The organism is Streptomyces sp. NPDC015127, assembly GCF_043080095.1.
Taxonomy (GTDB): Bacteria; Actinomycetota; Actinomycetes; order Streptomycetales; family Streptomycetaceae; genus Streptomyces.
On the sequence record NZ_JBIBVE010000005.1, the window covers coordinates 105,176 to 161,533 of the forward strand.

Below are 56,358 nucleotides of genomic sequence, written 5' to 3' on the forward strand. Positions count from 1 at the left end.
CCAGTGAGGGGTCCCGTCAACGCCCGGCCCCAGCTGCCACGGTCACGCACGAACACCCATGCAGCGATTGCGGCGTCGTGTGGCTAACGCCACGATGAAGGCATGGTTCCCGTTGGTCCTGCGGGCCGTTTCGACGCGTTTCGTGCCCTTGCCGACCGGCGTGGGCGGCCGGGAGACGGGCTGATCGAGGCGCTGGCCAGGGCAAGGACGGCGACGGCGGAGAGTCCAGAGGCCTGGGCTCCTGCTCTCGCCGCCGACATGGGCCTACCCGCTGCGGCAACCCTCGGACCGGCCAGTTACTACGCGGACCTCGCCGCCCCGCACGGCCGCCGTCACGTCCGGGTCTGCACGGCGACGGCGTGCTTCGCCGCACAGGCTGGACGGCATCTCACCGAGGCGGAGCACGAACTGGACATCACCGCGGCCAAGGTCTCACCGGACGGACAGACGTCGGTACAGGCCGTCCGCTGTCTGGGGTACTGCTACGCGGGCCCCGCCGCTCTGGATGGTGACACGCCCTGCACAGGCCCGACGCTGGCCGGTCAGCTCGCAGGGGGCGAGCCCCCGTGGGCACCTGAGATCCCGTCGGCCGACGACACCGGCGACCCCGTTCTGCTGGGAGGTGTGGTGGCGAGTGAGCCCCCGTGGCAGGTATGGCCGCGGACAGTAACGGCAGGCACTCCTGACGAGGTCCAGCTGCAAGTGGCCATATCCGGGCTGCGGGGGCGTGGCGGCGCGGGGTTTCGGGTGGCCGCGAAGTGGGAGGCTGCCGGCCGGGCACCCGACGCCGTGGTGGTGGCCAATGGAGATGAGGGAGATCCCGGTTCCTACGCCGACCGGCTGTTGATGGAGGCGGACCCGGAACGGGTGCTGGAGGGCCTGGCCCTGGCCTGCTTCGCCTGCGGAGCCCGGCGGGGTGTGGTGCTGGTGCGCTCGGAGTATCCGCGTGCGCTGACGCGGATGCGGGAGGCGGTCGGGCAGGCGTACGAGGACGGTCACTTCGGCCCGTCCGTGCATGGGACGGCGACGACTCTGGACGTCGAGGTGGTGCAGGGAGCCGGGTCGTACGTCGCGGGTGAGGAGACCGCGCTCATCGCAAGCCTGGAAGGCGAACGGGGCTGCGCCCGGCCGCGCCCGCCCTACCCGACCCAGCGCGGCCTGTGGGACTCACCGACCGTGGTGAACAACGTGGAAACCCTGGCGGCCGTCCCTTGGATCGTTTCCCGGGGCGGTGAAGCCTACGCCCGACGCGGGACCCGCAACGAGACCGGGACGAAGCTGGTCTGCCTGTCTGAGCGGTTCGCCCGGCCCGGCGCGTACGAGGTGGAGCTCGGCACCCCGGTGGAGCGGATCGTCACCGACCTGGGCGGCGGTCTGAAAGATGGCGCCGAGTTGACCGCGCTCCAGGTCGGCGGGCCGCTGGGCGGCTTCCTCGCGCCCGACGCGCTGGACGTACCGCTGACCGCTGCCGACCTCAATGCCCGGGGTGCGGCCCTCGGCCACGCCGGTCTCGTCGCCTTCGACCAGCGTGTGACGCCTGAGGATGTGCTGCGGCACGTGTGGCAGTTCGCCGCCGCAGAGAGCTGCGGTGCGTGTTCTCCCTGCCGCGTGGGCTCGCGCCGCGGCCTGGAACTGGCGTCCGCCGATGCTCCGCCGGGAGAGGAGTGGGGACGGCTGTCGCGTGTCCTGGCCGAGGCGAGCCTGTGCGCCTTCGGGCGGCGGATCCCACCCGCCGTGCACAGCCTCGCCCGCGCCTACGGGGGCCGACTGGCGGGGTGGGCACCATGACCGGAATCGAGATCGAGGTCGATGGCACGGGCACCGACGTTCCCGAGGGAGCTTCACTGCTCACGGCGGTGCGGGCGGCCGGAATCGAGCTGCCCGCACTCTGCTCCGACGACCGGCTCAGCCCTGCCGGCTCCTGCCGTACGTGTCTGGTACGGGTCGATGGGCGGATCGCGGCGTCCTGCGTGACCCCGGCGGCATCCGGGGCCCGGGTGGAGACCGCCACGGATGATCTGCGGGCGCTGCGCCGGGACGCGGTGGAGCTCATCGCCTCCGCCCTGCCGCCCCGCGCCCTCGCCGACGACAACCCCAGCGAGCTGGCCCAGGTCTGCCGGTCGATGGGGATCGGGCCCGAGGCAGCGCAGGGTGCCGGAGGCCGGGGCGGGGACACCTCTCACCCGTACGTACACCTCGACCGGGACCTGTGCATCGCCTGCGGGCGCTGCGTCCGCATGTGCGCCGAGGTGCAGGGCACGTTCGCCCTCACCCTGGTCGGCCGGGGTGCCGACACCGTCGTGGCCCCCGGCACAGGTGGCCCTTGGGCCGAGTCGGACTGCGTGGCCTGCGGCGGCTGCGTCGACACCTGCCCCACCGGGGCGATCACCGAGCCCGGCCCAGGACGTGGGCTCACCTCTGCCCGTCGCCCGGCGACCGTGACGCGCACCACCTGTGGATATTGCGGCGTCGGGTGTGCGCTGGAGGTCGCTACCCGCGACGGTGAGGTCACGGCGGTACTGCCTGCCCGGGACGGCCCGGTCAACCAGGGGCACGCGTGCGTCAAGGGGCGCTTCGCCCATGGATACCTCACGTCCCCCGAACGGCTCACCCAGCCCCTGATGCGATGCGACGGCCGTCTGGAGCAGGTGGGCTGGGACGAGGCGCTCGGCCAGGTCGCCCGGGGGCTGCGGGAAGCGGTTGACGCCGGGGGGCCGGACGCCGTGGCGGCGATCTCCTCGGCCCGCGCCACCAACGAGGAGAACTATCTCGTCCAGAAGTTCATGCGGGTCGTCATCGGAACCAACAGCGTCGACAACTGCTCGCGCCTGTGTCACTCCCCGTCCGCCGCCGGCCTGACCGCCTCCTTCGGCCTGTCGGGCGGCACCGACAGTTTCGATGAGGTCGAGCAGGCCGATTGCCTGCTGGTGGTCGGCGCAAACCCCGTCGAAGCCCACCCGGTGGTCGGCGCTCGACTGCTCAGGGGGGTGCTGCGCGGGGCCAAGCTGGTCGTCGCCGACCCCCGCGCCGTCGGCCTCGCACTCCACGCCGACGTGCATGTGCGTCCCCGTCCCGGCACCAATGTCGCGCTCTTCCATGGGCTCGCGCACGTCCTGCTCGCCGAAGGGCTGACCGACGCGGAGTTCCTGCGCGAGCGGGCCACCGGACTGCCAGAGCTCACCGAGCTGCTGGATGACTACCCGCCCCATCGAGTCGCGGACATCACTGGAGTGCCCGCGGCGGACCTTGTCGCCGCAGCCCGGCTCTACGGGCAGGCCGAACGCCCGGCGATCGTCTACGGCCTGGGCGTCACCGAGCACCTCCACGGCACGGACGGCGTGCGGTCGCTGGCCAATCTGGCGATCCTGCGCGGCGCCGTGGGTACCGACCGCGGGTACGGGGTCAACCCGCTGCGCGGCCAGAACAACGTCCAGGGCGCCTCCGACATGGGCGCGCTGCCCGACCTCCTGCCGGGCTACGGGAAGGTGACCGACCCTGCCGCCTGTGCACGGGCCGAGGGGGTGTGGGGCGCACCGGTTCCGGAACGCCCCGGCTTGCGGATCCCAGAGATGTTCGCCGCCGCACGCTCCGGCGAGCTGCGGGCGTTGTGGGTCATCGGCGAGGACGTCTGCGCCACCGATCCCGACGCGAACCGGGTGGCGGAGGCCCTGGACACGTGCCCGCTCGTGGTGTGCAACGAGCTGTTCCTGTCCGAGACGGCCCGCCACGCCGACATCGTGCTCCCCGTCGCGTCCTGGCTGGAGAAGGACGGCACCTTCGTCAACTTCGACCGCCGCTTCCAGCGAGTCCGGCCCGCCGTGCCCCCGCCGGGTGCAGCCCGGAGCGACTTCGACGTCGTGCGCGCCCTCGCCTCGGCGATGGGAGCGGACCTCGGCTGCGTCACTCCGGCCGACGCGCTGGCCGAGTGCGGACGGGTCGCCCCGGTCTTCGCCGGTCTCTCCCACGACCGTCTGGACCGGGAGGGCGCTGTGCCGTGGCCGTGCCCGGACCCGGATCGCCTGGGTGAGGCCAAGCTGTACGAGGAGCGGTTCGCCACGCCGGACGGGCGGGCCCATCTGGCCGCCGCCCCCTATCTCCCACCTGGGGAACAGCCCGGCGACGACTATCCGCTGGTCCTGGTCACCGGGCGGCGCTGGGCGCACTACAACTCCGGCAGCATGACCCGGCGCGGCGGCAACCTCGCCCTCGATCCGGTCGACTTCCTCGACCTCCACCCTGACGATGCCGCCCGGTACGGCCTGCGGGACGGCGCGGAGGCTGTGGTGGAGAGCCGATACGGCCGTGCCCGGCTCACTGCCCGGATCAGTGAACAGACAGCCCCCGGCCAGGTCTTCTGTTCCTTCCACTTCCCCACGAGCGGGGTGAACCGCCTCACTTCCGACCACGCGGACACCGTCACGTCCTGCCCGGAGTACAAAGTCACGGCCGTCCGGGTCGCGACACCGTGACCCCGCTCCGCCAAGGTGTCCGGCCATGGGTACTGGAACCCCCGTACTGACGCCGGGCGGTGACCGGGGCCACGGCTCGCAACCACCCGCCGGGGAAGCCGGTCCCGTCGTGCAGACCCTCGCCACCGGCGATGTCTTCTCGGCACTGGACACCTCGCCGCGGGGACTTGCATCGGCGGCCGTGGCGGCGCGACGGGACCGGTTCGGGCCCAATGAGCTGCCGCTCGCAGGGCGGAGGGGGCTGTGGCGAGACCTCGCCCGACAGTTCACTGACCTCTTCGCTGTCGTCCTGCTCGTCGCGTCCGCGATCACGTTCCTGGCCTATAGCCTTCGGGAGCCCCGCGACGTGGGCACCTTGCAGCTGGCTGTGGCGATCGTGGGCGTTGTGGTGCTGAACGCGGCCATCGGCTTCGCGCAGGAGTACTCGGCCGAGCGGACGGCGGAGTCGCTGCAGGCGATGGTGCCGCACACCTGCCGGGTGCTGCGCGACGGGGAACGCCAGGAGCTGCCCGCACGGGACCTGGTGCCCGGGGATGTCGTCGTCCTGGAGGCCGGTGACGCGGTGTCGGCGGACTGCCGGCTCGTCGAGGCGCACGAGGTGTCGGTGAACAACGCGGCCCTGACCGGGGAGAGCGACGCCGTCGGGCGAAGCGGCGAACCCGTGGCGGCTGGCCCCCTGCTTCAGGCCCGCAACTGCGTGTTCATGGGCACCGATGTCGTGGCGGGCTCCGCGAAGGCCGTGGTGTTCGCCATCGGTGCGGCAACGGAGTTCGGCCGCATCTTCCGGCTCGCCGCCGCGGCGCCGCGGCAGAAGACCCCGTTGCAGCGTCAGGTCGCCTTGATGGCTCGCCGGGTGGCGGGCACGGCGCTGGCGATCGGCGCGGCCCTGTTCGCGGTGCGCGTGCCCGCCGGGCAGCCGTTCGTCGAGACCTTCGTGTTCGCCCTCGGGGTGATGGTCGCGCTCGTTCCCGAGGGGCTGCCCGCGACGCTGTCGGTGTCGCTGGCGATCGGTGTACGGCGCATGGCCCGCCGACATGCGCTGGTCAAGCAGCTGCTGGCGGTCGAGGCGCTGGGCTCCACCACCGTCGTGTGCACAGACAAGACGGGGACCCTCACCCAGGCCGAGATGACCGTCGTCCAGATGTGGGCCGGCGGCGTGCCCCATCCCGTGTCAGGGGTGGGATACGCACCGGGCGGAGACGTGGCCGATCCACTACCGGTGCGCGACCTGCTTCGGGTTGCGGGGCTGTGTTGCAACGCCCGGCTGGTCCCGCCGACCGACCGCGAGGGCTGGCGGGTGCTCGGCGAACACCACCGAGGGGGCCCTGCTCGTCGCCGCGGCGAAGGCCGGGCTGGATCTCGCCGCCGAGGAAGCCGCCGCGCCACGTGCGGCGGAGTACCCCTTCGACTCGGCCCGCAAGCTGATGAGTACCGTGCACAAGACCTCCGACGGGTACAGCGCCTACGTCAAGGGCGCACCCCAGGAGCTCTTGGCCCGCTGCACCTCCATCGACTGGAGAGGTGAACGGCAGCCGCTGACCGATGAACTGCGCGCTGCGGTGACCACCGCCGGCGACCAGCTGGCCTCTCAAGGGCTGCGCGTACTGGCGGCGGCGTCGCGGCTCGTGGCCGACTCCCACCCCGTCCAGGACGAGGTCGAATCGGGGCTCACGTTCCTTGGCCTGGTCGGCATGCTCGATCCGCCGCGGCCGGACGTCAGCGACGCCGTCGACGCCTGTCGACGGGCTGGGATCCGTATCGTCATGGTCACCGGGGACCACCCGCTGACTGCGGAGGCCGTCGCCCGCCGCGTTGGGATCGTGCGCCGGCCCGCGCCCGCCGTCGTGACCGGCAGTCGGCTGGACCCGCTCGACGACGACGGCCTTGACGCGCTTCTCGCCGACTCGGGCGAGCTGCTGCTGTGCCGGGTCAGTCCCGAGCACAAGATGCGGGTGGTCACCGCCCTGCAGCGGCGCGGCGAGGTCGTCGCGGTCACCGGCGACGGGGCCAACGACGCCCCTGCCCTCAAACACGCGGACATCGGCGTCGCGATGGGCGCCTCGGGCACCGATGTGGCCCGGGAAGCCGCGGTGATGGTGCTGCTGGACGATTCGTTCGCCTCCATCGCGGCGGCGGTGCGGCTCGGACGGTCGGTCTACCAGAACATCCGCAAGTTCTTGGTCTACGTCTTCAGCAGCAACATCGGCGAACTCGTGCCGATCGTGGCCGCGACCTTTGCGGGGTTCCCCCTGGTGCCGATCACCGCCGTGCAGATCCTCGCGATCGACCTCGGCTCCGACGTCCTGCCCGCCCTTGCGCTCGGTGCCGAGCCGCCCGAGCCGGACGTCATGGACCGGCCGCCGCGCTCCCGGCGCGAACGGCTCTTCTCTACCGCCGTGATGGGACGCATCCTGTTCCTGGGCGGTATTCAGGCGCTTGGCGTGACCGCGGTGTTCTTCTGGCACATCCACGCTTCCGGCATCCCGTATGCCGGTTTCACCGAGGACTCTCCCGTGTACCGGGAGGCGCTCACCATGGTCCAGGCCGGGATCGTCCTCAGCCAGTTCTTCGTCGCTCTGGCGGTGCGCACCGATCGGCAGAGCGTCTTCCGGATCGGGCTGCTGTCCAACCCATGGCTGCTCGCAGCCGGCTGCTTCGGCATCACCCTGATGGCCGCGATCAGTTATGCGCCCCCGTTGCAGGCCGTCTTCAACACCGCGCCGCTGGACGCCGCCGACTGGGCGGTCCTGGCCGGTCTCGGCGCGCTGCCGCTGGCTGCCGAGGAAACCCGTAAGTGGTGGCTCCGGCACCACTGACCGCACGGCCCGAAGGGAGAGAAGCGATGAGAGTGATCATCGCGGGCTGTGGGCGTGTAGGCTCCACGCTCGCCGTCCAGCTCGTCACCGAAGGGCACGACGTTCGGCTCATCGACCGCAGCCCCAAGACTCGCAGACATCTGCCCGACAACTTTCCCGGTCAGTTCCACGAAGGCAACGGCTACAGCCGCACCGTGCTCGAAGAGGCCGGAGTCGAGAACGCCGACGCCTTCGTCGCCGTCACCTCAGGGGACAACAGCAACATCGTCAGCGCCCGGACCGCCAAGGAGACCTACCGGGTCCCCATCGTCCTCGCTCGCATCTACGACTCCCGCCGCGCCGACATCTACCGCGAACTCGGCATCCCCACCATCGCCAGCGTCCGTTGGACCGTGCATCAGATCCACCAGATGCTGCTTCACCGCCACATCACCCCCGAACTCACCTTCGGCAATGGCGAAACCCTCCTGATCCGCTCCGAACTCCCTGCCTACCTCACCGGCCGACGGCTCACCGAGTTCGACGTCGACGGCGAGATCCGCGTCGTGGAGGTCACGCGCGCGGGCCGATCGCACCTGCCCGCCCACAGCACCCCCGCCGAGCCCGGCGATCTCGTCACCTTCGCTGTCGCCGCCACTGCCCTCGGCCGACTGCGCGGCTTCCTTGACAAGGAGCTGGGGACATGAAAGCCCTTATCGCCGGCGCAGGCCGCCTCGGTACCCAGATCGCTCAGGTCCTCGCCGCCGCCCGCAATGACGTCACCCTCGTCGACATCGACGAGAACCGCATCGCCGAACTCGAGGGCCGCCTTCCCGTACGCCTCGTAGAAGGGGACGCCTGCGAACCCGATCTCCTCGAACACTCCGGCGCCCGCACCACGGACCTCGTGATCGCCACCACCGGCAACGACGAGGACAACCTCGTCATCAGCCTCCTCGCCAAGCGGCAGTTCGCCGTCCCCCGGGTCGCCGCCCGTGTCAACGACGCGGAGAACACCTGGCTTTTCGACCGGCACTGGGGCGTCGACACCGCCGTCCCCGCCGCCACCCCCCTCATCTCCCTCATCGAGGAAGCCACCGGCGCCACCGACACCGTGGCCCTCCTGCGCCTGAGCAAAGCAGGCGTCGACGTCATAGAAACCGCCATCACACCGCAGTCCCGCGCCGCAGGCCGCACGCTCGCCGACATCACCCTGCCCGCAGGCACCGTCATCGCCACCGTCATCCGCGAGGGCCAGCCCACCGTCCCCAACCCCGAGATGCGGCTCCAGCCCGGCGACGAACTCCTCGTCGTCTCCCACGCCGCCACCGAACAGGAAATCCACGCCGCATTCCAGTGATGGCCGTGGCCGGCATGGGCCTGGCCGAATTCACTTCGCCGCGCAGATAACTTCGACGAAGTGGCCCACCTGCTCCTCCGGCAGACGACGAGCGAGGTCCGCCTCGCTGATCATGCCCACCAGACGACGGTTCTCGATGACCGGCAGCCGCCGGATCTTGTGCGCCTCCATGGCGCGCAGGACTTCGTCCGTGTCGGCCTCGGCGTCGATCGTGATCGGCTTGCCCTGCTCGAGCTGGCCCGCCGTCATGGTCTTCGGGTCCTTGCCCTTGGCCAGACACTTCACCACGATGTCGCGGTCGGTGACGATCCCGTGGAGCCGGTCGTCCGGCCCGCAGATAGGGAGGGCTCCGACGTCCAGCTCCTGCATCCTGCGCGCCGCTGCCTCCAGCGTCTCGTTCTCCTGGATGCAGGTGGCACCGGAGTGCATGATCTCCCGTGCAGTGGTCATGGTCATCTCCTTCGTGTCTCGAGATCCGCGCGGAGAAGCCCAGAGTCAGCCCCTCCCGACCGGAACTCCATAGGGCCAGTGTGGGTTCATCGCATCGGGTGCGCATGCCGGTAAAGCCTTCGGCAAAGCCGCCGTGAGCCGCGAAGGATCAAGAAGCCACTGAGTGGATACAAAGTGCCGGAGCGGCCGACCTGCCGTCGCGACATTCGAGCCCGGCCAGGGCGTGCGGATCGCCGACAGGTGGCTGCGGGGCCAGTCCGGGACTGCACGCAGCTGACTCCGAGACGTTCCCCAGCTAACTACACGCGGCGCACTCTGCGTGGCGACAACGCCGTCGGCGTGCTCTCTGTCAACGCCCGCACCCGTGCGGTCTGACACCACATCTGGCAGGGACGCTTCATCCGGTTGCACGAGCATGCGGTACCCCGGTAACTTGCTCCCTGTCCAGCGGCAGCAGGACGGCATCTCAACCCGCCGCGTCGTCAACGACCTGCGCTCCGCGTAACACTGCTGCTGGCGTGGGACGGGCCAGTCCGTCGCGCTGAAGGATGGCGCGAACTACCGCACGGCCAACGACGGGGCACTTGAGGGACGACGACGCACCCCCGACTGCAACATCACCCGCGCTCGCCATCAGTCAGCACCACAGGCGGAATCTTCTGTCCAGATCGGCGAACGCTCGACCACACGCGCTTCCGATCACACTCCGATGTCGAGTACCTCCCACACGGGACGTCGGGGTGTTGCATGGCCCGGGGGGCCGTAGCCGAGCCGTAGCACCATCTGCACTGGTCCAACTCCGTGTACCGGATCGCGAAGTACCCACCGCAGTTCGGACCGCTCCACCGGCTGCGTGGCGAAGGAACTGGACAGGCCCTCGAGTGTGGCAAGCAGCAGGACGCGCTCCAAGGCCTGGCCGGCACGCAGCCAGTCTTTCGGCCGGTCCTCGGCCGTGCTCAGCAGGGCCAGATTGGGCGAGGTCTCGAAGTCCGCGGTGTCTCTACCGGCCACGGTGCCGTGGCCCGCGAAGTCACGCAGCGCAGCACGACCGCTTCGTTTCCGCGGGCCGAAGGCGTACTGCGGAACTCCCTCCCCCGTCGCCTCGGCCTGCGCGTCGGTACGGGTCCAGCGCGCCAGGTCCTCCTGCACACCCGGATCCCACAGGTCGAGACTCTCTCCTTCCTCGACAAGTTCCAGCACGGTGTCCAGATGCGCTGAACTGAGGAACTGCACGCGGGCCCCTTCCAATGCAGCGGCCTCCTGAAGAGCGCTCCGCACGGCTGGGGGAATGTCCGTCTCCTCGAAGGGGAACCGGCTCGTGTGCCTGCTGTGGATCGCGGGATACAGCCGGGCGAGGCCTTCATCGGCCCGGAGCGGAAAGAGCAGTTGCACCGTGGCCAGCAGGTCGGCATCCGCGGGCGCGGGCAGCAGCATCGTCTTGGCGTCCCAGCCGGCACGGGCTGCGGAAGCCCGCAGATTCAGCAGCGCGGCACCACAGCTGATGTGGAGCGCACGCCCCTGGGGATCCACATGCGGCACAGCCCGCTTCCGATCCGCCAGGACGTGGAACGTACGGCTCTCCTTGAAGTAGCGGAACCGCCAGGGCTGCGCATTGTGCAACGACGGGGCCGCAATGGCGTCGCCGATCAGGGATGCCACGGTCTTGTCATCAAGAGGTTGACCCGGCATCGCCCCTCCCTCCAGGAAGCCCGACTGCCGGGCAGCGCTCAGGCTGCCCACACCTCAAGACTGCCACCGCAGCCTGGCCGCTGCTCACCCCCGGGGGAACATGATCACCATCGGAGCATTCACAGTGATTCTCGCGATTCAATTCGCCAGGGACGGTCGGAGGGCCGCGCAGATGACCTCGACGAAATAGCCCAACCGCTCTGCGGGCAGGTCACGTCCGAGGTCCACCTCGCTGATCATTGCATCTCCCATGCGCGGGCTGAGTTCCATGCTCTTGGGCCTCCCGCGGGCCCCCGCGCGATGGGCGTTCCGGTCTCAGCCGGGCCTGGAGGCGCATGACGACATGGCCGAGGCCGGACACCGCGGCGGCGATCGCCAGGTCGCTGGGCGGGAGTGGCTCCGTTCCCAGCAGCTCCCGCAAGGGCGGCAGATAGATGCCGGCGGCCTGGAGGCTCAGGGCCGCGCCCACGGCCACCAGCAAGAACGGGTTGGCCAGGCTGCCCGGTCGGGCCCGGGAGCCGAGCGCCACGCCGAGCTGCGTGGCGCCGAGGATCAGAAACACCATGGACTGCCAGGGCCGTCCGGTCTCCCGGGCCCAGACGCCGACCACGAGGGTCACCGTGGCGACGAAGGCTCCCATGAAAAGGATCCGAGGCCAGAGACCGGCGCCCAGAACGCTCTCCGAGGGAGGGCGGGGAGGATGGCGCATCGTGTGCGGGTCGACGGGCTCCGCACCGAGAGCGACACCGGGCAGGCCGTGCGTGAGCAGGTTGATCCACAGGATCTGTGCAGGCAGCAGTGGCAGCGGCATGCCCAGGAAAGGTCCCAGGAGCATGACGAGGATCTCCGCGGTGCCCCCGGCGAGGCCGTAGAGCAGGAACCGGCGTACGTTCGCGTAGACGCGGCGTCCCTCCTCGACGGCGGACACGATGGTGGCCGGATTGTCGTCGGCAAGAACGAGATCTGCGGCTTGGCGTGCGACCTCGGTGCCGCGCCTGCCCATGGCGACGCCGATGTCGGCCCGGCGCAAGGCCGGGCCGTCATTGACACCGTCCCCCGTCATCGCCACCACGTGCCCAGCCCCACGCCACGCCTGGACGATGTCCAGCTTCTGCTCGGGAGTGGTCCTGGCGTAGACCCGTACGCCCGTCAGGTCGCCCGCCGTACCTTCCCGGATCCGGTCGCCCGTGGTGACCTCCGCGTCGCTGGAGGCGATGCCGAGGCGCCCGGCCACCGCCCGTGCGGTCAGCGGGTGGTCGCCGGTGATCAGAACCGGGGCGATACCGGCCCGCCTGCAAGCGGTGATCATCGGCTCGGACGCGCTGCGGGGCGGGTCCAGGATGCCGACGAGGCCGAGGAACGACAATCCCGACTCCCAAGTCGGGGCCCCTTGCTCCGCCTCGTCGTAGTCGGCCGTGACGACGGCGAGCACCCGGTACCCCCGGCGTGCCAGCACCTCCGCCTGCGCGGCCGCGCGGGCGACGACGTCAGAGGCGTCGGCCAGAATCTGCGTCCGGAGCAACGATTCCGGCGCTCCTTTGCACGCGACCAGCACTCCTCCCTCCGGTCGGAGGTGCACGGTGGTCATGCGCTTGCGGTCGCTGTCGAACGGGATCTCGTCCAGGCGCGGCAGTTCGCGGTCCAGCGCCGCCCGGTCGAGCCCGAGGCGGGCTCCCGCCGTCAACAGGGCGGCCTCCGTGGGGTCGCCCAGCGCGCTCCACTCCGGGGAACCGTCCGGCGGCTCCAGCGCCGCGTCGTTGCACAGCATCGCGATCCGCAGGAGCGCCGCCAGATCGGGTGCGTCGTCCGCGGTCATCGTCTCGCCGTCGCGGACCACCCGGCCCTCGGGGTCATAGCCCGTACCCACGACCGCTGCCTCGCCGTGCAGCGTCCAGAGTTGCTCGGCCGCCATCCGGCCCTCGGTCAGGGTGCCGGTCTTATCAGTGGCGATCACGGTCACCGAGCCCAGGGTCTCCACCGCGGGCAGCCGGCGGACGATCGCGTGCCGGTCCGCCATGCGCCGCGCTCCGAGCGCGAGAGCGAGCGTCACCACGGCGGGGAGGGACTCCGGAACGGCCGCGACGGCGAGGCTGATCGCCGCCACGATCATCAGCTCCACCGGCTGTCCGCGCACCAACCCGAGCGCGAGGACAATGGCGCACAGAGCCACGATCGCTGCCGCCAGCATCCGGCCGAACCTCGCAAGTCGGTGCTGCAGCGGAGTCTGACCGGGCCCGGCTCCCATCAGAGAAGCGATTCGGCCCAGCGCGCTGTCGGCCCCGGTGGCCGTGACCATTACCCGGCCGCGGCCGCGGACGACGATCGTGCCCGCCGACACAGCACCGCGCGCCACGTCCCGGTCAGGGGCCTTCTCCACCGGCACGGACTCACCCGTCAGCGAGGACTCATCCGCCAGCAGCAACGCTGCGGCCAGCACGTCCCCGTCCGCGGGAACGATGTCCCCCTCGGCCAGCAGAACCAGATCACCCGGAACCACCTCAGCAGCCGGGATGGAGCGTTCCTCGCCGTCCCGCACCACCCTGGCCGCGGGGGCGCTCATCGCGGACAGGGCCATGACCGCCTGTTCCGCCCGTACCTCCTGTACGACGCCGACCACCGTGTTCACGGTGATCACGAGCAGGATCACTGCGGCATCGGAAAGATCGCCGGTGGCGATCGTCAGGGCAGCGGCCACGAGCAGGACGAGGATCAGCGGGTCGCGCAGCTGCTGCACCACCCGCCGCCACACCGGGGTCCGCGGCTCCGCGGGGATCTCGTTGGGCCCATGGACTTCCAGTCGCCGCCTGGCCTCGTCCGACGACAGGCCCGACGGACCCGTCGCGGGGGGCACGCTCCTGGGTTCGCCGATGTCCGCACCGGACTTCCGGCTGTCCCTGTCCTGATTCATGAGGCCCGCCCGTGGTCGGCAGCGTAGGCCGCGAAGACGTCCGTCGGTACAGCGCCCGTGTGGAGGAAGCGCTGGTCGAGGATGGCGGCGAGATCTCTCAGCGCACCGGCGAGCAGCTCACCCGCCAGTCGCACCTCCGGCCGCCCCGCGGCCTGTCCCCGCTCGGCGAGAGCGGCGGCGTAGCCGACCATGGCCGCCAGCGACGAGTGGTCCTCCCCGTCATGGAAGTAGTACGCCTCGGCGTACTGGGTGAAGTCGATCCGGACGCGTACGACCTCGGTGGCCAGGCTGTCCAGCAAGAGGGCACCCGCGGTGCTGTCGATCTGCTGCTGCGTCGGATTCGCGTCGCGCAACAGTGCCAGGCGGATGGCCAGGACCCTTCTGCGGGTCAGCGCCGGATAGATTTCCAGCACCCAGGAGACTGTGGCCGTCAATAGGGCGAAGCCGACCAGGGCCTCCAACGGCGAGGCCAGGCGGAGCCAGCCTTCTCCGGGCGTGATGTCACCCAGTCCCAGGGTGGCGACCGTGACGAGCGACAGGTACACGGAGTCGAGAAGCGCCGGCTCCTGCGCCGCCTCGGAGCCGGGCGAGAAGGTGAAGGCCCCGGGCATGTGTGGCCAGTAGACGATCGCCCAGCCGAGGATGACGGTAGCGGCCCACATGCACACGACGGTCACCATGGCGAGCGGTCCGACCAGCCCGACCACACGCCTGCGGGCACGGTAGCGCCGGGCCAGTCTCCACAGTGCCGTCATGACGAGGCGGCTCAGCCCGCCATGACGGGTGGGGTGCCAGAGTGTGTGGAACAGGTCCCGCAGGGTGACCATGACGAGACCCGCGCCCACCAGCGAGACCAACCACTTCATGCGCGTCTCCCACGGCCTTGTCGCCCGAAGCCGAACCCCGCTCTGGGAGCGTAGGCCGATGGCAACACCGCCGCAGGGCAGAGTCGCAGTGCTACCGGGCCGCATCCCGTCGGATCAATCCATCGGCAGCACGAGCGTGCAGGTCTCGCCGGGGGCGATGGTGACGGCTCGGTCGGCCAGCACCACGCGGATCGGGGACTCCTCCGAGTCGGGTACACCGATCTCCAGTTGCCCGCTCCGGCGCCGTACACCGACACCCCAGTGGCCGCGATAGCGGAGAGAGAACCCATACTCGGACAGTGCCGGAAGAGGTACCGGATCCAGCCACAGGGCGTCCTCGCGCGTCTCCAGTCCCGTCAGACCACGCTGGACCAGATCGAGGGTGCCGGCCATCGCCCCCAGGTGGATGCCCTCGCCGGTCGTACCGCCCTGGATATCGGCAATGTCCGCCTCCAGGGCCTCCTGGACGTATCGCCACGCCTCGGCTCGCCTGGCCCGGGCGAGGACAAAGCCGTGGACGAGCCCGCTGAGCGTGGAGCCGTGGCTCGTGCGCTGAAGGTAGTAGTCGACGGTCCTGCGCCAGACCTCGTCGTCCAGCTCGTACCCGAGACGCCGAAACAGATCCCGCAGCTCCGCAGGGGAGAACAGGTAGCCGAGCATGAGGACGTCGGCCTGCTTGGACGCCTTGTAGCGGTTGACCGCGTCACCTTCGGCCTCCAGGATCCGGTCCAGCCGCCTGATGCTGTCGTAGCGCGACCGGTAGGCGTCCCAGTCCAGCTCGGCGAGATCGTCGTAGCCCTCGAACTGACTGATGACGCCCCGGTGGAACGGCACCCGCAACCGCCGGGAGACCTCCTCCCACCTCAGAAGTTCGCCGCCGTCCAGCCGTACGCGATCGAACAATTCCTGCCGACGCCATGCGGGAAGGCGCCGCAGGAGGTGCAGGGTGCGGGCAAGGACCCAGGCGGCGGTGACGTTGGTGTACGTGTTGTCGTCCAGTCCCGGCTGGGCGGAAGCCGGGTAGCTGTCGTGATACTCGTCAGGGCCGACAACGCCCCGGATGCGATAACGGCCCGATTCGGGATCGAAGACCGCGATGTCCGCCCAGAAGCGGGCGATCTGCAGCAGCATCTCCGCGCCCTTGGTGTGCAGGAACTCGGTGTCGCCGGTGGCCTCGCAGTACTGCCAGATGTTGTAGGCGATCGCCGAGCCGACGTGGTGCTGGAGCCGGGAGTAATCCGGCAGCCAGCGGCCCGAACGGGGGTTGAGATGCAGCTCTTGAGTCTCCTCGCGGCCGTCGCTGCCGCTCTGCCACGGGTACATCGCCCCGGCCCGGCCGATAGCGGCGGCCGCCCGGCACGCCTGTGGCAGACGCCGGTGCCGGTAGTTCAGCAGCGCCCGGGAGACCTCCGGGAAGTGCAAGTTCAGATACGAGAGCACGAACAGTTCGTCCCAGAAGACGTGGCCGCGGTACGCCTCCCCGTGCAGCCCTCGGGCCGGAACTCCCACGTCCAGATCCGCGGTGTGCGGAGAAAGTGTTTGCAGGACATGGAACAGATGCAGGCGCAGGACCCGACCGGCCTGGCCGGGCACCTGGATCTCCGCGCGCCGCCACAACCGCTCCCACGCTGCGACATGGGAGGCCAGCAGGGCTGAGAAGTTGGCAGCTGCGGACACCCGGTCGACCGCTGCCCCGAGTGGGTTGCTGATCGCCGTATCCCGTGAGGTGTGCAGCGCCACGGTCTTTTCCACGCCGACGGGTCGGCCTGGAGCGATCGGGATCACCAGGCGGTGGACGGCACGCCGACGGGCGGGATGAAGCTCCGACAAGATCGGAGGCTGCCCGGTAACTGTCCGGGCCGCCATGGCAATGCCGATATCGGAGGTGCTGGTACGGCAGTGCAGCCACGCCGTGTCGGGCGCCCTCGCTCCGGTCCGTACATGGGCCAGGTGGCTCCGGTTGAGGGACCGGTAACGGCGTACGTTGCTGTTGATCACGTCGCCGTCGAGGGCGGACTCGATTTCGATCTCTCCAGACCAGTCCTCAGCCGTGAAGACGGTCCGCAGCGCTGCCAGGTGAGGGTCCCCCATGTGCACCAAGCGGATCTGCTCCACACTCAGCACGCCCGCGTCATCGTCCCGGTAGCGGAACGTGCGGGTCAGCGTGGCGCGGCGCAGATCCAGGGTGTGCCGGTAGTCGAGAAGGGTGCCGGTGTCCGGGGAGAACCACGGGCTCCACGATCCTTCGGCGCAGCGGCAGCGAAACCGCAGGAGCAGCCAGTTCGGGAGATTGACCAGGTCCTCGTTCACCACCTGTCGCCCCGCCACGGTCGACTCCAGACGGTTGTAGCACCCGGCCGCGTAGGTGCCCGGGCAGTGGACCAGTCCCGCCCTGCTCTCGGGCACAGCCCCACGGGTGGCGAAGTAGCCGTTGCCGAGCGTGCACAGCGCCTCGCGCAACCGCTCCGCAGCCGGGTCGTAGCCGTCGTACTCCCACGTCCACTCCGACATCCGCAGCTCACCCTTCTCCCTTCACGTGACGTCCAAGTGCGGGGCCACGCGCGGGCTCAGACTCGCTGTGGGATGACGGCAACAGGGCACTCGGAGTGGTGCAGCAGGGTGTGGGCGACCCTGCCGAGCTGCAGACCGAAGTGGCCGTGCCGCCTCAGAGCGCCGACGACCGCCAGATCGGCATCGGCCGATGCGGCCACGAGGACCTTGTGGGCGGGGCCTTCCACCGGCCGGCGATGTACCTCGACCCGGGGATGATCCCGTTCGACCTCACGCAGTGCGTCGGCCAGAACGGTCGAGGCCTGTTCCTCACGTGCCTGCGACGCATCATCCGCGACCAGGGGGTGGTCCACATGCTCATGGGCCGGGCTGCGCCAGGCCCGCACGGCATCCAGGGCGCAGCCGCGTGCCTGGGCCTCGCGCACAGCGAACCGCACGGCGCCCGAACCCTCGATGCCGTCGCCGACCCCCACAACAACCCGCCCCAAGGCGCCCTGCCGGTTCCGCTCCCCGCCACGCACCACGACGACCGGGCACACTGCGCGGGCCGCCACGGTCAGGCTCACCGACCCCAGCAGCCTCCCGGCGAGCTCACCCCTGCCGCGGGAGCCCGTGACGAGGGCGAACGCCTCATGCCCCTCGCGCAGCAGCGCGGACACGGCCTCCTCGGGCAGCACCTCGCCCGACACCTTCACCTCCGGGATGCGAAGCCGGGCGCGTTCCGCGCTGGAGGCGATGATGTGTTCCGCCATGATCTCTTCGTCGGGGCGATCGGTACCGAAGGAGGGGCGACCTCCCTCATATCGCTCCCACAGGGAGGCATAGACGAGGCGCAGTGGCAGCCCATGGCGTGCCGCTTCGTCCACCGCCCAGTCCACCGCCTGCAGGCTGGAATCCGATCCGTCGACACCCACGACCAGCGGGAATTCCATCGTCCCCATCGCCTTCCTCTGCGGCTACCGAGAGACCCCCTGTGAACACCGTCGCACCGCCCAGGGACCACCGCGACATGCGAACCGGCCCCCGGATCAGGGGCCTGCGCCCGGGTTGCACTGCGCGGGATTGCAGCGATGGTGGACTCATACGGCCGAGAGGAACAGAGCCGTGCGATGCCCGGCCCGCATCGCCGCCATGGGTGGCAGCGACATGTCCCAGTCGACGAAGCCGCCGTTCAGCCCAAGCAGACGCTGCTGGGTCTCACAAACGAGACCAACGCCCCGCGTGGTGAGACGTCCGCACCGGACACACAGCCCGGCCCTACACATTCGAGGCCAGGGAGGAGGGAAGGCCATGGCGGTGGGGAGAGGCGTTTTCGGCGCCCTGACCAAGGACCATCGAGATCAGCTCATGTCACTCGCCCGCGAGGTGTCCTTCGCGACAGGTGAGCGCATCTTCAACGAGGGCGGCAAGGCCGACCGCTTCTGGATCATCCGCACGGGTACGGTCACTCTGGATCTTCACGTTCCGGGCCGACGCGCCGCGGTCATCGAGACCCTTGGTGCCGGAGAAATGCTGGGCTGGTCCTGGCTCATCCCTCCCCCGCACTGGCACCTGGGGGCCGAGGCCGGCGGCCCCGTGCTTGCCTACGAGTTCGATGCGGCGGAGATCCGTGCGCTGTGCGAAAAGGACCCAGCACTTGATCACGCACTGTGCGTCTATGTCGCCAAGGTGATAGCGGACCGGCTCAGAGCCGCCCGCGTACGACTGCTCGACCTGTACGCGCCCTACGGCGCAGGCGACGTGCCCCGATGAGGCGAGTGGAGGAGGGTCTGAAACGCCTGAGACCCCGCACCTCGTGAGCGATGTAATGACCCTGACAGTGGTGGCCGTCGGACGCGACGCCCCGTTCAAGGAGATCATCCGGACCATGGAGCAGTGGAAGGTCAGCGCCCTGCCGGTCCTGGAGGGGGAGGGGCGCGTCATCGGCGTGGTGTCCGAAGCCGATCTGCTGCCCAAGGAGGAGTTCCGGGACGGCGACCTGATCCTCCACGAGCAGCGTCGGCGGCTGTCCGACCTCGCCAAAGCAGGGGCCGTGACCGCCGGGGAGCTCATGAGCACCCCCGCCATCACGGTTCACCCTGACGCCACCCTGGCCCAGGCCGCGCGGATCATGGCCGTCCGGCATGTCAAGCGGCTCCCGGTGGTCGACGACGAGGCCAAGCTCCAAGGCATCGTCAGCCGTGGCGATTTGCTGAAGGTCTTCCTGCGGTCCGACGAGGACATCGAGGAGGAGCTCCGCCGCACGGTGGTGTCCCCCCTCTTCCCAGCGCTCAGCCACACCATCCACGTGAACGTGCACGACGGAGTCGTCACCCTGCGCGGGCAGATCCGGGACACCTCGCTCATATCGGTCGCTGTACGGCTCGTCCGTGCCGTGGAGGGCGTGGTGGACGTCGAGCCCCGGCTCACCGGCGCCTCCGCCGCACCGGACTGACCGGACAGCGCACAGTGACAGGTACGCCGGGGTTCATGCGGTGGACGGCGGCTCCCCCTTCGGTTCTCGCGGACCGGGCTCGTGACATGCATGCAGGGCGCGCGGCACGCCGCTTTCCCCTCACTGATCAGCCGGAGTGATGCGGCGGCCCGTGAGGCGCGTGGGCTGGATCGACACCCACATCTCGCGTTCGCCCCCGGCCCACGGCGTGGTGTGGGCACGATCGGCCAGCCGCCGCACCGCGTCGGGGTCCGTGACAACCCGCGCAGGGCCGACGGCGAGCACGCTCCAGCCCTGACTCATGGCGTCGTCCAGATGGTCGACCTCGAATGCGACGTCCGTTCCGACGGCCGCCGCAGGCACCGAGTCCGGCGCTGTCCGGAAGGCGATCGCGTCGCCGATGACCTCGTAATTCACCGGGACGACCGCCGGGCCGTCGGGGGTCGACACCGCGATGCGCCCCACGCCGTGCGTGGAAAGCCGGGCGCGGCATTCGTCGGGGGCGAGGTCCCGCAGTTGGGGATGCAGGAGTGCCTGGCCCTGGCCGGGCGGCAGATCGATGCCGCCCCCGCGCAGGGCCGCGACGCTCGTGCCGAGCGCGCCGGCCAGTCTGATGAGAGTCGCCAGGTTCGGGTCGGCCGGCCGTTGCTCGAGGTATGCCAGGTACTCCGGCGCCATCCTGGCGCGGCGGGCCGTCTCTGACCGGGTCAGCCCCTGTCGCTCGCGTTCAGCGGCCACGCGCCGACCGATGTCGCCGGCGTTGTGTATCCCACCGCGCGAGGTTCCCTCCGACAGGGAACCTGCCTCATCCGCATTCGGCCGGGAATGCTCGTGGGTTCTTCCGGGCCCGTGCTCGACGTGTCGGATGTGTGCGTCGGGCCCGGGGAACACGAGCGTCACCTCGTCCGTGTCCGACCAGCGCACGTCGTAGGGCGGTGTTCCGTCCTCGTGGTGGAGTCCGACAATCTCGCCGTCGCGCCTGGTGGCGCCAGTGGCCGGGCTTTCGACAACAAGCTGATCGCCGAGGTGAGCTCGCATGACCGCCGCCGTTCCTCAGAATGCTGCTGCATCCAACGTGCCACGCGCGGCGGGCCGCCGCGCTGAAGGAGAAACCCTGAGAGAGCCGACGGGCACCCCGGTTTTCGTGGAGGCGATGGGGGCCGCCTCTTCGCCTGCACCCACCTTTGCGGGTCCCGCCCTGGCTCAGCCGGTGATTTCGATGCGGTGCGGCTTGGCCCTCTTTGTTTTCGGGACGCGCACCGTGAGGACTCCATTGGTAAGCTCCGCGCTGATGTGCTCGGTGTCGGTGTTCGGCGGCAGACTCGTGCGGTAGTCGAACTGGCCCATGCGGCGCGTGTGCCGCCGGACCACGCCGGTGCGTTCCTTCTCCTTGATCTCGCCGTGGACATCGAGCTCGCCGTCGGTGACTTCTACGGTGACCTGGTCTCTCTCCACGCCGGGGAGTTCCAGCTCCACCAGGTATGCGTCCTCGGTGTCCTCGACGTCGGCCAGGGGTGCCCACGCGCCCGTCGCGCCGGGCTCGGGAAAGTCGACACCGGGGAAGGGGAAGGTGGAATGCATGAGCTGATCCATACGGGTGCGCAGATCATGCAGCTCATGGAAGAGGTCCCCTACCGGAACCCCACCCCTGCTGCGATGTGCGGGAAGCGTCATCGGTCGTCCTCCTTGCTTCTGGAACAGCAGCGTGCGCCGGAAGGCGAACGTGCTGCTCACCGGTCCGGGTCCCCAAGCCGGCGCTAGACACCCGCGAGGTGGCCCACGTGGCTCGGGGATCGGCGGTCACATGGGAGTCCGGCGGGTACGTGACCCGGTCGCGCCCATGCCCTCGATGTCGCGCTCGGCGGCGTTCACCAGCTGCTGGGCGAGGTCGTGCATGGCCCTGCCGGCCGCCAGTTCGTCACCGATCTCCGGCACATGCGTGTCCGTCGGATTTCGGTGGGCGACCCCGTGGCCGGTGAGTGCCGTCGTTCCGGTGTCGAGCACCACGCGCGCTTTCGTCGTTCCCTCGTCCTCGAAGAGGTAGAGGCGAACCTTCCATTCCACGGTATGCGGCATCGCTTTCCTCCTCACGTCGGTACGGACCGCTGCGATCCGGATGCGGTTCTGTACGAGCTCCGGGGCCGCGCGGCCATGGCCCGCGTCTCCTCCTCGATGCGGCGCCGGACCCGGTCGGCGAGTGCGCTCAGCCGTGGGGAGGTCGTGGCTCGAGGTGCGACGGGGGCCCGGATTCGCCGGGCCGCTGGTGGCAGTGCGGCCAGATCGGCGGTGAACCTCTCGCGGCACTCGCCGAGTGTGGGCCTCTTGCCGGTGCGTGTGCCGCTTTGCATCATCGTCTCGAGCAACGGTCTGCCGTCCTCAGGTGGCTGCTCGTCGGCCAGACCGATCACGTCGGCGTAGCCGGGGCGACGGAACACCTGTTTCTGCCCGGGGGCCGTCACTTTCGCCGAGGAAAGCTTCATCACCGGTCGGCCGTCGTACTCCACCATCTTGTAGGCGGAGTCCAGATACGGTGCGTCGGACGAGACCCCCATGCGGGTGCCGACCGCGTAGATGTCGATCGGCGCTCCGGAGCGGACCAGTTCGTCCACGGCGTACTCGTCGAGGCCGCCGCTGGCGACGATCTCTACGTCCGGCAGGCCCGCGCCGTCGAGGATGGAGCGCGCCCGTACCGCCAGGGCTCCGAGGTCGCCGCTGTCCAGCCGGACCGCCGAGCCGGGACCGCGGTCCAGGGCCCGCAGTACGCGTGCCGCGATATGGATGCCCGCCTCGGTGTCGTAGGTGTCCACCAGCAGCGTCACCGGACCGGGGTGGGACCGTGCGAAGGCGCGGAACGCCTCTTCCTCCGTCGGGAACGCTGCCACGAAGGAATGGGCCATCGTGCCGACGGCAGGTATGCCCTCGGCCGTGGCCGCGGCCACGTTGCTGGTCCCGGCGAAGCCGGTCATCGCGCTGAGCCGGGCGGCCTGGAAGCCGGCCTGTGGTCCATGGGTCCGCCGCAGTGAGAAGTCCACGACCGGGTGTCCGGCCGCCGCGAGCACGCATCGCGCGGCCTTCGACGCGATCGCCGTCTGATGGCTGAGCTGGTTGAGCACGTACGTTTCGACAAGCTGTGCCTGCGGAAGAGACGCGGTCACCTCGAGCAGCGGTTCGCCGGGCAGCACGATGCGTCCCTCGGGCACTGCCCGCACGTCACCGGTGAACCGCAGGCCATGCAGGGGCTCCAGAGCGCGCGCCGGCCGGTGCAGCGCGGAGGCGAAGGCATCGACGTCCTCGGGGTCGACCCGGAAGCCGGACAGGTACTCGAGTGCCGATTCCAGTCCCGCGGCGACCAGGAAGCCGCGATCGGCGGGCACGTCGCGGACGAAGAGGCTGAAGGTAGCCGGACCGGTCATGTTCTCCCGGAGGTAGGACAGGGCCATCGTCACTTCGTACAGATCCGTGGTCGTCGCATCGGACATCAGCGTGACCTCCTCGGCTGTTGTGCGGCCTGCTGACGGTCACTGGCGGAAGCGCGCCGACCAATGGGGCTCCACCAGGTCCCACTCGGCGTCCCACTGCGCGCACCTTCTGCGGTCCAGCACCACGCGCATGCCCGCCCGCGCCGCGAAGAACCCCGAGGCCACCGCTACCGCTGTCATGCCGCCCACCAGCCAGCCGGTGGCCGTCGCGTTCTGCGCGGTCATCGGCGGAGTGCTGAGCCTTCCGTCCCGGTCCACCCAGACCCGCACGGTGGTGCCCTTGGGCGTACCCGACTTCACCAGGGCACTTCCGGTCCGCTCCCTGCCACTCGTGTCAGTCCAGTTGACCTGCGCCCGGTGCCTGGCGTCTTGGGCACTGCCCTGTGCTCCTTCGGTATTCGACGTCAGCCGGGCGGTGACCTCCTGCCGCTCCGCCGACTGGGCCTGCACGGTGCGCATCGAAGACTCGTACACCGTCAGCCCCGCGCCGAGCGAGGCCGTCGGCAGTCCGAGGGCGAGTACGAGCATCAGGCAACGCAGGAACCAGGACTCGATCCTGTCGGACGTGCGCCTCAGCGGGTTCGCTCCCCTGGACGGGTGCTCCCGGTGCGGCGGATGCGGGCTGGATGCGTACGGCGAACCTTGTGCACTCATGGTCTGGCCTCCAGCAAGTCGCTGGTCCGTTGCCCACCACCATGGAACAGCGGCAGACCCCGTCACAGGGGCCGAAGGTCCCGTCTGACGGCCCTTCCGGACCCCGTGCGCGGGCCCCGGCGCGGCCTGTCCCCGGCTGGTGGTCGTCATATCTGCGGAACGACCGCGATCGGGCACGGCGCGTGATGCAGCACCGCGTGGTTGATCAGACCCAGTTGCAGGCCGATGTGCCCATGTCGCCTTCGGGCTCCGACGACGAGCACGTCGGCGTCCGACGCTGCCTCCAACAGCACCTGTCGTGCCGACGCCTCGACCACCCGGCGGCTCACCGGGATGTCCCGGTATCGCTCTGCAGGCCCGCGCAGAGCGTCGTCGAGCACCTGCGCCGGCGGCCGCCGCTGGTTCTCGAGGGCGTACCCCGACGCGGGCGGAGATTCGAGAGCAGCCCGGAAGGTTGGACTCCAGGCATGTACAGCCACCAGCCGGCAGTGCCGCACCTGGGCTTCGCGGAACGCGAACTCCAGTGCGGTGCCGCTTCCCTCTCCCTCCTCGACGCCGACGACGACACTCCCGAACCGGGCGTCCCGGTACTTCGCCCCGCCACGCACCACGATGACGGGGCAGTCGGCTCGTGCTGCCACGGCGAGGCTGACCGAACCCAGGAGCATCCCGGCCAGGTCTCCGAGCCCTCTGGACCCGAGCACCAACGCGAAGGCATTGCGTCCCTTGTGGACCAGGGCGGAGGCGGCGTCCTCATGCAGCACCTCGCTCGACAGCCGCACCCTCGGGGCACCAGTCCTGGCACGATCCGAGGCAACGCCGATGAGGGCGGTTGCCTCATGGTGCGGCGCCCCGGCGTGCACCAGGAGGAGCGGCACCTCGTGTCGGGCTGCCTCGTCGGCGGCCCAGTCCACCGCCTCCAGGCTCGCCTCGGATCCATCGATACCGACCACCAGGGGAATCGTCACTGCCCATGTCTCTTCTCTCGCCGGACTCCACCCTTCCGAGCCCGCCCCACACGGGTCCGCATGCACCGCAGAAAGGTCTGGGGTACTCCTCGAATGAGAGAAGGGGCTGTGTTCGGCAGACCGGTGCTGTCCGGACACGCGGACTCGTTCACCTTCATTCCAGCTTCTTACGAGACGGAGACAGTCGCCATGGAGCCAGTCATCACCGTGGGCCTCGACGGCTCACCCGAGAGTCTCGCCGCGAAGTTTCCGCGTGTGGAGGTCACTGACAGCATCGCCCTCGACAGCCCCGCCAAGGTTGTCGTACGGGCTGCTGAGGGCGCCGGGATGCTGGTGGTCGGCCGACGCAGGCATCGTCCCGCCCTGGGACCACGCCTGGGTCCCGTAGCCCAAGCCGCGATCCATCACGCGCGCTGCCCTGTCGCCGTGATCCCCCATGACTGAGCCTGGCCACGGCAGGGAGCCCTTGGTGCCGGTGCACCAGACCGACGCGTCCGCGCTCCGGCCCGGCGCCGGCCTCGGCGCTCCGCCACCGCCGCGCGCAGAGGTGTGCGAGACCCATACCGCGGTGGTGTTCTTCGTCGGGGATCGTGTCTACAAACTCAAGAAGCCGGTAGACCTGGATTTCCTCGACTACACGACCGTGGAGGCTCGGCGGTCCGCGTGCGAGCGGGAAGTTGCTCTCAACCGTCGCTTCGCTCCCGACGTCTACCTCGGCCTGGGGGAATTCCGTAGCCCGGACACGGATACGCCGGAACCCCTCGTCGTGATGCGCCGTATGCCGGCGGAGCGCCGCCTCTCCCAGCTCGTGCGGGAAGGCGCGTCCGTCGACGATGCCCTGCGGGCCGTCGCCCGGCTGCTCGCCACCCGTCACGCGGACGCGCGCCGCGCCCCCGAGGTGGACGAGCAGGGCACCCGGGACGCGCTGTCGTCGCGCTGGGAGGCGAGCTTCGCACAGGTCCGCGCGCTCGCGGACGGGGTGCGTGTGTCCGGCGGCGTGGCGGAGATCGAGCGGCTCGTGCGCCGCTACCTCGCCGGCCGTAAGAAGCTGTTCGACGCGCGCATCGAACAGGCGCGGATCGTCGACGGCCACGGCGACCTGCTCGCCGAGGACATTTTCTGCCTCGACGACGCCCCCCGTGTCCTTGACTGCCTGGAGTTCGACGACCGCCTTCGCTACGTCGACGGCCTCGACGACGCCGCCTTCCTCGCCATGGACCTGGAACAGCTGGGCGCCCCGGAGGCTGCGGCGTTCTTCCTCGCCCGGTACAGCGAGTACTCCGGCGACCCCGCACCGCCTTCCCTGTGGCACCACTACGTCGCCTACCGCGCGTTCGTCCGCGCCAAGGTCTCCCTGATCCAGGCACGCCAGGGCACACCCGGCGCGGAGGCGGCATCCCGGCGACTGCTCACCACGGCGCTGCGCCACCTGCGCACTTCCACGGTCGGCCTGACTCTCGTCGGCGGGCTGCCGGGCAGCGGGAAATCCACACTATCCGGGGCACTGGCCGATCGCCTGGGCGTCACTCTGCTCAGCAGCGACCGCCTCCGCAAGGAGCTGGCCGGCATTCCGGCGGAGAAATCCGCGGCGGCCGGCTACGGCGAAGGCCTGTACACACCCGAGTGGACCGCCAGTACCTATGCGGCCCTGCTGGACCGCGCATCCGCCCTGCTGTCCTCCGGCGAGTCCGTCGTCCTGGACGCCACCTGGTCCGATACGGGGCAGCGAGAAGCCGCCTTGCGCATGGCCGAACGCACCAGCGCCGACTTGGTGGCCCTGCACTGCCAGGCTCCGAGCAACGTAACGGCGGCCCGCCTCAACTCTCGTGCCCCCGGAGCGTCCGACGCCGACCTCGACGTGGCCACCGCCATGGCGGCCAAGGAACCACCGTGGACAAAGGCCGTCTCGATCGACACCAGCGGCCCCTTGGAATCCGCAGTCGTCCAGGCGATGGCAGCCGTACGGCCGTGGGGCACCGGCCAGGCCCCGGTCTTCCGCCGCTCGTATATGGAGCCGGACTGAGGAGGCGCACCGCGACGCGGCAGCGACCCACTACGCGGCCCGTCGTCCCTTGCAGGGGGCCGACGGTCCATGTTGGGGCTGGCTTGCGCCGTCGGTGGTTGCCTCCCCTAGCGTCCGTCGGCCTCTTCGTCCTCCGCCTCGACGCCGTGGGCCGCGGGACACATGCGGAATGGGAACAACGGGACTGGAACAAGATAGAACCGCGCCTGGTCGGCTCCAGGAGGCTGCACCGCAGTCAGGACCTCCCCAGCGGCGACCTGTCCAGGAGCACGATGCCGGCCACGGCGGTGGCCGCGCCCAGCGCCTGCACGGCCAGCGCCCAGGTGGACGAGGCGAGTTGCTCGCCGAAGACGGCGACGCCAATCAGCACGGCGCCCATAGGCTCCAGGGTGTCGATGAGCGGCAGACTGATGGCCAGGGAGCCGGCCTGGTAGGAGCTCTGCGAGAGGATCAGTCCGATCATGCCGACGAGGACTACTGAATACGGCTCCCAGTGGGACAGCGCGCCGAGCCCGTCGGCCCTGAACCGTCCCGCTGTGCTCTTGGTCAGGCTGTCGAGCAGGGCGAACATCAGTGCCGCGCTCGTTGCGTAGAGGGCAGTCCGAGTCGTCGGCCGGCTTCTTCGCCCGGTTTCCGTCAGCAGCACAGCCGCGCTGCTGATGGCCAGGAGCACCGGTAGCCAGTCACGTACCGCAGGAATGGTCGTGCCCCCGGGGGCAGACGGCAGCACGGTCAGGAACATGGCCACACCGCCTGCCGTGCAGGCGATCCCGGCCATCTCCTGGCGCGTCAGTGGCGTCCTGCGACGCCAGGCGAGCAGGGGCAGGGCGAAGAGGAGATCGGTGGCTGCGAGTGGTTGGACCAGGACGAGCGGCCCGAAGGCCAGAGCGAGGCCCAGCAGTATGTAGGAGGAGATGACCAGGGCCATGCCGGTCAGCCACTTCGGCCGGCGGGCCAGATCGAGCACCAGCCGGAGCCGCAGCGACTCCCGCGCGGGTGCCTCGCTCGCCGCTTGTTGCTGGATCACCGAGGCGAGCCCGAAGCTCATGGCGGACAGCAGGGCAGCCACCACCGCGACAGCGGTGTTCATGGGGCCAATATCGCCGCACGGGCGAGGGGCGTCCCTCCCGACACGCGTGAACGGCGAAATGCCCGGCAGGGCAGTCAGTCATGGGCGATGACGGCGACGGGTGACGGGCAGTGGTGCAGGACCGCATGGGCGACGGACCCGATGTGCGTCCCCAGGTGGGACCTGCGGATTCGCCGGCCGATGACCACGAGGTCCGCGTCTGCTGCGGCTTGCACCAGCTGGAGTGCAGGGACGCCGATGGGTGAGGCCTCGACGACCTCGACCGACGGGAACTTCCGCCTCCAGGGCAGCATCATGTCGCCGAGCCGCCGAGCGACGTCCGGGCTCATCTCCCGTTCGGCTGCTGCGAGGGCGGAGGCATCGCGGACGACCGGTGGCAGGGACCAGCCGTAGACGGCCCGGAGGGTGCAGTCGCGCCGGGCGGCCTCGTCGAAGGCGAAGGCCAGGAGGGCGTCGCAGGGATGGTGGACGTCCACCCCGACGACCACGTCGCGGTGGGGGCCGATCCGAGGGATCGGTCGCGCATCGTCCGGTTGACCCGTCCCCCGTACGAGCACCACCGGCCGCTCGGTGGCACCGATCGTGGCCAGGCCGACCGAGCCGACCAGGAATCCCTTGATGCGGCCGAGCCCGCGCGAGCCGAGCACCAGCAACTCCGCCTCGGCCGCCTCGGTGGCCAGAGCCGACGCGGGCCGGCCGGACAGCCGTAGCGTGGCGATCTCCAGTCCAGGATGGCGCTTCCGCAGGTGGCTCGCGGCGTCGGTGAGCAGTTCCTCGTCCCATTGGTGCTGCCCCACGCCGACCACCGGAGTGGCAGCGGAAACCGGCCATTGGTCGGCGAGGACGAGGCGCAGGTGCACCCCGCGGAGCAGAGCTTCCTCGGCGGCCCACTCGGCCGCGTGAAGGCTTTCGGCCGAGCCGTCCACGCCGGCGGACAGATGGCGAGACATGATCCTGGCCTCCTTCGGGTCGCGCCTGCCCCTGATCTCAGCGTGTCACCGCCCGGACGGCGCGACATCAGGAGCCGAGTCCCCTCAACGGCCTGCGTCCCCGGTCTTGATCGTCCGGGGCAGGCACCGCGCCATCTGCACACAGCTGGGCCTGCGGTGGCAGGGGCGGGCCGAGCGTCCCTCGCGCAGGGACATGCCCCTCTCGCCCGGCCGGATCGCCCGGTGTTGGTGGTGCGGACCCGCCGACGAGGCGTCGCGGGCGCGCTGTGGGTCTGTAGCCGAGCCGGTTCACCATCTGGACGATCGCCATCGCCGAGCGTCGTCCCTCATCTGTGATGGTGCTCCTCGGTCATGTCTGCGCGCGGCGGACAGGTGCCCATCGCCGGATCGGCGCAACGGCCCTCCCTCGGCCGGTAAGCCTGTTGGCCGGTATCACGGATGCCGGGCTCCTCGCGCTTCATCGTCCGCTCCCTCTTCAGCGCAGCCGGCGCAGATACGGGTCGTGGGGCCGCCGGGGAGACAGACGTACGCGAGCGTCGACCACGGCGACGCCTGATGGGGTCGCGTTGACCGGGTTGAAGTCGGCCTCGGCGAGCTGCGGCAGGTCCGCGGCCATGCGGGACAGCCGCAGGAGCAGTTGCTCAATTCCTTCGAGGTCCACGGGGTCGGTGCCCCGGTAGCCATGGAGCAGCGGGGCACAGCGCGGCGCTGCCGTCAGGTCGTGGACGTCCTCGACCGTCAGCGGGGCGAGCCGGGCCGCGTGGTCGGCCAGGATCTCGGTCGCCGTTCCGCCGAGGCCGAACAGCACCAGGGGGCCGAAGACCTCGTCCTGCACCACGCCGGCGAAGAGTTCGATGCCGTGCTCGGCCATGGGTTGCACGAGCACGCCTTCGAGTCTGCCGGCGAAGCGTTCCACGAAGTCGCGGTATGCCGAGCGCACCTGTTCGTCGTCCCGCAGGCCGAGCCGCACGGCGTGTTCCTCGCTCTTGTGGACCAGGCCGGGCCAGTGGGCCTTGAGGACCACCGCGCCGCCCGGCAGCCGCAGACGTTCGGCCGCTGCTGCCGCCTCGTCCTCGGTGTCGGCCCAGGCCCAGGGGAGCTGAGGGATGCCGTAGCAGTCCAGCAGCGCCGCGCAGTCCCGGGGGGCCAGCCACCCTCCTTCGGTCTCGCGGCCGAGATACGTCGCGACGACCGCCGCGGCGGTGTGGGCGTCGACGCGGTCGAGGGCTGGAACGGTTCCGGTCGGCCTGGCGAGCCATTGAGCGCGCGCCGCGGCGTGCGCCAGCGCCCGGGCCGCGGCCTGCGGGTCGGCATAGGCCGGAACCGCCCCCGCCCCTGTGGTGAGCAACAGGACGGACGCCTCCTGGTCGGGCAGCACGGCGGCGAGCGTGCACGCCGAGTGCTCGGCGGCCTCGGTCACTGCCCGCGTGAGGTCGTCGCCGGTCGCCGTCGCGACGGCGGTGGGGACCAGCGACACCAGGACCGCGTCGACCTCGGCGTGCGCAGTCAGCACGTCGAGGCAGTCGCGCAGCTGGTCCTCCGAGACGGCGGCACTGGTGTCCACCGGGTTGGTGGCACAGGCACTTACGGGCAGCGTGGCGAGGAGCCTCTCCACCAGCTCGGGCGTGAAGGAGGACACGGTCAGCCCCGCCTCGACACAGGCGTCGGCGGCGAGCACACCGGTACCGCCGGCGTTGGAGACAACCGCCACACGCCGCCCGGTGGGCGGTGGCTGCGTGTGCAGGAGCGCGGCAGTGTCAAGGAGTTCGGCGATGCTCCGGGTCGCGGTGATACCGGCCTGCCGGAAGAGTGCCTGGCGCGTCATGGTCGGGGTGGCGGCGGCAGCGGTGTGCGAGGCCGCGGCGCGCCGGCCCGCGTCCGTACGTCCCGCGTCGACGGTGAGCACCGGCATGCGGCGGGTCACGCGGCGGGCGGTCCGGGAGAACGCGCGAGGGTTGCCGAACGACTCCAGGTGCAGCAGTGCCAGATCGGTGCGGTTGTCGGACTCCCACCACTGAAGCATGTCGTTGCCGCTCACGTCGTACTTGTCGCCGAGTGACACGAAGCTCGACACCCCGATGCCCAGCCGGGACAGCCCCGTCAGCAGGGCGATGCCGACGCCGCCCGACTGCACGGCGACTCCCGCGGTGCCCGCGAGGGGGAGGTCGGCGGCGAACGTCGCGTCGAGCCGTACGTCCTCTTCCATGTTGGCCAGGCCGAGACAGTTGGGCCCGGCGAGCCGCATTCCGTGGCGGCGGCAGGCGGACAGCAGCTCCTTCGCCTGCAGTGTGTCGAAGCCGGCGGAGAGGACCAGCAGCGCGCGCACGCCACGGGCACCGCACTCCTCCGCGACGCCCGGCACGGCAGCGGCTGGTACGGCGACGACAGCGAGGTCGGGCTGCTGCGGCAGCGCGGCCACTGAGCGGTACGTCGGCACGCGCAGGATCACGGATGCTTCGGGGTGCACGGCGTACAGCCGTCCGGTGAAGCCGTTCCCGCGCAGGTTGCGCAGCACTGCGCGGCCGACCGAACCGGGATGGCGTCCCGGCCCGATCACCACGACCGACCGCGGCCGCAGCAGCGCCTGGAGACTGGCAACATCGGCCGTGCGGCCCCGCGCCTCGACGGCCGACAGATAGCTCTCGTCCTCGGCGAGCCGGACCCTGCAGTGCACCTCCGGCCCCTCGAAGTGACGGCTGACGCTCAATCCGAGGTCGGCAAAGACCTTCAGCACGTCGCGGTTCTCGGAGAGCGCGTCGGCGACGAAGGCCGTGATTCCGTCGGCACGAGCCATGGACACCAGGTGCTCCAACAGCAGTGTCCCCACACCCCGGTGATGCCAGCGGTCGGCGACGGCCAGCGCCACATCCGCGTCGAGGCCGTCGCCGTCGAGCTGTTCGTACTGGGCGAGGCCAACGACGTCGGAGCCGGTCTCGGCGAGCAGCGCGCGGGCACCGGGGCGAGGGCGTGAACAGAGCCTTTCGGCGGCCTTCCGGGCGGAGCCCCGGCTGATGGTGAAGAACCGCAGGCGCAGGTTCTCGGGCGACATCTCCTCGTACAGCCTGCGCACGGCCCCCTCGTCACCGGGTCGGACCGGGCGGATGCACACGGTGGTTCCGTCCGAGAGCAGAACATGGACGGGCTCGGGGAGTCGGTCGGTCACTGCCATGTCAGACCTCCAGGGCAGCCCACTCGAACAGGCCTCCCGTCCAGCATCGCTCCGGGCACAGCCCGACGCACAGGGCTTCCAGGTGCAGCACGGACAGGCCGTACGGCCCTCGCCCGGGCTCGCCCTGCCTCTCACAGTCGAGGGAACGGGTCGCAGCGGGCCCGCGATGCGAGCCGGTTCCCCCATCGACGCAGGACGCGGACCTTGGTGATCCGGTGCGGGCCAGGCACAGGCGGCCGGTCTCGGTCAGGGGTGCATCTTGGTGGGGCATGGGGGCCTTCTGATCGTTCGGTGGAGATGTCGCAATCCACACCGAACCCAGAAGGCCCCTCACTCGTTCAAGATCGCCAAGCCGTGATCGCTGTCACTGACCTCAGTGGACAGAACACCTATCCATCAGCCTGGTACGCATAGCCCTGGGGTCCTGGGAACCTTCCCCGCGTCCAGCGGCACGTGCGCCAGGGTCGGCTCTTCGCTTCGGGATTACTGGCTGTCGGCTGGTTCTCGCATCTCGATGAAGCGGCCGTGCCAGGTGTGGTACCAGACGTCGCCGGTCCGGTCGTTGACCGAGAGCATGCCGACGGTCGTCCCGTCGCGCAGGGTGTGCAGCGTGTAGTAGCCGGGGAAGTCCTCGGGCTCGGCGGCGCGCAGGCCCGGCCGGTGTTCTTCGAGCCAGCGGTTGGCGATACGCGACGCCTGCTCCGGGCCGATCGTCGCGGCCCTGCTGTCGGCGCGGCCCGGCATCATGCCGTAGGCGGTGTTCCACATCATGGCGGGGCCGAACTCCAGATGGACAGTGCCGCTGCCAGCGTCTATGAGCACCTCGGTGGCGCCGTTGCCTCGGGGATCGAGGAGTTCGGCGTAGTAGCCATTGGTGAACCGCATCACCTCACCGACGTGCAGGCCCCATCGGTCACCGAAGCGGTCTGCCGCGCGGCCGGCGTCCGCCAGGCTGTGCACCGGACCGTCACGGGACGCGATTTCCGTCATCGGCCCGTGGCGGAACTGCCCGCCGGAAGCGCCCGAGACCCACACGAGGGAGGCGATGAGGGCGGCAAGCGCGCTCACCAGCACGGCCAGGGGAACCCAGCGGCCCCGCAGCCAGGTCACCTCGGCCTCGGACGGTGAGCGGCCAGCCGCTGCCGCGCCTCGGTGTAGGCGTCGGCATCGATCTCGCCGGAGGCGAAGCGGCGGTCGAGGATCTCCTCCGGGCTCTCCCGCTGCGGCCACCTGTGGTCGGGGCCGTTCCCGTGGCCGGCCGACTGGTGCGTGAGCCGTACGACCGCCCACACGACGAGACCGATCAGGGCGACCCACAGAAGCGGCATGAACGCCATCCAGGCCCAGCCGCCGTCCCAGTACATCATTCTCCTCACCTCCGAAGGACTCGAACTGTGGACGTCCCGCTGGCGTCCCGTATGTCCACACTGATCCGGATCTGTTTACGGGCACAAGGGCCCTTCGGTCCCACCTGTGGCTCGCTCGGGCCCGTCAGCCATCGTGCTGGGCGGGGCTCAGCGCCGGGCCAGCGAAACCTCCCCGTCCGGTAGCCACCCCTCCCAATAGCCGTCCACGAGATCGAGCAGTTCCATTGGCTCAACCGGCGCGTCCCCCGACCGAGCCTCTCGGACGGTCCACCACCGCGCCTCGGGTCCCAGCATCTGCGCAGGCCGTCGAGGCCAGGCACCGACGAGGGGAAGAGCCATCACGACACACCCGCGCTTCTCCACGTCATCGATCGCGAACAGCCGACCGACGACCGGGGCAATCCGGACCGCGGGCAGGCCCAGCCGTCGCCGGAGGAACCGCGCAGCGGTGTGCCGGCACGTCGCACCGGCACGGATCGGCACCTTGGGCACGGTCCAGTACACCTGCGATGCCTCCCGGCGCCTTGCCAGGAGGATCCGCCGCGTCAGCGGGTCCAGGACGACCGAGTACACGTACTTGCCGGCAGGATGCGACGGGGAGCCCATACGTCCATCCTGCGAAGGTGCTATTCGAATGGCATCCTGTCCGGGTCATTCGAGTGGCGAGTCCCTCACTCACATCGGTGGTCTCGCGACGCCCCGGGGTTCAGTGGTGCCGGCGCTTCACAAGATCTGCCGTATGAGAGCAGCCCCCTCGCGAACCCGACGGCCCACCGTGCCGGCTCCGCATACAAGCGTCGGCCTCGGGGAGCCGATGGACGGCGAGTCATTGGCCAGCTGGGTCAACGCCATGTCCCGGCAATCCGGGATGGACACGACAGCACTCCTGCGGGAGCTGCGCCTGAGCCGGGAAGGATCGCTGAATCTTCTTCAGGTCCGGCTGCCCGAATCCGCCGTCCGTCACCTGCGCAGAGAGACGGGGCTGGATGAGGAGGCTCTTCATGCCATGACTCTCGCTCGCTTTTCCGGCACCGCGCTCCCTCATCTGCCCGTGGAGCCGTGGCAGGATGCGGCGGCGTTCAGCCAGTGGCACTCATCGGCATGGCTCTCGGATCGTCGTGCACGCTGGTGCCCGAAATGCCTGCGCGAGAACGACATGCGCTGGCCCCTGCGCTGGATGCTGCCGTGGTCCTTCGCCTGCCTCAAGCACAGCCTGTACCTGGCGACCGAATGCGCGCGGTGTCTCTCCCCCGTGTACTTCAACAAGCACTCCGCGCTCCGGCGATCGTGCTCGGCCTACATGCGTGAGCACACGTATGCGTACGACGCGACGTGTGGGTTCCCCATCACTCAGCAGAGAAATCTGCGTGTCAGCGATCCCTCCATCCTGATCCTGCAGCAGAGAATCAACGCGTGGCTTGACGGCCAGGCGACGACCAGCGACCGGCAGTTCGCGTCCCTCACAGCCGTCATGGTCCTCCTGGTGACCCTCATGATGATGAGGCACCACGGCGAAGACCCAGCGCTGCTGTGCGGACTGCGCTCGCGCCCGGGGCAGGGCACGGTTCATGAGTGGAGGCTGTGGGAGGACCCGTTGAGAGTCGCCGCAGCAGCCTCCGTTGCACACCAGATCCTCCGTTCCGCCACGTCCCCTGCCGATGTGGCAACGACGATCCAAGATCTCAGAACAGTCGACCACCGCGAATACCCCTGCCAGCTGGACGTTATGGACTGGGCCTACGGCCCGGCACTGCGCCCCAATCTCTATGTCGATGAACTCGTACGGCGCGGCGTGATCACGATCGGCGCCTTTCGTCGGGTCTGAATCAGCGGCGAATCGTCCACCGGCACCGTGGTCACCGCGCCCACGACCGCGGCGCCGTGCTGCCTTCTTCAGCGTTTGCAGGCGGTCGGCTCTATCGGCCTGTCACGCTGGCCGGTGTGACGTATGCCGTGACCGTTGAGACATGCATCCCGGATGGCGCTCCGGAGATGGACGAGCTGCACCGGGTGGGCGCCGCTGCCCTCCTGGAGCAAGGGTTCGACAACGTGGAGGCGATCGAGGGTCCGGACGGCGTCGAGGTTGACCTTCTCGACACTGTGGTGGCCGTCCATCCGGCTGGGGCCATCCTCAAGGTGTTCGTCGATGCCCCCACGCTTGAATTGGCGGAGGATGCCGTCGGCTCCCTCACCCGGGAGGTCCTCGAACGCTCGGAGTTGCTTGCCGAATGGACGGTGGCAAGCAGCGAGGTGAAACTGCACACGGACCTGGCAACGGAAAGCCTGGAGGCAGCCGAAGGACCCGAGGCACCACCCAGTGATCCCCAAGCGCGCCGGGCCCAGCACACGGTGAGAACCGGTGACACGCACGAGCCCGTGTCGGACACCACGGACCACGAAGCCGTCGTCCGGCACATGGCGACGCGTCTGCGCGCGTTCGTACCCGCGTCCTTCGGAGTCCTCGATCCCGAGGAGATGGAAGACGGAGACGAAGCGTTCAGCGTTTCGGCCGAGACTGCTGAGCTGGCTGCGGGAGCGCTCGTCTGCGCCTCAGAGATGCTCATCGACGAACTATTCGAGGACGTTCAGGCTCTCGCCGAAGGCGAGACCAACGTTGCTGACTGCCAGAAGCCCCTGTGGCACCTCGATCAGCTACCGCCTCGTTATGCGCTGCGGTACGACGTGCTCTTCGCCCGACGCTTCCTTGTGACCGTGATCGCCCTCACCACCCGCTTCACCGACGGCAGCTTCCAGCAACTGGGCTGCGTTGCAGAGGAGCTGGCCCTGAAGCTCCTGATGGAGCAGGCGCGAGGCACCCTTGAACTCTTCGGCCTGCTCGACGAAGAGTCCTCGGCCGCGCTCGACTCCTTCGCCCACGGCGTCTACGAGGACATGGACTTCGAGTGGCTCTACGACGACTCAAAGGATGGGATCGACGAAGACCCCGCAGCCGAGTCACTGGGTATCGCCCCCATGGCGCTCGGATCGTGGTTCACGCCCTTCAACGACGGGCGGTACGTCCACCCCTACGCCGTCGACGAGTCTGTGGACGCGCGGTCAGACGCATGACGGCCGGCAGAAGGTCGCGCGCTGTACGCCACGCCGGCACGCCGCAGCGGCGTGACGACCCCGTACGGCGGTCCGCATCGCGGCACGCAGGAACACGACCGTCGCCTTCGTGTCCGGCCCATTCCCCTTGTTGATCCCTTCTGCTGCTCGCCATGGGATCTGCGGCGGCAACGGTGCACGCCCTGCTGTCAGGCCGCCCAACCCGCCAGGGGCGAGAGGGCGGGGAACGGCCTCGGGGAACAACGGAACAGCCGTTAGCGCTAAGGAGCGATCTCGACCTTGGTGTCTAGCACAGTGATCCACTTCGTTGCTGGGGTTCGGTGAAAGATCGTCTGAGCGGTGTGGCCCGGTACGCAGCAGGACGGCGAGGGCCGCCGCGGCCAGGCCGAGCAGCAGGGTGCGTGGCCGTGCCGCCTCCTGTGGTGTCGCGGCCGAGGGCGAGGGCGGGGGTCACGACAGCGGCGGTCAGCACGATCACGGCGAGGACGCGCCGGGTGCGGCCGGGGCGTGGCCGCCCGGCTCGCGCAGACACGGCGGGTACGGATTTTCCGGGCATGGTGGTGCTCCGAGGGGTGAGAAACAGACGGGGCAGCCCACCGCCAGCAGCGACAGCAGACCGCCGGGCGACCCGAGCCGTCCGACGGTCTTCGCGGACGGATCGCCGTGGTTCTCCGGCGCCCCGGGACCGGCGGGACCGGTGCCGCGCGGCAGCTGAGGAAAGTGGCCAGAACGAGGCCGGCGAGCACGAGGTAGTTCCACTACTGGACGGGGACGGAACGGGAAAACAGGGGCGAGGGGACCACCGCGGTGGGCACGCCCACCAGCACTGTGGTCAGTGCGGCACCGGCCATGGCGGCGACCCACTGCGGGGACTGCCACGCGGCCAGCGTCGCTCCCGCCCGGCGCAAGGACCGGGAGGAGGTCATGAAAGGAACTCCGTTTCGCTGAGGGTGTGAAGGGACACGGCGACGCGCGGGCCGGTCTAGATCCTCAGGACGGAGAGGGCTGCTTGCCGCAGTGCCCGGTGTCCGACGATGAGGGGCCGGCCTCCTAGCGGAGGGCAACGGCTTCGCGGACATCGGTGCTGCCCTGCTCCGCAGCGGCCTTACCTACGAGAGGTCCTGCTGCAGGCCGTGCGCCGGCTGCGGCGGAGGCCGGTTCCGTGCGGACGGATTCCGCCGCGGACTGCCTGGCCGCACACAGGGACGAGACCACCAGGGCGACCGACACCAGAACGCAGCGCAGCACGGAACCTGCTCTGTGGTGCGAATAGGGCACTGTCATCGTGAGGGCTCCGTGAGGCGATACCGCATGCGGGAGCCGCGATAGGGCATACCGGCAGTGGTATGCACCCGTGGGTCGTGAAGACGTCACTCGCGCCGCGCTCGGGCCGTCACGGGGTGCCACCCGTGACGGGAGCGGCGGTGGTCCGAGGCAGCGCCCATGCCGAGCCGCACCCCGGCCGCGATTGTTTCGACCTCGCGACAAGGCCGTGGGATCGACGGCCGGGCCGCCGGGACCGCCCCGAACTGAACCGCGCCGCGCGTCGGCGCGACTCGAGCCCGGCCGGGCGGCTGGGTTGCGGAGGTCACGGCAGCGGTTCACCTCCGCGGCATGAGGGCCGCCGGACGCGGAAGACCGGCCGGCGGCGCCACCCGCAGCTTCCTCCCGGAGTAGCGCCGTGCCTGTCACATCCCCGTTCCACGACGGGGACGGAGAGCCAGCACCTGAAGCGCATCGCTCTTGGATACCCCCCGGGGCATAAACCGGATCCTGTTACGGTTGCGCTCAGCTATACCCCCCCGGGTATTTTCGAAGGCAAGTGAAGCAGGAGTTCCCCGCATGGTTCCCGAGATCGACCAGCAGCGGTTCGCCGAGGCGCACGCGGCAGGCGCCCTCGTCGTCGACGTCCGCAACAACGGCGAGTACCGCGCCGGCCACGTCCCCGGTGCCCGGTCGGCACCGCTTCCCAACCTCCCCCTGGCCCTCGCCGAACTGCCCAAGGACCGGCCGGTCCACGTGATCTGCCAGAGCGGCGGCCGCAGCGCACAGGCGACCTCCCTGCTCTGCGACCTGGGCTACGACGCGCACAGCGTCAGCGGCGGCACCGCCGCCTGGATCGACGCCGGCCGCCCCGCGGTCACCGGCGACGAGCCCGGCACCCCCACCGCCCCCACCACCCCCGAGGAGACGCGATGATCACCGTCCTGCCCGTCGAGACCCCCGGCCTGGGCGACCGCACCTACCTCGCCCACGACGGCTCCGTGGCCCTGGTGGTCGACCCCCAGCGCGACTACGACCGCGTCACCGCGCTGGCCGACGCCGCCGGAGTGCGGATCACCCACGTGTTCGAGACACACATCCACAACGACTACGTCACCGGCGGCCTGGCCCTGGCCCGCGAGGTGGGCGCGCAGTACCTGGTGAACGCCGACGACGAGGTCTCCTACGAGCGGACCCCGGTGCGCGACGGCCAGGTGATCGAGGTCGGCGAGACCCTGCGGGTGCGGGCGATCCACACCCCGGGCCACACCCACACCCACCTGTCCTACGCCCTGGAGGCTGGCGGGCAGCAGGTCGCGGTGTTCACCGGCGGCTCCCTGCTGTACGGCACCACCGGACGGCCGGACCTGCTGGGACCGGACCACACCGACACCCTGGTGCGGGCCCAGTGGCGCTCGGCGCACCGGCTGGCGGAGGAACTGCCGGACGAGACCGCCGTCTACCCCACCCACGGGTTCGGCTCGTTCTGCTCCGCGACCCAGGCCACCGGCCTTTCCAGCACCATCGGCCAGGAGAAGCGGACCAACACCGCACTGACCGCCGGCGAGGAGGCCTACGTCGAACAGCTCCTGGCGGGCCTGGACGCCTACCCGGCCTACTACGCCCACATGGGCCCGGCCAACTCCGGCGGGCCCGGCAAGCCGGACCTGTCCGCGCCGTCCCTGGCGGACCCGGCCGAGCTGCGGCGCAGGATCGAGGCCGGCGAGTGGGTGGTGGACCTGCGCGACCGCACCGCCTTCGCCGCCGGGCACCTGGCCGGCAGCCTCAACTTCGGCCTGGACGGCCAGTTCGTCACCTACCTGGGCTGGCTGATCCCGTGGGGCACCCCGCTCACCCTGCTCGGCGAGACCGCCGCGGACGTGGCCGAGGCCCAGCGCGAGCTGGTCCGCATCGGCATCGACCGCCCGGCCGCCATGGCCACCGGCGGCCCCGAGGACTGGGCCGGCGGCGAGCCCCTGGCCGCCTACGAGCGCGCCACGTTCGGCGACCTCAAGGCCGCCCTGGCCGGCGACGACGACCTCGTCGTCCTGGACGTGCGCCGCAACCAGGAGCGCGACGAGGCGCACATCCCCGGCACGGTGCACATCCCCGTCCACGAGGTGCCGGGCCGCCTCGAGGAGATCCCCGCGGGCCGTGTCTGGGTGCACTGCGCCGGCGGTTACCGCGCCGGAGTCGTCGCCGCCCTGCTCCACGCCCGCGGCCGTGACGTCGTCGCCGTTGACGACAGCTTCGACAACGCCCTCGACCTGGGCCTGTGCGCCCTCCCCTCCGGAATCCCGGCAACCTCCGACAACCGACAGGAGATCAACGCGTGACCACCCCCACCACCCCCCGCAGCCTGACCATCGACGAACTGCGCACCCGGCTCGACTCCGCTAACCCGCCGCGCCTGCTCGACGTCCGTTCCCCCGCCGAGTTCGAGGGAGCGCACATCCCCGGCTCCTACAACGTCCCGTTGGAGACCCTGCGCGAGCACCGCGAGGAGGTGACGAGGCACCTGGACACCGACGTGGTGCTGGTGTGCCGATCCGGCCAGCGCGCTGGCCAGGCCGAACGCGCCCTCGCCGAGGCCGGGCTCCCGGGCCTGGCGGTCCTGTCGGGCGGCATGACGGCCTGGGAGAAGTCCGGCGCCCCGACCAACTACGGACAGGAGCGCTGGGACATGGAGCGCCAGGTCCGCCTGGTCGCCGGTTCCCTGGTGCTGGTCGGCGCCCTCGGCAGCTTCGCCGTACCCGGCCTGCAGGCGCTGTCCGCGTTCGTCGGCGGCGGACTGGCCTTCGCCGCGATCAGCAACACCTGCGCCATGGGCGTGATGCTGTCGAAGATGCCGTGGAACCGCACACCGTCCTTCGACCCGCGCAAGGCTGTCGCCGAGCTCGCCGACGGCAGGTGACCACCATGACGCTGACGCTCGTCCTGGTCCTCGCGCTGCTGGTCGGCGTTTCCCTCGGACTGCTCGGGGGAGGCGGGTCGATCCTGACCGTGCCGCTGCTGGTCTACGTCGCGGGCATGGACGCCAAGGAGGCCATCGCCACCTCTCTGTTCGTCGTCGGCGTCACCTCCGCCGTGGGCATGATCAACCATGCCCGCGGCGGGCGGGTCCGTTGGCGCACCGGCGTCCTGTTCGGAGCGGCCGGCATGGCCGGCGCCTACACCGGCGGGCTCGTCGGTGGCCACATCCCCGACGTCGTCCTGCTGATCGCGTTCGCGGTCATGATGATCGCCACCGCCGCCGCCATGCTCCGCGGCCGCCGGGGTGTCAGCCCCGACCGGGCCCACCGGCAACTCCCGGTGGGACGGGTCCTGCTGGACGGCGCGGCCGTCGGCCTGGCCACCGGTCTGGTCGGCGCGGGGGGCGGCTTCCTCGTCGTTCCCGCCCTGGCCCTGCTGGGCGGCCTGCCCATGCCGGTGGCCGTGGGCACCTCCCTGCTGGTCATCGCGATGAAGTCCGCGGCCGGCTTCGCCGGCTACCTCTCTAGCGTCCAGATCGACTGGACCCTGACCCTGGCCGTCACCGGGTTCGCGGTCGTCGGCAGCCTGGTCGGGGCCCGGCTGGCCGGGCGCGTCCCCGCGCACGTCCTCTCGCGGCTCTTCGCCTGGTTCGTGCTGGCCATGGGCACTTTCGTCCTGATCCAGCAGGCCCCCGCCCACATCGCCGTCCCGATCCTCGCCGCCATCGCCTCGCTGGGCGCCGGAGCGGGCCTCTGCTACGGCTTCGTCGCCCGCTGCCCACTGCGCCGCGCCGCGCACCGGACCTAGCACTCCCCGCTCCTGGCCCCCTGCTCCGACGCACCGTCCTCTCGGCGCGCCGGGGCAGCGGCATGCCCGGGCAGCGGCGTGTCGGCGGAATGCCCCGCCCCATTCCGGCGTTATGTACCCCAGGGGGTATCGAGCCACCCGACTCCGGTGAAACGGAAGGAACCGCCCCATGAGCACCGTCGCCCTCACCGCCGCAGACTTCGAGAACACCGTCACCGGCAACGACATCGTCCTCGTCGACTTCTGGGCCTCCTGGTGCGGACCGTGCCGGATGTTCGCCCCCGTCTACGAGAACGCCTCCGAGGCCCACTCCGGCATCGTCTTCGGCAAGGTCGACACCGAGGCCGAGCAGGCCCTGGCCGCCGCGGCGGACATCACCTCGATCCCCACCCTGATGGCCTTCCGTGAAGGCGTCCTGGTCTTCTCCCAGCCCGGCGCCCTGCCGCCCCGGGCCCTGGACCAGCTGATCACCGCCGTCCGCGGGCTCGACATGGACGAGGTGCGCGCCTCCCTCACCGCCCAGAGTCCCAGCCAGTGACCACGGCCGGCCCTTCGAGAGGAACACCCCATGGTCCAGCTCCCCGCCGACCAGGTGCGGTCGGCCGCCAACCGGCTTAAGCGCGCCCACGGCCAGCTCGCCGGCGTCGTGCGCATGCTGGAAGAAGGACGTGACTGCGAGGAGGTCGTCACCCAGCTCGCAGCGGTCAACCGCGCGCTGGACAGGGCCGGGTTCGCCATCGTGGCCAGCGGCCTCAAGGAGTGCCTGAGCCAGGAGGGCGGAGCCGACAGCCTCGACATCCAGAAGATGGAGAAGCTCTTCCTCTCCCTCTCCTGACGCTCCGGCCCGGGGCCGGTCAGGTGACGGACAGGGCGTTCAGGGCGGCGTCCAGGCGGGTGGTGGCTTCGTCGGCGACGGGCTTGAGGGCGTCGAGGCCGGTGAGGGTGACCATGGTGCCCGGGTCGAGAGCCTGGACGAGCGTGTGGTCGCCGTCGCGGCGTACGACGACGTTGCACGGCAGGAGCAGGCCGATGGAACGGTCGGCCTCCAGGGCCCGGTGGGCGAGGGGCGGGTTGCAGGCACCCAGGATCAGGTAGTCCTCCATGTCGTGGTCGAGCTTGGCCTTCAGCGTGGCCGTCACGTCGATCTCGGTGAGGACGCCGAATCCCTGGTCGGCCAGGGCCCGGCGGACGGCGGTGACGGCGGCGGCGAAGTCGGTAGTGGCCAGGCGGACGGCGCGGTCGTAGGACACGGTGCACTGCTCCTTCCCGGTCGTTCAACACCAGATGGCAACAGGGTCTCCGCGCTCAATCTCAGCTTTCGCCCTGCAGATCCGTTCGTCCAGCCAGTCGAGGTCATTCTCGTGGAAGATCCGCGCACGGCGAGCAACCGACTGAGCCCTGGTACCCGTACCCCATGCGAGAGCGGCTATCAGGAGGTCTCGTCTCCCCTCCGACGTGTCAGCATGCTCGGCCATCTCGAACACCGTCCGCCGGTCTACGGTCGGCCAGCGCCCCACCAGGGTTGATCGGAATGGCCTGCCCCAGAACGTACGAGTCACGAACGGGGGGTGGTTCGCGGAACAACTCATCAGACTTGGCCACGTTGGCTCCTCAGTTGCCTGTCTCAGGACATCGGAAACCCTCGAACCTGCGGGTTCGGGGGTTTCGTCGTGTTGGTGGGGTGCTGGGGCTCGCGGGTGTGGTCGAGGATCAGCTCGCGCAGGAGTTGGCCGGTGGTGGCGTTGACGATGCGGACGTGGAGATCGTCGACGCGCCGGATGGCACTGGCTCGGACGTAGGTTCGTCCGACCTCGATGCGGTGGTGGCGGACGCGGGTATGAGTGTCGGTATCACGTCGGACTCCTCGTCCGGGGCCGTTTGCGTGAGGGCACGGGTCGCCCCGGCTCCGACGTTTCGCCGGAGTGCAGGGCACCACAGGCTCCGCGCCAGATCCTTTGGGCCTCTTCGGGCCCGGCACGGCGTTCGCGCAGGTGGCGCGTGCAGGCGGTGTGTGGCGAGATCAGGTGTCTGACAGCCCGGCTTCTATGACAGTTCCGGGCGGGGTGAGGGGAGGACGCGGGAGGCTGGGCACTGTCATGAGCGCTCGTCCTGGAGGCCGATCTCCGCCCAGATCGACTTCCCTCCAGCCCGGTGACGTGTACCCCAACGCTCGGCGAATTGAGCGACGAGCAGCAGGCCGCGCCCGCCTTCGTCGAACATGCGCGCTCGCCGCATGTGCGGGGCGGTGCTGCTGCCATCGGAGACCTCGCAGATGAGCACGGCGGCGCGGATCAGGCGTAGCTGAACGGGAGGGGTGCCGTACCGGATCGCGTTGGTGACCAGTTCACTCACCACCAACTCGGCGGTGAAGACCACCCCGTTCAGTCCCCAGTCCGCGAGGCGACGGGAGACCTTGTCACGGGCGTCGGCCACGGCGGCCGGGTCGGACGGCAGATCCCAGGTAGCCACCTGGCCCGCGTCGAGGGCCCGGGTGCGGGCGATGAGCAGCGCGACATCGTCCGACGGCTGTGCGGGGAGCAGACTCCGGACCAAGTCGTCGCAGGTGGCCTCCAGCGAGCGAGCGGGCCGCCCCAGGCGTCGGCGCAGCAGCGCCATGCCTCTGCCAAGGTCGTGTTCCGGGACCTCGACGAGGCCGTCCGTGTACAGCACGAGGCGGCTGCCTCGGGGCACTTCCCATTCGATCGCCTCGAAAGGCAGCCCGCCCACTCCCAGCGGCGGCCCGGCGGGAAGATCGATGAACTCCGCCTTGCCGTCCGGCGTGACCACGGCGGGCGGGGGGTGGCCCGCGCCGGCCGCGGTGCACCGGCGCGAGACCGGGTCGTAGACCAGATACAGACATGTGGCGATGAGATCGGTGACGATCTCGAGCTGGGGATCCGATGCCGTGTCCTCCTCCGCCCTGAGGTGGGTTACCAGGTCGTCGAGGTGGACGAGGAGTTCCTCGGGGGGCAGGTCGACATCCGCCAGCGTGCGTACCGCGGTCCGCAGCCGCCCCATGGTCGCGGAGGCGCGCAGACCGTGGCCCACCACGTCTCCGACGACCAGGGCGACCCGTGCGCCCGACAGCGGGATCACATCGAACCAGTCGCCGCCCAGTCCTGCCCGGGAACGGGCCGGGATGTAGCGGTAGGCCACCTCCGCGGCCTCCTGGGCGGCGAGCCGCTGCGGCAGCAGGCTTCGTTGCAGGGCCAGGGCAGTGGTCCGCTCGCGTGTGAAGCGCCGGGCGTTGTCCACGGCCACGGCAGCGCGTGCGGCGATCTCCTCGGCGAGGAGCAGATCGTCCTCGTCGAAGGCGTCCCGGCGGCGGTGGCGGACGAGTACGGCCACGCCGAGCGTGATGCCGCGGGCGCGCAGCGGGATGACCATGATCGAGTGCATCCCGAAGTCGCGGACCTTCCTCGCGCGCTCGGGGTCGGCGACCTGCCAGCTCTCGACGGCTTCGTCCAGGGTGCGGTGCAGCGAGGCCCGCCCCGTGGCCAGGCAACGGGCGGGGGGTGAGGACTCCGGGTAATAGTCCACCTCGCCCGGCTGGATCACCGCCTCGGGGATGCCGGGGAGGACGGACCCTTGCGCAGCGCGGCGCAGCGCGACGGAGCCCGTGGCAGATGGCCTGGGCTCGACGCCGCGGAACAGCGAGTCCAACAGGTCGACACTGATGAAGTCTGCGAGCCGGCCCACCGCCACATCGGCCATCTCCTGGGCGGTGCGCGTCACGTCGAGGGTGCTACCCACCTGGGTGCTGACGTCGTTCAGCAGGACGAGCCGCTCCCGGGCCCGGTGCTGTTCGGTGACGTCGAGCGCGATGAGCTGCACGTGTCGCACCTGTCCTGCCGGGTTCCTCAGGGGGGACGCGGTGACGGCCCAGAACCTTTCGCGGGCTCCGTGCCGTGGCCGGCCGTGCACCTGGAACTCCTCCGGCTCTCCCGTCTCGAACACCCGGCGCATACCCTCTTCCACCGTGCTGCAGATGTGGGGAGGCAGGATGTCCGTGACACGCCGACCGCGCATCTGCTCCTCGGTGAGTCCCAGTTCGAGGGCCGCGCCGGCGCTCCCTCGCAGTGCTCGCAAGTCGGTGTCGTAGATCATCAAAGGCAGATGGCACTGCGCGAAGGCTTCCTCCGTCGTCGCCTCGCCCTTGCATGAGCGTGGCTCCTGATACGGACGTGACTGCTGTGTCGGTGTGGCCATGATGAGCCACTGTGCGTTGCCTTCGCGGTCGAGTGACGCATACGCCTGCAGCTCGGCTTCCATGTGGTGGCCGTCCCGGCGCCGCAGCAGAGTCGTCCTGCTGCGCCCCTCAAGAACTGCGGAAAAGACACCCATGGCGTCGGCGTCCGAGCCGAGGAGACGCGCCGCGGGACGCCCTACAACGTCCTCGTACCGGTACCCGAGCAGCCGCTGGGCACTGGCACTCCACCCGGTCACGTTCCCCCGCGCGTCGACGACTGCCGTGGCCGAGGTGACCTGATCCGGAAAGTGATCGTGGCCGTTTCCGAGGGAGCCGGCATTCTCCATGTCCATTCATCGCCCATCCTGCCCCGGGACTCTCGGGTCCTGGGGAGACTCAGCAAAGACCGCAGGGGCGCGACGTCGTATCCGTCGCGTCGGCTCCTTTCTCACTTGTATCGCTCCTCGCGCGCGCACGCAGGTCGACGGGCGGCACGGAAGGGGACGTCGACCGAGACTGCCGCATACCCGTCGGACGAGGGCACCTGGCTCCGGGGGCCACGCATCGAAATGTGAAGCACCAGCCCAACGCGCCGTCTGAGCATCACAACAGTGGTCATCGGGGCGCACCAGAACGACACTGCCCCGTCGACCACTGCTCCCGCGTCCCGCGCACGACGGCGCGGTGACACTGGCGGCTGCGCTCGGCGCGTCGCTCGGCGGCGGCAGCGTCTTGGCCGTCCCCGCCCTGATCTACCTGCTCGGCTTCACCCCCGCAGCGGCCACCACCGCCAGCCTCGTCATCGTGACCTCCCTGACCGCCCTGTACGCCACGCCCGCGCCGGGAACGTGTGGTGGAGGACCGGAGCGGCGTTCGCCGCCGCCGGACGCCTGCCCCAGGCCGTCCTTACCCTCGCCTTCGCAGGTGTCGCCGCCGTCGCCGCGCTCAGGATGCTCTGGCCCGCCGCCCCGGCCGGCGCCCGAAGCGGCGCGGTGCGGCCGGGCAGGGCGGCCGGGCCGGGGCTGGACTGGGCGCGCTGACCGGACTCCTGGGGCGTGGGCCGGCTTCCTCACCGTGCCCGCCCTGGTCACCGTCCTGGTCTTCGAGACGCGGGCCGCCGTCGGCACCAGCCTGCTGGTCATCACGGTCAACTCCCTGGCCTCGCTCGCCACCCGCTCGGGCGCCGCAGTCTCCCTCGACTGGGCGGTGGTCGGTCCCTTCATCGCCGCCGTCCTGGGCGCCTGGGACGGCAAGCGCCTCGCCGCGAAGGTCTCCGGACCCCGCCTGCAGCGCGTCTTCGCCGTGGCGTGAGGCTGTGTTCACGCCGGAGGCGCCGCTCAGGCCAGCGACAGGAACAGCTTCTCCAGCCGGGCGCGCATCCGGCCCCGGTCGCCGTCCACTTGTCCCTCCTCGGCCATGCAGTGCTGCAACCCCGTCGCGATGATCGCGAAACCGGCCCGGTCCAGCGCCCGGGAGACCGCCGCGAGCTGCGTGATCACGTCCTCGCAGTCCCGCCTCTCCTCAATCATCCGGATGATCCCCGCGATCTGGCCCTGCGCCCGGCGCAGCCGGTTGAGCACGGTCCTCAGCTCGTCGGCCGCCATGTCCAGTTCCACACATCCTCCTTCATTAATACCCCTGGGGGTATTTTAATCCGTTCGGTACTCCCCCGGACGAAAAGACGAAAAGCAACCTCACGCACATGAGCACCCCCGTCGTCATCGATCCCGCCCAGGCCGCCGAGCGCTTGAAAACCTACGCCGCGAGCGCGCCATGACCGCCGCCGGTCTCATGGAACGGACCGGTCACGCTGATGTCACCGTCCTCAGCGGCGGGCCGATCGACTACGTGGGCACCCGCGGACAGCGGCCCACCCGAGATACGGAGGACATCCGCTCGTGAAAGCCACGCCCATCGCGACCGGGCGGCCCGTCCGGCTGGGCCTGCGGGAGAACTGGCTGCAGTTCACCCTGCCGGTCATCGTCAGCATCTGCTTCGGCGGCCTGGTCGGCCTGGAACGCACCACCGTCCCGCTCATCGGCTCCGAGACCTTCGGCCTGACCAGCGACCTGGCCGTCTTCTCCTTCATCATCGCCTTCGGCCTCACCAAGGCACTCACCAACCTCGCCGCAGGTGCCCTTACGACCCGCTTCCGCCGCAAGCAACTGCTGGTGGCCGCTGGCTGCTCGGTATCCCCGTCCCTTTCGCCCTCGCTTGGGCGCCCTCATGGGGAACCGACGAAATGCGCTGGCCGGGGGCGATGCACCTGACATGCCAGACCGCTTCCCGCGAACAACAAGCATTTCCCATCTGCGAGGTCAGATGCGGTGAGCACTTCCAGTCACAGATGCCGCCTCATGGCATCGATGCACAGGGCACGGGCCTCATCTGACCGAACGCGGGGGTAGGCGGCCCCCAAGTTCATCCCGCCGTCCGACGTGATCGGCGACTGCTGCCACGCCTCGCTCATCTGGACACCGGCTTCTGCGCGTGCTGTCGCGACTAGGGTGGCGTACGGTCCAGCCACCGAGGACGCCTCAATCTGCAGCCACGCCTGATGGAACGCCATGCGGGCCAAAATGGAGCTGACTTCATCGGTCAGCTCGCGTCTGGCCTCAGCAGAGTTCATGCGCCGCCGTATGCGGTACGGCATCTCCAAGTACTCCTCGACTGCCGTCAAGGCCTCCGCGAACGTCTTGGAGCGGCGCTCTCTTCGTACCGCGCGCTGGTTCAGGCTGTAGGTGACATACACGCCGAGCAGCGCCACGAAAGGCACGGTCAGGGCAGTGGTCTGCGCCCACGTCCAACCACCCGTCTGCGCTGCGGTCGAGACGATCTCCACGCGCCACTCCCCGGCAAGCCGTGCGGAGCATCCTCCACCAGCCACCGGCCACCTTGGTCGCCTCCGGTGAGGCGCCAGTAGTGCTCAAGGAACAGGTGCGTGCGGACTATCTCGATCAGCTCGAGGAGACCCTTTTCACTCGTCCACCGGTGCTCCACCGGATCGTACGGGTGCCAGAGGCAAAGGGCATCGTCCTCGACGTAACGGTGCTTCGACGCGGCACCAGGTTTGGCGTGCACGCGCGGGAAGTCCTCAGGCCGCTGGCCGTACGTGGCGTAAGGCGGCCGCTCGAAGAAGCGAATGGTCACCGTGCTCGGCGCCGCCTCGCCGATGACGTCGAGCCCGGTCAGCCGGTAGGTGAGGTAGCTCCTCTTGTAGGAGTGCTGAAGCGCTTCGCCGAATCGCAGCCGCGCATCCCTCTCGAACGGCGCCCACCAAGCCGGCTGAACCCCGTACCAAGGCCCCACGATCATGCCGCCCACGCGCGAGTCGGCGTGACCCGGGGAGTGATCAGACCAAGGCCAGTGGCCGCCACGCCGGTCGTCATGACAGTGCGGGGAAGACGTGCCGCTTCCTCTTCGGTGGCGTCGGCATCAGGGACGATCTCCGGCAGTACCTGGTGCAGTACGTGCTGAGCGCTGCGCGGGCGGCCTTCGGCCTCATGGTTGATGGCCAGGTCGATGTAGTCCCGGGCCGTGCACAGACGCTTGCACACCTCCTTGACCGGCAGGCCGAGCGGAATGTCTCCCGCCACGCCGGCAGGATCCGGCGTGGGGCCTGCTGCAAGCTCTTTCGCGGCATAGGTGAAGAAGGTCTGCAGGGCATCGATCAGAGGCATCGGGGTCTCGATGCAGTCCAGCGCCAAGGCCTTGATGTTCCATGAGCAGAGCGGCTTGCTGTGTGTGCAGTTCCAGTGCTTGAGGAGTCGTACGGTCCTGGCGAACACCTGGTCGGTGTCCGCGATGGCCTTGAGGACCATCTGCGTGTGTGTAATGGGATCGGCTCGGTCCCACTTGGCGGCGATCTCCATGTTGGGGATGTACAGCCCTTTCCCTGAGGGGTGAGGGATGGCTGTCATGACGTCGGCGGTGAAGTCCAACTGCCCCTGGGTGACCGGGTCACCGAAGCGGACGAGCACGGCGCGCCGCTGCCCCGCCACTTTGACGGTGAGCTTGGGAAACTCGTCCTCCAGGCCCTCACGAATCGCGTCTCGCGCGCGCTCCATGAGAGGCAGCGCATCTCGCTTGCCGGGTCCGTAATCTTCCGCGTCGGCACTGCTGAGAACCGCCCCGAGGTCGACGTCGGTCAGCGGAGTGTTGGCGTCGCCGTGGGCAACGCTTCCGTTGAAGTAGATGGTCGAGTCGGGGAAGGCCCCTCGCATGGCGGAGGCCAGCAGGGCCCGTCGTCGTTTGGCCTCGGCAAGCTCGTCGTCTGTCACCTGGATCTTGCGGCGCCCCTCTTCCAGAAGCGTCGCGAGTGACTTCCCGTTCATCAGGGCTTCCCTTCTGTCACTGCTTGCCCTCGTGATGCCCGCCGCAGATGTTTGGGAAACCAACTCTTCTTATTCCAGTTTCACAAACGTAGTTTGCGAGGGTGGAACCCTCCTGGTCAGTGAGCGAGGATTTGAACTGATGGACGATTTCTACGAGCGGTTCGGCGACAGAGTGCGGCGAGCCCGTACAGCCCTGGGGCTGAATCAGCAAGCTCTCGGAAACGCTGTCGGGCTGAACCGCACATCAATCAGCAACATTGAGCAGGGGCGCCAGCGAGTGGCGCTGCACATGCTCTTCGTGTTCGCGGACGCCCTGAAGGTGGAGCCAGAGATGTTGCTCCCAGCCTCAGCGGGGCAGACCGACGTTCTCGATGAGTTGCCCGAAGACGCCCGAACGTGGGCACAGAATGTGCTCGCCAACGTCGAGGAGGCCGACCGTGGCTAGGCGCCCTGAGGCACTGGCCTCACAACTGCTCGCCGAAAGCGGGGTCTCCGCTCCCCCGGTGGACGTGGAGCGGCTCGCCGCAATCCACGGCGCCCTTGTCTCAAGGAGCCCGTTCAAGGACGGGGAGGTCTCCGGCATGCTCCTGCGCCGAGAGGGGCAGCCTCCGGTGATTGGCGTCAACGACACTCATCCCGAGCGCCGTCAGCGCTTCACCATCGCTCACGAGCTCGGCCACTTGCTGCTGCATCCAGGACGCGAGGTCGTCCTGGACCGTCCCGTTCGGATCAACCTGAGGGACAGGGCGTCCAGCATGGCAACCGATCAGGAAGAGATCGAAGCCAACGCATTCGCAGCGAGCCTCCTGATGCCGACCGAGATGCTCCGGAGCGAGCTACTGAACCTCGGTCCGGCGATCCGCCAAGACCCGGACCGATGCACCGTCCAACTCGCCGACGTGTTCCGAGTCAGCACGGCGGCAATGGGGTTCCGACTGATCAACCTCGGACTGGTGAGCTGACACGCCGCCACCTCAACTACACCAGCGACACCTCCCCGTCCGGCAGCCAGCCCTCCCAGTAGCCGTCAACGAGGTCGAGCAACTGCGGCGGCTCCACGGGGGTCGCCGCAGACCGAAGGCCCGAGACCGTCCACCATCGGGCATCGGCTCCGAGCATCTGGCCCGGCCGTCGCTGCCAGCGGCCGGCCGCTGGCAGTGCGAGCACGACGTACCCAGGCTTCTCGGCATCATCGATCGCGAACATCCTGCCGATGACCGGAGCGATCCGCACCGCCGGCAGCCCCAACCGGCGACGCAGAAACCGCACCGCGGTACGCCGGCACGTCATCCCAGACCTCATGGGCACCTTCGGCACGGACCAATAGACCCCTGTGCCCCCGTAGCGTCTCACCAGGAGCAGACGGTGAGCCAGCGGATCCAAGATGACCAGCAGTGCATACGCGGAGCCGGTACGCGGAGGGGTGGCCATGCAGCCACCCTGCAGCCATGCTATTCGAAGCGCACCTCGTGGAGGTCATTTGGGTGGCGACGCGCGGGACACACGAGGGTTGCCCTGCTCACTCACATTGGTGGTCCGCCCCAAGACCGGCGGTTGAGCGACGCCGATGTCGCCCAGGATGTGGCACATGGGACCAAGCGCCTCGCAAACCCGCCCCCCAACCGTGCCGGCTCCGCAGACGAACGGCGCCATCAACCAACCGCTCGGCGACGAGTCACTGTCCAGCTGGATCGACGCCATGGCCCGGCACCGCGGGATCGAGACCTCGGCTCTTGTCCGCGGCCTGCGCCTCAACCAACACGGCACACTGCCCCTGCTGCAGACACGGCTCGCAGAACCCGCAGCCCGTCGGCTCCACCGACTGACAGGGATCGACGAAGCCGTTCTCCACTCCATGACCCTCGCGCGCTATGCCGGTACCGCTCTGCCTCATCTCCCATCCGCCCCCTGGGCGGATGCTGCAGCCCATCAGCAGTGGAGCTCGTCGGCATGGCTCTCCGACCACGAAGCACGCTGGTGCCCGAAGTGCCTGCGATCGAATGACATGCGCTGGCCCTTGCGCTGGCTACTGCCATGGACGTTCGCATGTGTCGACCACCGGGTATACCTGGCCACGGAGTGCGTTCGATGCCTCTCGCCTGTGCACTTCGGCCAACACTCCACGCTCCGCAGGCACTGTTCGGCGAAAGTGAACGGGCAGGATCCGTACGCGTACGGAGAAGTCTGCGAGTTCCCCATCACGCGGCACCGGCCGTTGCCCGTCACCGATGATTCCGTCCTGGACCTCCAGCAGAGGATCAACGTATGGCTCGATGGCTGCCCCACGTCTGACGACAGGAAACTGGCCTCTCTCACGGCAGTCATGGTCATGCTCGTAACCCCGGCCATGATGCGTCGTCGTGGCGAGGACCCGGCCCTCCTCGTCGCCCTTCGTTCGCGCCGGGAGCGGGGCATGCTTCAGGAACATGACCTCTGGAAGGACCCGCTGAGGGTCGCCGCCGCCGCATCGGTCGCGGCCCGGCTGCTACGCCACGACGCGTCACCGCAGGACGTCGCCAGCACCATCGAGGACCTGAGGACCGTCGACCACCGCGAAGCTCCATGGCGGCTGGACGTCATGGACTGGGCCTACGGACCGGCCCTGCGTCCGAACCTCTACGTCGACGAGCTGATGCGACGAGGAGTGATCACGGTAGGAGCGTACCGACGTCACTGATTGCCAGGGCTCGGAGGAATGGCCGGCCAGCCCGGCTTTGCGGACACGACTTCAAAGGCCCGGCCCGCCCTGGGGCAGACCGGGCGTCACATGCCAAGCAGAGCCCGCTTGCTGCAGAGCAATCGCGCCGACCACGGGCCTGGGACGGTCAGTCGCCGGAGCCGGCCTTCCAGACCGAGACGACCGACGGCCGCGGAATGCTGCCCGGTCCGTCGGGCCACTGGGATCCGGGCTTCTCGGCGGTCGCGCCGTCGAGCTCGCCCGGGTGCTGGGCGGCGATGAGGATGCGGTCCTCGGTGATGATCGGGCCGCACGTCTCGGCACCCTTGGGAACGGTCAGGAACTGCTTCACGTGGCCGCGGTGCGGGCCCTTGACCGGGACGACGAACAGGCCGTCGTTCGCTCCGAGGGCAGCGCCGTCGGTGGCGAGCCAGAGGTTGCCGTGCTCGTCGAAGGCGATGTTGTCGGGGCAGGAGATCTGGCTGACCTGGTTCTTGTCGAAGCCGGCGAAGTAGGTGGAGGGGTCCTTGGGGTCGCCGCATACCAGCATCAGGCGCCATCCGAAGGACTTGGCGGCGGCATCGCCGCGGTGTTCGTCGAGTTCGAGGATGTGGCCGTGCTTGTTGCCGGTACGGGGGTTGGCCTCGTCGGGACTGGCCTTGCCGGCCGCTCCGCGGTCCTTGTTGTTCGTGAGGGCGACGTAGAGGCGGCCGGTATGCGGGTGGGGCTCGACGTCTTCGGGGCGGTCCATCTTGGTGGCGCCGGCCTTGTCGGCGGCCAGGCGGGTGAAGACGTAGACCTCGTCGGCGGTCATGCCGTCGATGTGGGAGGTGTTGCCGGTGGCGAGCGGGATCCAGGTGCCGGTGCCGCCGAAGTCGCCGTCCTCGGGGAGGGTGCCGGTGCCGTCGATTTCGGAGGCGGGGCTGTCGCCGGTGAACTTGGCGACGTAGAGGGTTCCTTCGTCGAGCAAGCGGAGGTTGTGCTCCCGAGCGGCTCGGCTGTTGCCCTTCATGAACCGGTTCGTGGAGACGAACTTGTAGAGGTAGTCGAAGCGCTCGTCGTCGCCCATGTAGAGGGCGACGTGTCCGTCGCGCGTCAGGCGGGGCTCTGCTGCCTCGTGCTTGAACCGGCCGAGGGCCGTGCGCTTGCGCGGGGTGGAGGTGGGGTCGTACGGGTCGATCTCGACAATCCAGCCGTGCCGGTTGGCCTCATTGGGCTGCTTGGCGAGGTCGAAGCGGTCGTCGAAGCGTTCCCACTTGCGCTGGCTGGCGCCGGTCGGCAGGCCGTAGCGGGCCAGGCGCTGCTTGGTGATCGGGTCGGTTACGGTGCCGGCGTTGGCGAAGTACTGGTTGAAGTTCTCCTCGCCGGACAGGACGGTGCCCCAGGGGGTGATGCCGCCGCCGCAGTTGTTGAGCGTGCCCAGGACGGTGCGTCCGGTCGGGTCGGCGCTGGTCTTGAGCAGGTCGCTGCCGGCCGCGGGGCCGGTGAACTCGAAGGGGGTGGTGGCGGTGATGCGGCGGTTGAGGGCGTCGCCGGTGACCGGCCACAGCCGGCCGGAGCGGCGGTCGGGGCGGACCGTGAGCACGGTGAGGCCGTGGGCGGCCCAGGCGATCTCGACCTGCTCGCGCGTCGGGTTCGCGGGGTCGTAGCCGAAGAACATGATCTCTTCGTTGGTGTACTCGTGGTTGACCACGAGCACCTGGTCCCCGCGCCGGGGGAGGTCGAGCAGCGCCATGTAGTCGCAGTTGTAACCGAACTGGCGGGACTGAGCCTGCACGCTCTGGCGGCGGGCGTCGAAGCGCGGGGCTCCGTGCAGGACCGGGTCGCCCCAGCGGATGACGACCTGCTGCGCATAGCCGGCGGGAACGGTGACGGCGTCCGCGGTGTTCGGCGGTATCGCCTCGAAACGCAGCCCGCGCGGGAGGTGGTCGTTGTTCATGTGCGTTCCGACGGAGTTGTCGGCGGTGGCGGCGGCCGGAGCAAGCGTTGCTGTGCCGGCCACTGCGGCCAGGGCGAGGACGGTGCCGCCCTTGAGCACACCCCTCCGGGAAAGCTGCTGGACGATGTCGCCGAAGTAGGCGTTGAGCGACCGGTTGGGAGCGTCGTGGGAGCATGCGTCGCCGCACCGGTAGCGGCACGTGAGCGCGGACCGCGCCGTATTGTGACTGGGCAGCACAGGCAGGTCTGAGCGGTCCGTGCGGCCGCCAGGCTGATCGAGCACAGTTCCTCCACGCTGTAGGGACGAAGACCAGCCACACATAGGCGACTGTCGATCTATGACGCTATGCGCACTCCGCCCGCCTGCAGGCGGCTGGAGGGTGAACTACGACAGAACTCTGCCGCCGAGTCCGAGCGGCGCGTGCCTGACGTCACCCCCGAAGAGATAGAGAGACTTGGGGCTTTCGGCCCGTCTCACCCTCAGGGCGATGCCTGCATGCGCCCCGGTTGATGGCGATCTACCGGGCACCATGGAACATGATCTATCTATATAGATAACCGGCTATCGTTCATTCTTGAGGGGCCCCGCGTACACCTCTCGTTCATATAGGCCAGCTTCGATCCAAGTGTCCGAACGGAGCGCGCTGCGCACCTGATCCAGACAGCCGGGGGACGTCCCGGCAGACACGAGGGTCGAGAGTCGTGAACATTTCCACTTCGTTGCGCCGGGCCAAGGCTCCTTTGGCTCTGACGGCTGCTGTGATGCTGGCCGCGAGTGCGTGCGGCGGTGCCGATGCGGGCTCCGGTGGTGAAGGCGGCGACAAGCTGTCCGGGACCGTGAAGGCTGACGGTTCGAGCACGGTGGCTCCGCTCTCCACGGTGGCGGCCCAGCTCTTTCAGGGGGCGAACCCGGGCGTGAAGGTGACGGTCGGCACGTCCGGCACCGGCGGTGGTTTCGAGAAGTTCTGCGCCGGTGAGACCGACATCTCCAACGCCTCCCGTCCGATCAAGGACGAGGAGAAGGCCGCCTGCGACAAGGGGGGCGTGAAGTTCGAGGAGTTCACGGTCGCCAACGACGGTCTGTCCGTCGTGGTGAGCAAGGACAACGACTTCGTCGAGTGCCTCACCGTGGAGCAGTTGAAGAAGATCTGGGAGCCCGGCTCCAAGGTGACCAACTGGAACCAGGTCGACCCGAAGTTCCCGAACCAGAAGATGGAGCTGTTCGGCGCGGGCACCGACTCGGGCACCTTCGACTACTTCACCGACGCGATCAACGGTGAGGAAGGCGCTTCGCGCACCGACTACAACCCGAGCGAGGACGACAACGTCACCGTGACCGGCGTGTCCGGCTCCAAGGGCGGCCTCGGCTACTTCGGTCTCTCCTACTTCGAGGAGAACAAGGACAAGCTGAAGGCCGTCCAGATCGACGGCGGCGACGGCTGTGTGGCGCCCAGCGTCCAGACGGTCCAGGACGGCACGTACAAGCCGCTCGGCCGTCCGCTGTTCATCTACCCGAAGGCGTCCTCCCTGGACAAGCCGGAGGTCGAGGCGTTCGTCGAGTACTACGTCGAGAACAGCGCCGAGATCGCCAAGAAGGCGCAGTTCGTTCCGCTGAACGCCGAGCAGCAGGCCGAGCTGAAGAAGGACCTCGAGACCCTCAAGGCGCAGCACAAGTCATGAGTTCCACCCTCTCCGGACGGCAGGCCGCTTCAGGGAGCCCCGGCTTCCTGAAGCGGTCTCAGCCGCGCTATGGCGAGAAGGCCATCAAGGTCCTCCTGGTGGCCGCCTCGCTGGTCTCGGTGCTGACCACGATCGGCATCGTCGTCGCCCTGATCCCCCCGGCCGGCGAGTTCTTCGGCAAGGTCGGGTTCGGTGAGTTCATCACCGCCACCAACTGGGCACCGCTGTTCAAGCCGCCGTCCTTCG

50 protein-coding genes and 4 pseudogenes (1 of these 54 running past the window's edge) are annotated in these 56,358 nt (G+C 69.6%); 26 read left to right on the forward strand and 28 right to left on the reverse strand.

Going from position 1 to position 56,358, the window contains the following annotated elements:
- Positions 1-102: 102 nt before the first annotated feature.
- The 6 genes and pseudogenes from ACF08N_RS11630 to ACF08N_RS11655 all read left to right on the forward strand — a co-directional run bounded on the left by ACF08N_RS11630 (position 103) and on the right by ACF08N_RS11655 (position 8,624).
- Positions 103-1,788 (forward strand): NAD(P)H-dependent oxidoreductase subunit E, encoded by a 1,686-nt coding sequence (locus ACF08N_RS11630; protein ID WP_392324413.1) that lies wholly within the window; start codon positions 103-105, stop codon positions 1,786-1,788.
- Positions 1,785-4,469 (forward strand): formate dehydrogenase subunit alpha, encoded by a 2,685-nt coding sequence (fdhF, locus tag ACF08N_RS11635; protein WP_392324414.1) that lies wholly within the window; start codon positions 1,785-1,787, stop codon positions 4,467-4,469. The genes ACF08N_RS11630 and fdhF overlap by 4 nt, the downstream gene beginning before the upstream one ends.
- 25 nt (positions 4,470-4,494) lie before the next feature.
- Positions 4,495-5,565: pseudogene (locus ACF08N_RS11640) on the forward strand (HAD-IC family P-type ATPase); the annotation flags it as partial.
- Positions 5,566-5,707: 142 nt separating this feature from the next.
- Positions 5,708-7,285: a cation-translocating P-type ATPase gene (locus ACF08N_RS11645; RefSeq protein WP_392324415.1), complete on the forward strand. Its 1,578-nt coding sequence runs from the start codon at positions 5,708-5,710 to the stop codon at positions 7,283-7,285.
- Positions 7,286-7,311: 26 nt separating this feature from the next.
- Positions 7,312-7,971 carry a potassium channel family protein gene (locus ACF08N_RS11650; RefSeq protein WP_392324416.1) on the forward strand — a complete coding sequence of 220 codons (660 nt, stop codon included), beginning with the start codon at positions 7,312-7,314 and terminating at the stop codon, positions 7,969-7,971.
- Positions 7,968-8,624 carry a potassium channel family protein gene (locus ACF08N_RS11655; RefSeq protein ID WP_392324417.1) on the forward strand — a complete coding sequence of 219 codons (657 nt, stop codon included), beginning with the start codon at positions 7,968-7,970 and terminating at the stop codon, positions 8,622-8,624. Before ACF08N_RS11650 ends, ACF08N_RS11655 begins: the two co-directional genes overlap by 4 nt.
- Positions 8,625-8,654: 30 nt before the next feature.
- Here ACF08N_RS11655 and ACF08N_RS11660 read toward each other — a convergent pair whose 3' ends face one another.
- The 6 genes from ACF08N_RS11660 to ACF08N_RS11685 form a co-directional block, all read right to left on the reverse strand.
- Entirely contained in the window at positions 8,655-9,074 is a 420-nt protein-coding gene (locus ACF08N_RS11660) for a CBS domain-containing protein (RefSeq protein WP_392324418.1), read from the reverse strand.
- A 699-nt stretch (positions 9,075-9,773) separates the two neighbouring features.
- The gene (locus ACF08N_RS11665) at positions 9,774-10,814 is read right to left on the reverse strand and encodes an Acg family FMN-binding oxidoreductase (RefSeq protein WP_392324419.1); all 1,041 of its coding nucleotides are present in this window, start codon (positions 10,812-10,814) and stop codon (positions 9,774-9,776) included.
- Positions 10,815-10,974: 160 nt separating this feature from the next.
- Positions 10,975-13,671, reverse strand: a complete 2,697-nt coding sequence (locus ACF08N_RS11670) for a cation-translocating P-type ATPase (RefSeq protein ID WP_392324420.1) — start codon at positions 13,669-13,671, stop codon at positions 10,975-10,977.
- Positions 13,668-14,537, reverse strand: coding sequence for a potassium channel family protein (locus tag ACF08N_RS11675; RefSeq protein WP_392324421.1), 870 nt, complete (start codon positions 14,535-14,537; stop codon positions 13,668-13,670). Before ACF08N_RS11675 ends, ACF08N_RS11670 begins: the two co-directional genes overlap by 4 nt.
- Before the next feature lie 114 nt (positions 14,538-14,651).
- Positions 14,652-17,048, reverse strand: coding sequence for a glycoside hydrolase family 65 protein (locus ACF08N_RS11680; RefSeq protein ID WP_392324422.1), 2,397 nt, complete (start codon positions 17,046-17,048; stop codon positions 14,652-14,654).
- Positions 17,049-17,104: 56 nt separating this feature from the next.
- Positions 17,105-17,980 carry a universal stress protein gene (locus ACF08N_RS11685; protein WP_392324680.1) on the reverse strand — a complete coding sequence of 292 codons (876 nt, stop codon included), beginning with the start codon at positions 17,978-17,980 and terminating at the stop codon, positions 17,105-17,107.
- A 358-nt stretch (positions 17,981-18,338) separates the two neighbouring features.
- Between ACF08N_RS11685 and ACF08N_RS11690 the strand changes: the two genes are divergently transcribed.
- Together ACF08N_RS11690 and ACF08N_RS11695 are read left to right on the forward strand one after the other, a co-directional pair.
- Positions 18,339-18,800 carry a Crp/Fnr family transcriptional regulator gene (locus ACF08N_RS11690; RefSeq protein ID WP_392324423.1) on the forward strand — a complete coding sequence of 154 codons (462 nt, stop codon included), beginning with the start codon at positions 18,339-18,341 and terminating at the stop codon, positions 18,798-18,800.
- A gap of 55 nt (positions 18,801-18,855) precedes the next feature.
- The gene (locus tag ACF08N_RS11695; RefSeq protein WP_392324681.1) at positions 18,856-19,482 is read left to right on the forward strand and encodes a CBS domain-containing protein; all 627 of its coding nucleotides are present in this window, start codon (positions 18,856-18,858) and stop codon (positions 19,480-19,482) included.
- Positions 19,483-19,602: 120 nt separating this feature from the next.
- On the opposite strand, the gene ACF08N_RS11700 is transcribed toward ACF08N_RS11695, so the two are convergent.
- From ACF08N_RS11700 to ACF08N_RS11725, 6 genes are all read right to left on the reverse strand, one after another.
- Positions 19,603-20,520: a pyridoxamine 5'-phosphate oxidase family protein gene (locus tag ACF08N_RS11700; protein ID WP_392324424.1), complete on the reverse strand. Its 918-nt coding sequence runs from the start codon at positions 20,518-20,520 to the stop codon at positions 19,603-19,605.
- Between the two features lie 165 nt (positions 20,521-20,685).
- Positions 20,686-21,156 carry an Hsp20/alpha crystallin family protein gene (locus ACF08N_RS11705; protein WP_392324682.1) on the reverse strand — a complete coding sequence of 157 codons (471 nt, stop codon included), beginning with the start codon at positions 21,154-21,156 and terminating at the stop codon, positions 20,686-20,688.
- A 126-nt stretch (positions 21,157-21,282) separates the two neighbouring features.
- The gene (locus ACF08N_RS11710) at positions 21,283-21,558 is read right to left on the reverse strand and encodes a DUF1876 domain-containing protein (protein ID WP_392324425.1); all 276 of its coding nucleotides are present in this window, start codon (positions 21,556-21,558) and stop codon (positions 21,283-21,285) included.
- 11 nt (positions 21,559-21,569) lie between these two features.
- A complete protein-coding gene (locus ACF08N_RS11715) occupies positions 21,570-22,961 on the reverse strand; it encodes a nicotinate phosphoribosyltransferase (RefSeq protein WP_392324426.1) in 1,392 nt (463 codons plus the stop codon).
- Positions 22,962-23,000: 39 nt separating this feature from the next.
- Positions 23,001-23,615: a hypothetical protein gene (locus ACF08N_RS11720; protein WP_392324427.1), complete on the reverse strand. Its 615-nt coding sequence runs from the start codon at positions 23,613-23,615 to the stop codon at positions 23,001-23,003.
- A gap of 146 nt (positions 23,616-23,761) precedes the next feature.
- Positions 23,762-24,583, reverse strand: coding sequence for a universal stress protein (locus ACF08N_RS11725; protein ID WP_392324428.1), 822 nt, complete (start codon positions 24,581-24,583; stop codon positions 23,762-23,764).
- A gap of 243 nt (positions 24,584-24,826) precedes the next feature.
- Here ACF08N_RS11725 and ACF08N_RS11730 point away from each other — a divergent pair.
- Together ACF08N_RS11730 and ACF08N_RS11735 are read left to right on the forward strand one after the other, a co-directional pair.
- Positions 24,827-25,027 (forward strand): annotated as a pseudogene (locus ACF08N_RS11730) (universal stress protein); the annotation flags it as partial.
- 103 nt (positions 25,028-25,130) lie between these two features.
- Entirely contained in the window at positions 25,131-26,606 is a 1,476-nt protein-coding gene (locus ACF08N_RS11735; protein ID WP_392324683.1) for an AAA family ATPase, read from the forward strand.
- Positions 26,607-26,841: 235 nt separating this feature from the next.
- Here ACF08N_RS11735 and ACF08N_RS11740 read toward each other — a convergent pair whose 3' ends face one another.
- From ACF08N_RS11740 to ACF08N_RS11765, 6 genes are all read right to left on the reverse strand, one after another.
- Positions 26,842-27,696, reverse strand: coding sequence for a DMT family transporter (locus ACF08N_RS11740; protein ID WP_392324429.1), 855 nt, complete (start codon positions 27,694-27,696; stop codon positions 26,842-26,844).
- 74 nt (positions 27,697-27,770) lie between these two features.
- Positions 27,771-28,646, reverse strand: coding sequence for a universal stress protein (locus ACF08N_RS11745; RefSeq protein ID WP_392324430.1), 876 nt, complete (start codon positions 28,644-28,646; stop codon positions 27,771-27,773).
- A 475-nt stretch (positions 28,647-29,121) separates the two neighbouring features.
- Positions 29,122-31,815, reverse strand: coding sequence for a GNAT family N-acetyltransferase (locus ACF08N_RS11750; protein WP_392324431.1), 2,694 nt, complete (start codon positions 31,813-31,815; stop codon positions 29,122-29,124).
- A gap of 483 nt (positions 31,816-32,298) precedes the next feature.
- Positions 32,299-32,925: a hypothetical protein gene (locus ACF08N_RS11755; protein ID WP_392324432.1), complete on the reverse strand. Its 627-nt coding sequence runs from the start codon at positions 32,923-32,925 to the stop codon at positions 32,299-32,301.
- Positions 32,922-33,182 (reverse strand): SHOCT domain-containing protein, encoded by a 261-nt coding sequence (locus ACF08N_RS11760; protein ID WP_392324433.1) that lies wholly within the window; start codon positions 33,180-33,182, stop codon positions 32,922-32,924. Before ACF08N_RS11760 ends, ACF08N_RS11755 begins: the two co-directional genes overlap by 4 nt.
- 147 nt (positions 33,183-33,329) lie before the next feature.
- Entirely contained in the window at positions 33,330-33,788 is a 459-nt protein-coding gene (locus ACF08N_RS11765; RefSeq protein ID WP_392324434.1) for a hypothetical protein, read from the reverse strand.
- 208 nt (positions 33,789-33,996) lie between these two features.
- On the opposite strand from ACF08N_RS11765, the gene ACF08N_RS11770 reads away from it, so the two are divergent.
- Positions 33,997-35,007, forward strand: coding sequence for a TniQ family protein (locus ACF08N_RS11770; RefSeq protein ID WP_392324435.1), 1,011 nt, complete (start codon positions 33,997-33,999; stop codon positions 35,005-35,007).
- Between the two features lie 116 nt (positions 35,008-35,123).
- Positions 35,124-36,251: a hypothetical protein gene (locus ACF08N_RS11775; protein ID WP_392324436.1), complete on the forward strand. Its 1,128-nt coding sequence runs from the start codon at positions 35,124-35,126 to the stop codon at positions 36,249-36,251.
- A gap of 758 nt (positions 36,252-37,009) precedes the next feature.
- Here the strand turns inward: ACF08N_RS11775 and ACF08N_RS11780 are convergent.
- On the reverse strand, positions 37,010-37,177 hold the full coding sequence (locus ACF08N_RS11780) for a hypothetical protein (protein WP_392324437.1): 168 nt from the start codon (positions 37,175-37,177) through the stop codon (positions 37,010-37,012).
- Between the two features lie 916 nt (positions 37,178-38,093).
- Between ACF08N_RS11780 and ACF08N_RS11785 the strand changes: the two genes are divergently transcribed.
- The 6 genes from ACF08N_RS11785 (at position 38,094) to ACF08N_RS11810 (ending at position 42,129) form a co-directional block, all read left to right on the forward strand.
- On the forward strand, positions 38,094-38,450 hold the full coding sequence (locus ACF08N_RS11785) for a rhodanese-like domain-containing protein (RefSeq protein ID WP_392324438.1): 357 nt from the start codon (positions 38,094-38,096) through the stop codon (positions 38,448-38,450).
- Entirely contained in the window at positions 38,447-39,850 is a 1,404-nt protein-coding gene (locus tag ACF08N_RS11790; protein ID WP_392324439.1) for a rhodanese-like domain-containing protein, read from the forward strand. Before ACF08N_RS11785 ends, ACF08N_RS11790 begins: the two co-directional genes overlap by 4 nt.
- On the forward strand, positions 39,847-40,428 hold the full coding sequence (locus ACF08N_RS11795; protein ID WP_392324440.1) for a rhodanese-like domain-containing protein: 582 nt from the start codon (positions 39,847-39,849) through the stop codon (positions 40,426-40,428). The genes ACF08N_RS11790 and ACF08N_RS11795 overlap by 4 nt, the downstream gene beginning before the upstream one ends.
- A 5-nt stretch (positions 40,429-40,433) precedes the next feature.
- A complete protein-coding gene (locus ACF08N_RS11800; RefSeq protein ID WP_392324441.1) occupies positions 40,434-41,294 on the forward strand; it encodes a sulfite exporter TauE/SafE family protein in 861 nt (286 codons plus the stop codon).
- Positions 41,295-41,463: 169 nt separating this feature from the next.
- On the forward strand, positions 41,464-41,832 hold the full coding sequence (gene trxA, locus ACF08N_RS11805; protein ID WP_392324442.1) for a thioredoxin: 369 nt from the start codon (positions 41,464-41,466) through the stop codon (positions 41,830-41,832).
- A 30-nt stretch (positions 41,833-41,862) separates the two neighbouring features.
- Positions 41,863-42,129, forward strand: a complete 267-nt coding sequence (locus ACF08N_RS11810; protein WP_392324443.1) for a metal-sensitive transcriptional regulator — start codon at positions 41,863-41,865, stop codon at positions 42,127-42,129.
- Between the two features lie 19 nt (positions 42,130-42,148).
- On the opposite strand, the gene ACF08N_RS11815 is transcribed toward ACF08N_RS11810, so the two are convergent.
- From ACF08N_RS11815 to ACF08N_RS11825, 3 genes are all read right to left on the reverse strand, one after another.
- Positions 42,149-42,544 (reverse strand): DUF302 domain-containing protein, encoded by a 396-nt coding sequence (locus ACF08N_RS11815; RefSeq protein WP_392324444.1) that lies wholly within the window; start codon positions 42,542-42,544, stop codon positions 42,149-42,151.
- Between the two features lie 24 nt (positions 42,545-42,568).
- Positions 42,569-42,883 carry a hypothetical protein gene (locus ACF08N_RS11820; protein WP_392324445.1) on the reverse strand — a complete coding sequence of 105 codons (315 nt, stop codon included), beginning with the start codon at positions 42,881-42,883 and terminating at the stop codon, positions 42,569-42,571.
- A 505-nt stretch (positions 42,884-43,388) separates the two neighbouring features.
- The gene (locus ACF08N_RS11825) at positions 43,389-45,836 is read right to left on the reverse strand and encodes a SpoIIE family protein phosphatase (RefSeq protein ID WP_392324446.1); all 2,448 of its coding nucleotides are present in this window, start codon (positions 45,834-45,836) and stop codon (positions 43,389-43,391) included.
- Positions 45,837-46,137: 301 nt separating this feature from the next.
- On the opposite strand from ACF08N_RS11825, the pseudogene ACF08N_RS11830 reads away from it, so the two are divergent.
- Positions 46,138-46,794 (forward strand): annotated as a pseudogene (locus ACF08N_RS11830) (TSUP family transporter).
- A gap of 26 nt (positions 46,795-46,820) precedes the next feature.
- Here the strand turns inward: ACF08N_RS11830 and ACF08N_RS11835 are convergent.
- Positions 46,821-47,099, reverse strand: coding sequence for a metal-sensitive transcriptional regulator (locus ACF08N_RS11835; protein ID WP_392324447.1), 279 nt, complete (start codon positions 47,097-47,099; stop codon positions 46,821-46,823).
- Between the two features lie 282 nt (positions 47,100-47,381).
- Between ACF08N_RS11835 and ACF08N_RS11840 the strand changes: the two genes are divergently transcribed.
- On the forward strand, positions 47,382-47,753 hold the full coding sequence (locus tag ACF08N_RS11840; protein WP_392324448.1) for a hypothetical protein: 372 nt from the start codon (positions 47,382-47,384) through the stop codon (positions 47,751-47,753).
- Between the two features lie 71 nt (positions 47,754-47,824).
- Here ACF08N_RS11840 and ACF08N_RS11845 read toward each other — a convergent pair whose 3' ends face one another.
- The 3 genes from ACF08N_RS11845 to ACF08N_RS11855 are packed head-to-tail and all read right to left on the reverse strand — an operon-like array spanning position 47,825 to position 49,817.
- Entirely contained in the window at positions 47,825-48,250 is a 426-nt protein-coding gene (locus tag ACF08N_RS11845) for a hypothetical protein (protein WP_392324449.1), read from the reverse strand.
- Between the two features lie 11 nt (positions 48,251-48,261).
- Positions 48,262-48,807 (reverse strand): hypothetical protein, encoded by a 546-nt coding sequence (locus ACF08N_RS11850; protein WP_392324450.1) that lies wholly within the window; start codon positions 48,805-48,807, stop codon positions 48,262-48,264.
- Entirely contained in the window at positions 48,795-49,817 is a 1,023-nt protein-coding gene (locus ACF08N_RS11855) for a hypothetical protein (RefSeq protein ID WP_392324451.1), read from the reverse strand. The genes ACF08N_RS11850 and ACF08N_RS11855 overlap by 13 nt, the downstream gene beginning before the upstream one ends.
- A gap of 139 nt (positions 49,818-49,956) precedes the next feature.
- Between ACF08N_RS11855 and ACF08N_RS11860 the strand changes: the two genes are divergently transcribed.
- Positions 49,957-50,262 carry a helix-turn-helix domain-containing protein gene (locus tag ACF08N_RS11860; protein WP_392324452.1) on the forward strand — a complete coding sequence of 102 codons (306 nt, stop codon included), beginning with the start codon at positions 49,957-49,959 and terminating at the stop codon, positions 50,260-50,262.
- Positions 50,263-50,320: 58 nt separating this feature from the next.
- Complete coding sequence (locus ACF08N_RS11865) at positions 50,321-50,779, forward strand: ImmA/IrrE family metallo-endopeptidase (protein WP_392324453.1); 459 nt, start codon at positions 50,321-50,323, stop codon at positions 50,777-50,779.
- A 16-nt stretch (positions 50,780-50,795) separates the two neighbouring features.
- Here the strand turns inward: ACF08N_RS11865 and ACF08N_RS11870 are convergent, their stop codons facing one another.
- Entirely contained in the window at positions 50,796-51,023 is a 228-nt protein-coding gene (locus tag ACF08N_RS11870) for a hypothetical protein (RefSeq protein WP_392324454.1), read from the reverse strand.
- A gap of 382 nt (positions 51,024-51,405) precedes the next feature.
- Here ACF08N_RS11870 and ACF08N_RS11875 point away from each other — a divergent pair.
- Both ACF08N_RS11875 and ACF08N_RS11880 read left to right on the forward strand, forming a co-directional pair.
- Positions 51,406-51,876: pseudogene (locus tag ACF08N_RS11875) on the forward strand (TniQ family protein); the annotation flags it as partial.
- 354 nt (positions 51,877-52,230) lie between these two features.
- A complete protein-coding gene (locus ACF08N_RS11880; protein WP_392324699.1) occupies positions 52,231-52,494 on the forward strand; it encodes a hypothetical protein in 264 nt (87 codons plus the stop codon).
- 148 nt (positions 52,495-52,642) lie between these two features.
- Here ACF08N_RS11880 and ACF08N_RS11885 read toward each other — a convergent pair whose 3' ends face one another.
- Entirely contained in the window at positions 52,643-54,715 is a 2,073-nt protein-coding gene (locus ACF08N_RS11885; RefSeq protein WP_392324455.1) for a PhoX family protein, read from the reverse strand.
- Positions 54,716-55,134: 419 nt separating this feature from the next.
- Between ACF08N_RS11885 and ACF08N_RS11890 the strand changes: the two genes are divergently transcribed.
- Both ACF08N_RS11890 and pstC read left to right on the forward strand, forming a co-directional pair.
- Positions 55,135-56,112, forward strand: coding sequence for a PstS family phosphate ABC transporter substrate-binding protein (locus ACF08N_RS11890; RefSeq protein ID WP_392324456.1), 978 nt, complete (start codon positions 55,135-55,137; stop codon positions 56,110-56,112).
- Positions 56,109-56,358: the 5' end (the start) of a phosphate ABC transporter permease subunit PstC gene (gene pstC / locus ACF08N_RS11895; protein WP_392324457.1), read on the forward strand. 701 nt of this gene lie beyond the right edge of the window; the window shows 250 of its 951 coding nt (coding positions 1-250); the start codon lies at positions 56,109-56,111; its stop codon lies off the right edge, out of view. The genes ACF08N_RS11890 and pstC overlap by 4 nt, the downstream gene beginning before the upstream one ends.

What these genes read in the sequence shown, in the direction of transcription:
- ACF08N_RS11630 (WP_392324413.1), top strand. Translation starts at nt 103, where the DNA reads ATGGTTCCCGTTGGTCCTGCGGGCCGTTTCGACGCGTTTCGTGCCCTT.
- fdhF (WP_392324414.1), top strand. Translation starts at nt 1,785, where the DNA reads ATGACCGGAATCGAGATCGAGGTCGATGGCACGGGCACCGACGTTCCC.
- ACF08N_RS11650 (WP_392324416.1), top strand. Translation starts at nt 7,312, where the DNA reads ATGAGAGTGATCATCGCGGGCTGTGGGCGTGTAGGCTCCACGCTCGCC.
- ACF08N_RS11655 (WP_392324417.1), top strand. Translation starts at nt 7,968, where the DNA reads ATGAAAGCCCTTATCGCCGGCGCAGGCCGCCTCGGTACCCAGATCGCT.
- ACF08N_RS11660 (WP_392324418.1), bottom strand. Translation starts at nt 9,074, where the DNA reads ATGACCACTGCACGGGAGATCATGCACTCCGGTGCCACCTGCATCCAG.
- ACF08N_RS11670 (WP_392324420.1), bottom strand. Translation starts at nt 13,671, where the DNA reads ATGAATCAGGACAGGGACAGCCGGAAGTCCGGTGCGGACATCGGCGAA.
- ACF08N_RS11675 (WP_392324421.1), bottom strand. Translation starts at nt 14,537, where the DNA reads ATGAAGTGGTTGGTCTCGCTGGTGGGCGCGGGTCTCGTCATGGTCACC.
- ACF08N_RS11680 (WP_392324422.1), bottom strand. Translation starts at nt 17,048, where the DNA reads ATGTCGGAGTGGACGTGGGAGTACGACGGCTACGACCCGGCTGCGGAG.
- ACF08N_RS11685 (WP_392324680.1), bottom strand. Translation starts at nt 17,980, where the DNA reads ATGGAATTCCCGCTGGTCGTGGGTGTCGACGGATCGGATTCCAGCCTG.
- ACF08N_RS11690 (WP_392324423.1), top strand. Translation starts at nt 18,339, where the DNA reads ATGGCGGTGGGGAGAGGCGTTTTCGGCGCCCTGACCAAGGACCATCGA.
- ACF08N_RS11695 (WP_392324681.1), top strand. Translation starts at nt 18,856, where the DNA reads ATGACCCTGACAGTGGTGGCCGTCGGACGCGACGCCCCGTTCAAGGAG.
- ACF08N_RS11700 (WP_392324424.1), bottom strand. Translation starts at nt 20,520, where the DNA reads ATGCGAGCTCACCTCGGCGATCAGCTTGTTGTCGAAAGCCCGGCCACT.
- ACF08N_RS11705 (WP_392324682.1), bottom strand. Translation starts at nt 21,156, where the DNA reads ATGACGCTTCCCGCACATCGCAGCAGGGGTGGGGTTCCGGTAGGGGAC.
- ACF08N_RS11710 (WP_392324425.1), bottom strand. Translation starts at nt 21,558, where the DNA reads ATGCCGCATACCGTGGAATGGAAGGTTCGCCTCTACCTCTTCGAGGAC.
- ACF08N_RS11715 (WP_392324426.1), bottom strand. Translation starts at nt 22,961, where the DNA reads ATGTCCGATGCGACGACCACGGATCTGTACGAAGTGACGATGGCCCTG.
- ACF08N_RS11720 (WP_392324427.1), bottom strand. Translation starts at nt 23,615, where the DNA reads ATGAGTGCACAAGGTTCGCCGTACGCATCCAGCCCGCATCCGCCGCAC.
- ACF08N_RS11740 (WP_392324429.1), bottom strand. Translation starts at nt 27,696, where the DNA reads ATGAACACCGCTGTCGCGGTGGTGGCTGCCCTGCTGTCCGCCATGAGC.
- ACF08N_RS11745 (WP_392324430.1), bottom strand. Translation starts at nt 28,646, where the DNA reads ATGTCTCGCCATCTGTCCGCCGGCGTGGACGGCTCGGCCGAAAGCCTT.
- ACF08N_RS11750 (WP_392324431.1), bottom strand. Translation starts at nt 31,815, where the DNA reads ATGGCAGTGACCGACCGACTCCCCGAGCCCGTCCATGTTCTGCTCTCG.
- ACF08N_RS11760 (WP_392324433.1), bottom strand. Translation starts at nt 33,182, where the DNA reads ATGATGTACTGGGACGGCGGCTGGGCCTGGATGGCGTTCATGCCGCTT.
- ACF08N_RS11765 (WP_392324434.1), bottom strand. Translation starts at nt 33,788, where the DNA reads ATGGGCTCCCCGTCGCATCCTGCCGGCAAGTACGTGTACTCGGTCGTC.
- ACF08N_RS11770 (WP_392324435.1), top strand. Translation starts at nt 33,997, where the DNA reads ATGGACGGCGAGTCATTGGCCAGCTGGGTCAACGCCATGTCCCGGCAA.
- ACF08N_RS11780 (WP_392324437.1), bottom strand. Translation starts at nt 37,177, where the DNA reads ATGACCTCCTCCCGGTCCTTGCGCCGGGCGGGAGCGACGCTGGCCGCG.
- ACF08N_RS11785 (WP_392324438.1), top strand. Translation starts at nt 38,094, where the DNA reads ATGGTTCCCGAGATCGACCAGCAGCGGTTCGCCGAGGCGCACGCGGCA.
- ACF08N_RS11790 (WP_392324439.1), top strand. Translation starts at nt 38,447, where the DNA reads ATGATCACCGTCCTGCCCGTCGAGACCCCCGGCCTGGGCGACCGCACC.
- ACF08N_RS11800 (WP_392324441.1), top strand. Translation starts at nt 40,434, where the DNA reads ATGACGCTGACGCTCGTCCTGGTCCTCGCGCTGCTGGTCGGCGTTTCC.
- trxA (WP_392324442.1), top strand. Translation starts at nt 41,464, where the DNA reads ATGAGCACCGTCGCCCTCACCGCCGCAGACTTCGAGAACACCGTCACC.
- ACF08N_RS11810 (WP_392324443.1), top strand. Translation starts at nt 41,863, where the DNA reads ATGGTCCAGCTCCCCGCCGACCAGGTGCGGTCGGCCGCCAACCGGCTT.
- ACF08N_RS11820 (WP_392324445.1), bottom strand. Translation starts at nt 42,883, where the DNA reads ATGAGTTGTTCCGCGAACCACCCCCCGTTCGTGACTCGTACGTTCTGG.
- ACF08N_RS11825 (WP_392324446.1), bottom strand. Translation starts at nt 45,836, where the DNA reads ATGGACATGGAGAATGCCGGCTCCCTCGGAAACGGCCACGATCACTTT.
- ACF08N_RS11855 (WP_392324451.1), bottom strand. Translation starts at nt 49,817, where the DNA reads ATGAACGGGAAGTCACTCGCGACGCTTCTGGAAGAGGGGCGCCGCAAG.
- ACF08N_RS11860 (WP_392324452.1), top strand. Translation starts at nt 49,957, where the DNA reads ATGGACGATTTCTACGAGCGGTTCGGCGACAGAGTGCGGCGAGCCCGT.
- ACF08N_RS11870 (WP_392324454.1), bottom strand. Translation starts at nt 51,023, where the DNA reads ATGTTCGCGATCGATGATGCCGAGAAGCCTGGGTACGTCGTGCTCGCA.
- ACF08N_RS11880 (WP_392324699.1), top strand. Translation starts at nt 52,231, where the DNA reads ATGCTTCAGGAACATGACCTCTGGAAGGACCCGCTGAGGGTCGCCGCC.